General features: G+C 51.8%; 46 protein-coding genes and 1 pseudogene. 17 read left to right on the top strand and 30 right to left on the bottom strand.

The annotated features are described in order from the left end of the window. Window positions 1–555, top strand: a 555-nt coding sequence (locus AC0L7R_RS17795) for a hypothetical protein (protein WP_473660476.1), incomplete at its 5' end; no start/stop codon positions are given. Here AC0L7R_RS17795 and AC0L7R_RS17800 read toward each other — a convergent pair. From AC0L7R_RS17800 to AC0L7R_RS17835, 8 genes are all read right to left on the bottom strand, one after another. Beyond that, complete coding sequence (locus AC0L7R_RS17800) at window positions 552–1,148, bottom strand: hypothetical protein (RefSeq protein ID WP_473660478.1); 597 nt, start codon at window positions 1,146–1,148, stop codon at window positions 552–554. The two genes, AC0L7R_RS17795 and AC0L7R_RS17800, sit on opposite strands and share 4 nt — an antisense overlap. 4 nt (window positions 1,149–1,152) lie before the next feature. Beyond that, window positions 1,153–1,800 carry a hypothetical protein gene (locus AC0L7R_RS17805; RefSeq protein WP_348106950.1) on the bottom strand — a complete coding sequence of 216 codons (648 nt, stop codon included), beginning with the start codon at window positions 1,798–1,800 and terminating at the stop codon, window positions 1,153–1,155. Between the two features lie 3 nt (window positions 1,801–1,803). Beyond that, window positions 1,804–2,745 carry a DUF4123 domain-containing protein gene (locus AC0L7R_RS17810; RefSeq protein WP_473660480.1) on the bottom strand — a complete coding sequence of 314 codons (942 nt, stop codon included), beginning with the start codon at window positions 2,743–2,745 and terminating at the stop codon, window positions 1,804–1,806. A 3-nt stretch (window positions 2,746–2,748) separates the two neighbouring features. Beyond that, window positions 2,749–3,156 carry a PAAR domain-containing protein gene (locus AC0L7R_RS17815; protein WP_348106948.1) on the bottom strand — a complete coding sequence of 136 codons (408 nt, stop codon included), beginning with the start codon at window positions 3,154–3,156 and terminating at the stop codon, window positions 2,749–2,751. Window positions 3,157–3,165: 9 nt separating this feature from the next. Next, on the bottom strand, window positions 3,166–3,840 hold the full coding sequence (locus tag AC0L7R_RS17820) for a hypothetical protein (protein ID WP_473660482.1): 675 nt from the start codon (window positions 3,838–3,840) through the stop codon (window positions 3,166–3,168). Then, a complete protein-coding gene (locus tag AC0L7R_RS17825) occupies window positions 3,837–4,727 on the bottom strand; it encodes a hypothetical protein (protein WP_473660484.1) in 891 nt (296 codons plus the stop codon). The genes AC0L7R_RS17820 and AC0L7R_RS17825 overlap by 4 nt, the downstream gene beginning before the upstream one ends. 11 nt (window positions 4,728–4,738) lie before the next feature. After that, window positions 4,739–6,796 (bottom strand): type VI secretion system tip protein TssI/VgrG, encoded by a 2,058-nt coding sequence (locus tag AC0L7R_RS17830; protein ID WP_473660486.1) that lies wholly within the window; start codon window positions 6,794–6,796, stop codon window positions 4,739–4,741. 702 nt (window positions 6,797–7,498) lie between these two features. Further along, window positions 7,499–7,672: a hypothetical protein gene (locus AC0L7R_RS17835; protein ID WP_473660488.1), complete on the bottom strand. Its 174-nt coding sequence runs from the start codon at window positions 7,670–7,672 to the stop codon at window positions 7,499–7,501. A 301-nt stretch (window positions 7,673–7,973) separates the two neighbouring features. On the opposite strand from AC0L7R_RS17835, the gene AC0L7R_RS17840 reads away from it, so the two are divergent. Next, on the top strand, window positions 7,974–8,801 hold the full coding sequence (locus tag AC0L7R_RS17840; protein WP_473660490.1) for a terminase small subunit: 828 nt from the start codon (window positions 7,974–7,976) through the stop codon (window positions 8,799–8,801). A 31-nt stretch (window positions 8,802–8,832) separates the two neighbouring features. Here AC0L7R_RS17840 and AC0L7R_RS17845 read toward each other — a convergent pair whose 3' ends face one another. The 8 genes from AC0L7R_RS17845 to AC0L7R_RS17880 form a co-directional block, all read right to left on the bottom strand. Beyond that, window positions 8,833–9,231: a DUF4150 domain-containing protein gene (locus AC0L7R_RS17845; protein ID WP_348109385.1), complete on the bottom strand. Its 399-nt coding sequence runs from the start codon at window positions 9,229–9,231 to the stop codon at window positions 8,833–8,835. 3 nt (window positions 9,232–9,234) lie between these two features. Next, window positions 9,235–10,248 carry a DUF2169 domain-containing protein gene (locus AC0L7R_RS17850; RefSeq protein ID WP_473660492.1) on the bottom strand — a complete coding sequence of 338 codons (1,014 nt, stop codon included), beginning with the start codon at window positions 10,246–10,248 and terminating at the stop codon, window positions 9,235–9,237. Window positions 10,249–10,254: 6 nt separating this feature from the next. Further along, on the bottom strand, window positions 10,255–10,620 hold the full coding sequence (locus tag AC0L7R_RS17855; RefSeq protein WP_473660494.1) for a hypothetical protein: 366 nt from the start codon (window positions 10,618–10,620) through the stop codon (window positions 10,255–10,257). Then, entirely contained in the window at window positions 10,617–11,021 is a 405-nt protein-coding gene (locus AC0L7R_RS17860; protein WP_473660496.1) for a hypothetical protein, read from the bottom strand. The genes AC0L7R_RS17855 and AC0L7R_RS17860 overlap by 4 nt, the downstream gene beginning before the upstream one ends. Window position 11,022: 1 nt before the next feature. After that, window positions 11,023–12,489, bottom strand: a complete 1,467-nt coding sequence (locus AC0L7R_RS17865) for a DNA/RNA non-specific endonuclease (protein ID WP_473660498.1) — start codon at window positions 12,487–12,489, stop codon at window positions 11,023–11,025. Between the two features lie 14 nt (window positions 12,490–12,503). Further along, on the bottom strand, window positions 12,504–14,582 hold the full coding sequence (locus AC0L7R_RS17870; RefSeq protein ID WP_473660500.1) for a type VI secretion system tip protein TssI/VgrG: 2,079 nt from the start codon (window positions 14,580–14,582) through the stop codon (window positions 12,504–12,506). 100 nt (window positions 14,583–14,682) lie between these two features. Then, the gene (locus tag AC0L7R_RS17875; RefSeq protein ID WP_473660502.1) at window positions 14,683–15,624 is read right to left on the bottom strand and encodes a hypothetical protein; all 942 of its coding nucleotides are present in this window, start codon (window positions 15,622–15,624) and stop codon (window positions 14,683–14,685) included. Further along, the gene (locus tag AC0L7R_RS17880; protein WP_348107746.1) at window positions 15,621–16,052 is read right to left on the bottom strand and encodes a hypothetical protein; all 432 of its coding nucleotides are present in this window, start codon (window positions 16,050–16,052) and stop codon (window positions 15,621–15,623) included. Before AC0L7R_RS17880 ends, AC0L7R_RS17875 begins: the two co-directional genes overlap by 4 nt. 838 nt (window positions 16,053–16,890) lie before the next feature. Here AC0L7R_RS17880 and AC0L7R_RS17885 point away from each other — a divergent pair. The 7 genes and pseudogenes from AC0L7R_RS17885 (at window position 16,891) to AC0L7R_RS17915 (ending at window position 22,781) form a co-directional block, all read left to right on the top strand. Beyond that, a complete protein-coding gene (locus AC0L7R_RS17885) occupies window positions 16,891–17,946 on the top strand; it encodes a DUF4123 domain-containing protein (RefSeq protein ID WP_473660504.1) in 1,056 nt (351 codons plus the stop codon). Further along, window positions 17,946–19,703 (top strand): hypothetical protein, encoded by a 1,758-nt coding sequence (locus AC0L7R_RS17890; protein WP_473660506.1) that lies wholly within the window; start codon window positions 17,946–17,948, stop codon window positions 19,701–19,703. The genes AC0L7R_RS17885 and AC0L7R_RS17890 overlap by 1 nt, the downstream gene beginning before the upstream one ends. Further along, complete coding sequence (locus AC0L7R_RS17895) at window positions 19,700–20,125, top strand: hypothetical protein (protein ID WP_473660509.1); 426 nt, start codon at window positions 19,700–19,702, stop codon at window positions 20,123–20,125. The genes AC0L7R_RS17890 and AC0L7R_RS17895 overlap by 4 nt, the downstream gene beginning before the upstream one ends. A gap of 290 nt (window positions 20,126–20,415) precedes the next feature. Next, window positions 20,416–20,700: a hypothetical protein gene (locus AC0L7R_RS17900; RefSeq protein WP_473660511.1), complete on the top strand. Its 285-nt coding sequence runs from the start codon at window positions 20,416–20,418 to the stop codon at window positions 20,698–20,700. Then, the gene (locus AC0L7R_RS17905) at window positions 20,700–21,158 is read left to right on the top strand and encodes a hypothetical protein (protein ID WP_473660513.1); all 459 of its coding nucleotides are present in this window, start codon (window positions 20,700–20,702) and stop codon (window positions 21,156–21,158) included. Before AC0L7R_RS17900 ends, AC0L7R_RS17905 begins: the two co-directional genes overlap by 1 nt. A 49-nt stretch (window positions 21,159–21,207) precedes the next feature. Beyond that, complete coding sequence (gene cdiI / locus AC0L7R_RS17910) at window positions 21,208–21,522, top strand: ribonuclease toxin immunity protein CdiI (RefSeq protein WP_473660515.1); 315 nt, start codon at window positions 21,208–21,210, stop codon at window positions 21,520–21,522. 238 nt (window positions 21,523–21,760) lie between these two features. Then, window positions 21,761–22,781 (top strand): annotated as a pseudogene (locus tag AC0L7R_RS17915) (IS30 family transposase). A 141-nt stretch (window positions 22,782–22,922) separates the two neighbouring features. Here AC0L7R_RS17915 and AC0L7R_RS17920 read toward each other — a convergent pair. The 3 genes from AC0L7R_RS17920 to AC0L7R_RS17930 form a co-directional block, all read right to left on the bottom strand. Continuing rightward, complete coding sequence (locus tag AC0L7R_RS17920; protein WP_473660517.1) at window positions 22,923–23,912, bottom strand: acyltransferase family protein; 990 nt, start codon at window positions 23,910–23,912, stop codon at window positions 22,923–22,925. Between the two features lie 284 nt (window positions 23,913–24,196). Next, a complete protein-coding gene (locus AC0L7R_RS17925; protein WP_473660519.1) occupies window positions 24,197–24,835 on the bottom strand; it encodes a YjbF family lipoprotein in 639 nt (212 codons plus the stop codon). Next, window positions 24,832–26,874, bottom strand: coding sequence for a YjbH domain-containing protein (locus AC0L7R_RS17930; RefSeq protein ID WP_473660522.1), 2,043 nt, complete (start codon window positions 26,872–26,874; stop codon window positions 24,832–24,834). The genes AC0L7R_RS17925 and AC0L7R_RS17930 overlap by 4 nt, the downstream gene beginning before the upstream one ends. 280 nt (window positions 26,875–27,154) lie before the next feature. Here AC0L7R_RS17930 and AC0L7R_RS17935 point away from each other — a divergent pair, with 280 nt between their 5' ends. From AC0L7R_RS17935 to AC0L7R_RS17945, 3 genes are all read left to right on the top strand, one after another. Further along, the gene (locus AC0L7R_RS17935) at window positions 27,155–27,949 is read left to right on the top strand and encodes a hypothetical protein (RefSeq protein ID WP_473660524.1); all 795 of its coding nucleotides are present in this window, start codon (window positions 27,155–27,157) and stop codon (window positions 27,947–27,949) included. 71 nt (window positions 27,950–28,020) lie between these two features. Then, window positions 28,021–29,439: an oligosaccharide flippase family protein gene (locus AC0L7R_RS17940; protein WP_473660526.1), complete on the top strand. Its 1,419-nt coding sequence runs from the start codon at window positions 28,021–28,023 to the stop codon at window positions 29,437–29,439. Continuing rightward, window positions 29,439–30,077 carry a sulfotransferase family 2 domain-containing protein gene (locus AC0L7R_RS17945; protein ID WP_473660528.1) on the top strand — a complete coding sequence of 213 codons (639 nt, stop codon included), beginning with the start codon at window positions 29,439–29,441 and terminating at the stop codon, window positions 30,075–30,077. Before AC0L7R_RS17940 ends, AC0L7R_RS17945 begins: the two co-directional genes overlap by 1 nt. Here AC0L7R_RS17945 and AC0L7R_RS17950 read toward each other — a convergent pair. From AC0L7R_RS17950 to AC0L7R_RS17995, 10 genes are all read right to left on the bottom strand, one after another. Then, window positions 30,074–31,078: a hypothetical protein gene (locus AC0L7R_RS17950; RefSeq protein WP_473660530.1), complete on the bottom strand. Its 1,005-nt coding sequence runs from the start codon at window positions 31,076–31,078 to the stop codon at window positions 30,074–30,076. The genes AC0L7R_RS17945 and AC0L7R_RS17950 overlap by 4 nt on opposite strands. A gap of 86 nt (window positions 31,079–31,164) precedes the next feature. Beyond that, window positions 31,165–32,448 (bottom strand): Vi polysaccharide biosynthesis UDP-N-acetylglucosamine C-6 dehydrogenase TviB, encoded by a 1,284-nt coding sequence (tviB, locus tag AC0L7R_RS17955; protein WP_473660532.1) that lies wholly within the window; start codon window positions 32,446–32,448, stop codon window positions 31,165–31,167. A 114-nt stretch (window positions 32,449–32,562) separates the two neighbouring features. After that, window positions 32,563–33,282: a glycosyltransferase family 2 protein gene (locus AC0L7R_RS17960; RefSeq protein WP_473660534.1), complete on the bottom strand. Its 720-nt coding sequence runs from the start codon at window positions 33,280–33,282 to the stop codon at window positions 32,563–32,565. Window positions 33,283–33,382: 100 nt separating this feature from the next. Then, the gene (locus tag AC0L7R_RS17965; RefSeq protein ID WP_473660536.1) at window positions 33,383–34,480 is read right to left on the bottom strand and encodes a hypothetical protein; all 1,098 of its coding nucleotides are present in this window, start codon (window positions 34,478–34,480) and stop codon (window positions 33,383–33,385) included. After that, on the bottom strand, window positions 34,480–35,565 hold the full coding sequence (locus AC0L7R_RS17970) for a glycosyltransferase (RefSeq protein ID WP_473660559.1): 1,086 nt from the start codon (window positions 35,563–35,565) through the stop codon (window positions 34,480–34,482). Before AC0L7R_RS17970 ends, AC0L7R_RS17965 begins: the two co-directional genes overlap by 1 nt. A gap of 125 nt (window positions 35,566–35,690) precedes the next feature. Then, entirely contained in the window at window positions 35,691–36,560 is an 870-nt protein-coding gene (gene rfbA / locus AC0L7R_RS17975; RefSeq protein ID WP_473660538.1) for a glucose-1-phosphate thymidylyltransferase RfbA, read from the bottom strand. Continuing rightward, window positions 36,557–37,411, bottom strand: coding sequence for a dTDP-4-dehydrorhamnose reductase (rfbD, locus tag AC0L7R_RS17980; protein WP_473660540.1), 855 nt, complete (start codon window positions 37,409–37,411; stop codon window positions 36,557–36,559). The genes rfbA and rfbD overlap by 4 nt, the downstream gene beginning before the upstream one ends. Further along, a complete protein-coding gene (gene rfbB / locus AC0L7R_RS17985) occupies window positions 37,408–38,448 on the bottom strand; it encodes a dTDP-glucose 4,6-dehydratase (protein ID WP_473660542.1) in 1,041 nt (346 codons plus the stop codon). Before rfbB ends, rfbD begins: the two co-directional genes overlap by 4 nt. Then, window positions 38,445–39,014: a dTDP-4-dehydrorhamnose 3,5-epimerase gene (gene rfbC, locus AC0L7R_RS17990; RefSeq protein WP_473660545.1), complete on the bottom strand. Its 570-nt coding sequence runs from the start codon at window positions 39,012–39,014 to the stop codon at window positions 38,445–38,447. Before rfbC ends, rfbB begins: the two co-directional genes overlap by 4 nt. A 47-nt stretch (window positions 39,015–39,061) precedes the next feature. Next, a complete protein-coding gene (locus AC0L7R_RS17995; RefSeq protein ID WP_473660547.1) occupies window positions 39,062–40,267 on the bottom strand; it encodes a RepB family plasmid replication initiator protein in 1,206 nt (401 codons plus the stop codon). 518 nt (window positions 40,268–40,785) lie between these two features. Here AC0L7R_RS17995 and AC0L7R_RS18000 point away from each other — a divergent pair. The 3 genes from AC0L7R_RS18000 to AC0L7R_RS18010 all read left to right on the top strand — a co-directional run bounded on the left by AC0L7R_RS18000 (window position 40,786) and on the right by AC0L7R_RS18010 (window position 44,414). Next, a complete protein-coding gene (locus AC0L7R_RS18000) occupies window positions 40,786–42,171 on the top strand; it encodes an AAA family ATPase (protein ID WP_348394280.1) in 1,386 nt (461 codons plus the stop codon). A gap of 88 nt (window positions 42,172–42,259) precedes the next feature. Continuing rightward, window positions 42,260–43,327: a ParB N-terminal domain-containing protein gene (locus AC0L7R_RS18005; RefSeq protein WP_473660549.1), complete on the top strand. Its 1,068-nt coding sequence runs from the start codon at window positions 42,260–42,262 to the stop codon at window positions 43,325–43,327. Between the two features lie 73 nt (window positions 43,328–43,400). After that, window positions 43,401–44,414: an NAD-dependent epimerase/dehydratase family protein gene (locus AC0L7R_RS18010; RefSeq protein ID WP_473660551.1), complete on the top strand. Its 1,014-nt coding sequence runs from the start codon at window positions 43,401–43,403 to the stop codon at window positions 44,412–44,414. Between the two features lie 25 nt (window positions 44,415–44,439). On the opposite strand, the gene AC0L7R_RS18015 is transcribed toward AC0L7R_RS18010, so the two are convergent. Beyond that, window positions 44,440–45,603: a nucleotide sugar dehydrogenase gene (locus AC0L7R_RS18015; protein WP_473660553.1), complete on the bottom strand. Its 1,164-nt coding sequence runs from the start codon at window positions 45,601–45,603 to the stop codon at window positions 44,440–44,442. 139 nt (window positions 45,604–45,742) lie between these two features. Here AC0L7R_RS18015 and AC0L7R_RS18020 point away from each other — a divergent pair, with 139 nt between their 5' ends. Then, window positions 45,743–46,828 carry a hypothetical protein gene (locus AC0L7R_RS18020; RefSeq protein WP_473660555.1) on the top strand — a complete coding sequence of 362 codons (1,086 nt, stop codon included), beginning with the start codon at window positions 45,743–45,745 and terminating at the stop codon, window positions 46,826–46,828. Beyond that, window positions 46,825–48,150 (top strand): DKNYY domain-containing protein (locus AC0L7R_RS18025; protein WP_473660557.1); only part of this gene is annotated, 1,326 nt, incomplete at its 3' end. The genes AC0L7R_RS18020 and AC0L7R_RS18025, both read left to right, overlap by 4 nt.

The following is a 48,150-nucleotide window of genomic DNA, read 5'->3' on the forward strand; positions in this document are numbered from 1 at the left end:
TGTGCCAATCGGGCCTATTTCATGAACCTGACCGATCCACGTGATTACTATCGGCTGGTGGTCGTGAAGGCGGATATGGATAGCTTCCGGCTGCTTGGTGGTGCCTATGCGATGGATGAAAATGGGTTAATTGTGGAAGGCGTGCGCAAGCGCGACATTGCCGATCCGGCCGCGGTGATGCCGATTGGTCGGTTGTTCGCGACAATGGGTGAGGCGCTGTTGTTTCGCGGGAAGGAAGTCAAACGGATCGGTGCGCTTGATCTTGGGACAGCACGCAGCCCCGCGCCACGCCTGTTGATCGACGGTGCGGGTCACATGTTGCTGGGCAGTCGGTATCGCAAACCTGTGGCGGGCATGAACGCGCCTGCTTTGCGGTTTCTAAATCCGTATTTCGCGGTAGATGATGGGCAGTTGTATGCGCTGACGGACGATAGTTTGGTCGTGTGCGAAGGTGCGGATGTTGAGAGAGTTACCGTGACGGGGTCACACAGCGTCAGCGATGGAAGACAGCGTTTTGCGTTGGAGGGAAGCCGTTTGTCGCAAACGCCCTGTTAGGCGGCCGCTTGCCAAGTTGAGAGGATGTTTGGATCAAGTTGAGATACTGCGGGATCGTAGCGTTCAAGCAGGATCGCACCGACGATGGCAGGCAAATCTTGGAGCCATGCAGCTGAGACGTCGAAGGTGATAGGCGTTGCTTGGCCGAGGCACATGAGGACGAGCGTTTTGATGTCGCTTTGTGCCGATGCGGTCAATTCGCTTAGTGACCGTGTGCTAGGCAGAAGGGCAGGATTCAGGCGCTGTGCTGCGCGTTTATCAATATCGGCGGGGCAAGAGATTTCGCGCAGAAAAAGGTCCGCGACGGTGCTAAGCTCAACGTCTGCGCACCACGACAGCGCGATGGCTCCGATCTGGGTGACGCCTTGAGCTTCAATGAAGGCTTGCCAGCGTGTGGCGGGGCAGGGGGCAAGTGCTGTCAAAAGAGACTTGGTGTTATCGTCGATAGATGCGCGTTGGCGCAGGGTGTCTGCTGCGAATGCTGATCGCTGCCACATCTGTGCATCGCTGTGCAGACCAGTCCAAATGTCGGCGAGTGTCATGTCAGTGCCAAGGCGGAAGGCGCCTGTGAGTGGGTCGATAGGTTTGGCCATTGCGTTAGAATTTTTCAGTTAGGTTCGGGGCGTAGTTGGGATTGGAATTGTGGGGCTTCACGTCCATGTCGTTATGATCGTCACCAACCAGCCCAAACGTGACGCGATTACCGACGGCTCGTGCCGTACCTGGCGCTGGAGCGTAGTCGTATGTTCCTAGATCGAGGCTCGTGTCATCAACCGCGCCGCCATAGTAGCGACATTGCCAGCCGCGCCCGCCTTGTCCTAGTAGAAGGCGGTAAGTTTGATTTTCGGCATTCCGGTTTCCGAGCCCGGCATCGCCGTGGAAAACTGGGGCTGTGAGGCCGCTGTCTGGCGTCCAAGTATTGCCTTCGCGGTCTGTATAATGCGTGATTTCTTCGTAGGTTATCGACCCACCGCGACCAGTTCGCCCGATGCGGACAACCGGCGTTGGATTTGTTGACGGGCATTTGTTGCAAGCGTTGCGTTCGATATGCTCGCGCCCCATCGGATCGATCGGGTCGCCGACAGAGACCTCTGTGCAGATTTTGTCGGTCCGACAAGTCCCTGTCGGGCAATTATAGGGCGGCAGGGGCCGTGTGGCTGGATCAAGCGCTTCTGATCTTACGAATGGTTCAACCTTTCGTGCAACACTATCAGCAATAATACGCGCAGATTCTGGGTTCATCATGGCCTAGATTTTACCTTTCACGAATTCCCACCAAAAACTAACCTTGCCGTAGAAGAGCTCTTTGTCTTGGGCTGACATGTGGATAGCCGCTTCGCCAAGATAGGCTGCGACACGTTGGTTGGGGTTTGGCACCTGTTCAATCACAGCGTCGCGATAGGCGTCATCCGCGACGAGGTCAGGTGTGACAAGGCGCAGAACTGCCATCGACACAACATCGCCTTCGCGGCAAACTTCGAGCCATGCGCAGTCCAGAATTGCCTGATCGACGATCTCAAGACGTTGGGTTTGTGAGAGCGTTTCGCCCTCTTCCCAAAAGACACGACCCAAGAAATCGGCAAGCCGGTTGCGGAACACCTGATCTGTGATTTGGGTGAACATTTCGATTTGTTGCACGTTGACCGCGTAGGGTTTTTCCAGCGGAAGAGCTGCACGGTTTGGTCCGCTGAGTGTGGGGCGGGTGATAACGGAAGGTACGCCAGATTTGAGCGCATAGAACCGCTCTGACGGTCCCCAGAACGCTGCGGCGTCGGTAGCCTGAAGCGTGCCGAGAAAGGCGAGCAGGATGCGGGTGTCGTAGAACCGGAAAAGGGCCATTTGCGTTCCTTCATCAATTGTGACGTTCAGCCAAGAGGCGTAGTGGCGGCGCAGGTCGTCGATGGTCGCATCTGTTTCGATGATAAACCCTGCGTGCGGTGCTTTCGCCGCCTGCAGCAGATCGCGGACGGCTTTGGGTTTCGTGGGGTCGAGGACGACGATATAGGGCGCCTCACCGGACAGCACGAGCGCGTCTTCGCCTGAGAACAGGCTCTCGAATTCAAGGCCGGATTTGCCGATTGCGATCAGTAGGTTATCGTATGCGGTTGCATCAAGGATAGCAAAGAGCCGGTTTGCGCGAAAGGCGAAACGCTGGCGATAGAGATGCGGTAAAGGAGTGACGCGAACCATTTGTTAACCAGCGGTCGTCACAAAGGCTTGGCCTTTGGCATTTGCGTCGCGCATGCATTCACGAACGCAAGGGGCGCCTTGGGCGGCTTGATAGGCGCTGATCACGGGGTTTGGAATGATTTGAATATCGGCGCTGACAGTGCCCGAGCCCGCGGAAACAGACCCGCCACAATCTACGCCATCCCCAACGCGGGCAAGTGGTCGCCCGTTCACAAAAACGGTCGGAGAGCCTGCTGATACAGACCTGCCATGCGGCGGGCAGTTTGAGCACCCGTGTGGTGCGACGGCATCGCCTTTGCGCAGCGCAGGAATTCCGTCAAGCGAGACATTGGGGCTACCTGCGACCGATGGGGTCGGGGGGAAACACCCGTGCCCGACACATATATCGCCTTTGCGAGATGCTGCTGGCATGTGTGGCTCCTAGTCAAACAACGCATCGCGTGCGCCACGTGCCGCATCGCCGATTTGTTCCATCAGATCGTCTGAAATAATCTCTTGCGGCATGTAATCGCGTGTCACAGGGCCGTACCCAACCTTAACGGTGACATCATACCCTGCCTCGCCCATTGAGAGCATGCGAAACCCGCTGCGCATGATCCAACCAGCGCCTTTGATCGCTTCGCGTAAGGCCCGTTTTCCGGCCATTTCAGCAAGGCCTTGTCCGGGCAAGTTACCTGACTTGATGATCACGTAATAAAGCGCCCCCCAGCCTTCTTCGCCGTCAGGGCCACCGCTGCTGACTTCGAGGTTGAACGTCGCTGAGCGTGACGGTGGTCCGACATAAAAGCTTTTCACCTTTTTCGGGCCCGGGCTATCGGCATAATAAACGTACAAAAGTCCGGGGGGTAACGCGTGCCCTGTCCCTAATGTTCGGACGTTAAACTGTGCTGTCACAGTTCCGCCGCTGGTGATGACGGTCGCAGTGCCTACTGCATAATTTTTGATGTCACGTAGCTGAATGCCGTCAGCGTCACGCCCTGTACCTCCTGAACGCCGTTCGGTAAGAAATGCTTCCCAATCCGCAACTTTCGAGAAGTCGAAGTCGGTTTTGGATAGAAATGCGTCCAGCTCTTCGCGCGTGAATTCAACCATCATAGATCTCCATTCTGCGTTATGTAGGTGACGATGCTTGGGAAGAATGACTGGAGCGTCAGCATGTTGCCCGCCCCGATGTCAGCAAGGCCGGACGGCCCGCGTACCCGCAACAAGCGTGGCAAATCGGCAGAGCCGATCCCTGGTAATGTTTGCGCATCGAAATCTGCAGGGAAACAAGCGTCTCCCAAGGTTTCGGGCGCGTCCATGACCCGATTAACCGCCAACGTGCTGGTGCAAGCGGTGTCGACAAGGCCCGCACGGCGCAACCCGAGCACCCATGTTGGGCTGATTGGGCAACTTGCATAGACGTCCGCCAACGTCTTTTCACCTGTTGCGATTGCGTGTTTATCAGCTAAGCCTACATAGCCCGCGCAGTCGGTGAGGTTGGCGTCGCAGTCAGTTGTTTCGCAGCCTGCGATGATGATTGGCGCATTTTGATTTGCGTTCCAGAGTGGCACAGATTGTAGCACAACTGACGGATCGGTCGCCGCTGCAAGTGCGTCTTGTGGGAACAGTGATGCGCGCACAAAATCGGCCGCAGCGCCGTCAAGCTGTTCCAAGACTGCTGGATCGTTCGCGAAAAACCCGCGGTCGCCCTCGGCGATTGTGGCATCAATCGCTGCGTTCGCTTCGTCTGCGGACGCGTGCTGCAACACCAACGATGGGTAGCCGAAGTCATAGGCAAGGCCGAGACCCTGTTCATCGACGAGCGCTGCGGCGCAGCCACGATCGAAGATTGCGACCAGCTGAGCTGGAGCGGTTTCATTCAGGCCGACAGCCGTGCCATCACATGCGGTTGCTACGGCAGATCCTGGCGGTAACAGGGCCCATGCGACACCAACACCTGCCACTACGAGTGCGCTAAGGATTTTCAAATTACGGTTCATGTCACGGCTCACTAGTTAAGATCGATTTTCTTGGCACGCAGCTTAATATGCGTGCCGATTAACTCAATTTCGCCACTGCGTTTCATGATAAAGCGCGATGCACCGCACCGCAGATCGATCTCTTTGCCGACGTGCATATACCGCCCGCCGCCGACTGTTTCATATGAGCCATCACCGACGGTTTCGTTCTTTTGCGCGCCAACATTCAATTGCATGCTGGTCCCGACAGCAACGGTGCTGCTGTCGCCAATGCGCGTGCTGGATTGCGACCCGATCAGCGTTGTCATTGACTGCGACACCATCATTTTATAGTGGCCGCGCCCCGCATCTGGCCCACCGGGGATCGTGGTTTTGTAAGCGAGTTGCAGCGGGCCATCGTCATAAGCCTGCATTGGCTTGGAGGCCTGCAAACTGACGTCTGAGACACCAATGGCAGTTACGGCGTTGCCGCCAACTTGGAAGTTGAAGTCCTTGCCGATCTCGGAGTATTTGCTGTTTCCGATGCTTTCGACTTCGCTCACATCAACACGCTTTGCGCTGTTGTTTTGCACGTGAACTTCGTGGTCTTTCTGTGCGTGAACATAGATGCGTTCGTCGCCGTTTGCGTCTTCAAACGTCAGCTCGTTGAAGCCGGACCCTTGATGTGTATCGGTGCGGAAGACAGAGCGGGTTTTGTTCGCTGGCAGATCGTAAGGCACGTCGTTTTTGCCGTTGTAGACGCAGCCTGTGACCAGCGGTTTGTCCGGGTCGCCTTCGAGGAATTCCACGACGACTTCCATGCCGATCCGTGGGATCACCATGCCGCCCCAGCCTTTACCGGCCCAGTTTTGCGACACACGGCAGCGCATCGAATACCGCTTGTCGAGATCCCAGTGGAAGTGCACCAAAATCCGCCCGTATTCGTCGCAGTCGATCTCACCCTCGCCGACGACGACGGCCGTTTGCGGACCCTGTACTTTCGGGATGTGTGTTTTGCGTTCAGGTGCAAGGGGCGCCGACACTGGCAGCAGCACATAGGACCCTTCGTAGTTCGGTCCATCGCCGCCTTGGCCCGACGCGTAAGCGGCGGTCGAATAGGCATGGCTGGCGGATAGGCACAGGCACGGATCGGCCACGCCTTTGACCTTATCACCTGCGACTTTGACGGTTAATCCGGCCCGCATTGACGTACAATCACCGACGGCGCGGTGGCGGTGGTCCTGCCCGCGTTCCTGCAGAGTGCGCAGGCGCGCGACGTCTTTGCCGCGTCCTGCTTCCAGATAGTCACCCGGATAATCGTAGCTTTCGATCTGGCCTTCCGCGTATTGGGCGTCGCCCATGCGGTCGACCTCCATGGCCGCGTTGGGCATCTTAAAGTTGTAGTCCGTTAACCTTATTCCGCCGGTTGTCATGCGCCGCGTTGGCCGCATATCCCAGAAATGTTCTTCGTTTGCACGGTGACCTTCGGCAATAATCTGGAATTTGCGGGATGCCCCCGGCAACGGGTCATGGGCCGTCATCACGTCGGTCATGATCAGCGCGTGGTTCCCGTCGGCGTGTTCAAAATGGTAGGAAATCCCGAAGCGTTCCATCAGCCGCGTCGCAAAAGCAAGATCGCTTTCGCGGTATTGCACGGTGTACTCGAGCGTCGGATAAGAATTGCTTAACCGTTTCTCAACTGCAGGTTTGCCGAGACCCGCGTAGGGTGCGAGCAATTCATCGAGAATTTGGACAACGGTTTTCTCGTGATAAATGCGCTGGTTACGACGACGTCCAGCCAGCCAGAACCACGGGCGCAGCGTCAGTTCATAGCGCCAACCGTTTTCGTGCATGCCCGCAAATGTCGCTTCGGTCACGATCCCGTCGAACGGCACATCTGGATGTTCAAAGCTCTTGAGGCTGACGGAGGCATGCGTGCCAATCAGCGCGTCAAAATCGAGGTCATCGTCCTCGGACAGCGCTTCAACTTTAATGGTGAACAAGTCGTTCACGTGTTCGTCGGTGACCATCCGCAACAAAACAAGCGTATCCCCACCCAAAACCGTCGTCAGATGACCCATACGGGCGTCTTGCTTGAATGGTGCGTTCATGAACAGAGAACCCATTAAGTAGTAAAAATTGTTAATGTTCTACTTGTGGTTATCATTTGTGTTTTTGTCAATAAAAGGGCGAGTACGGTTGTCGTTTGGATTTCATCCCTGTTTGGCGTGCGGCTGCAATCGGGTGTGCATGCCCCTACCATTTTGGGCGAAAAATTTTTCCCTACGGCGTCTCGCGCTGTGCTGAGGCTGTGCGTCTCTTTTAAGCAGCGCGAGACGCCGTAGGGAAAAATTTGGGGGATCGCGCGCGTCGCGGCTAGAGAAGGCGCGGCGGGATTCCATGTTATTGGCTTGCTTGGTGCTATTTTTGCGTCTCGCGCCGCGGTGGGTGGTGTGTCGGGTGTATCCGCGCAGGGCTGCCTTGGGTCATTGGCATAACTGATGTGATGACAGCTTGATGATCTAGGCGTTCTCCGCGCGCCTGTGCTGGCTGTCGTCTCCTATAGCTTCATCGAGTGCTTACACCGCGAAACGTGGTTAGCCCGCGCCATTTTATTTCCACTGTTTTCTAGATGAGTTTTTCCTGTTTCTCTCGTGACTCGCACATTTAGTAGCGCTATAGTCCGTTTAACCCATATCTATGGGCCTAAATCGCACAGGACGTGCACAGCTTAACGATCGCGGTTTCGCGGTGGGAATGTGTGCGTCCATGACTCATCTACAGTTTTACCAAGACAAGACCGTGATTTCTGATCAATCGCTGAGCCCTTTCAGCTGTTGTTCAAAGTCAGGGTTTACGCGGCTGTTTTCCCTTTCTGCGGCGTCTAAAATCGCGCGCTTGGTAAAGACAGCTGCCTCGGTTTTCGTTTCCCGCGCCCAAAAACGTAACTCTTCCGGGATCTCACCCAACCCTGTGGCAACCGGCATCCTCTGGGACCACAAGAAACGCAGAATTTAAACCCACCCGACACGACGTACGGGGGACCAGACCGGTCAAACGATCATCTGGGGTAAGTGAAAAGCTTACGGGCAAGCGGCTGGCCATCGATAAACGGCACTGCGTGGATAGGAAGAATTAAGAGGGTCTTGCTCCAAGGGATATGGGGGCAAGTACGGGTGGCCGGACTCCGTCTTGTGCTTAGTCAGGATGGAAAAATGGTTGTTTTATAAAGGAAAACACCTGTCGGCTTTTTGCTTCAGGTGGACAAACGAAGGGCGTGAAAATCAGATGGCTACACTTGCCAACACAAGGCACGAGGCGTTTTGCCATGAGTATATGAAGGACCGCAATGCGACTGCGGCGTACAAGCGCGCGGGCTATGCGCCAAAAAGCGACAACTCTGCAAAATCCGCTGGGTCCCGTTTGTTGACAAATGTTAAGGTTCGCGCCCGGATTGCCGCGTTTGAGGCGGAATATTCTGAACGCGTTCAGTCCGAAACCTTGGATATGCTCAGGTCTCTTGTTGCGATCGTGCGTGCGGATCCCAGTAGGATTTGCAGGCCGGTGCGCGGTGCTTGTCGCTATTGTCACGGTGCCCACTATCATTATCAATGGCGCACGCAGCGTGAATTTGATGTCGCTGTGTATGCGTGGAAGGGTTTGCCAGCGAATGTTCGCGCAATGAAAGACGAACCGTCAAACGCTGGCGGATTTGGGTATAACGCGACACGTGCACCGCATCCTGATTGTCCGGAGTGTAATGGTCTGGGGCTTCTGCGGGTGCATTTCACCGCATATGAAGACATCCCAGAAAGCAGCCGCCCGTTGTATCGAGAGGTTCAGGTGACCAAAAGCGGTGCGATGAAAGTCGTGATGGAGGATCGCGCAGCAGCCTTGGATAAGCTGGCGCGGCATCTTGGCTTTTATGACAAGAAACGGCGGGGATTGTCTGAGGCCCCAGACGGGATGACGAAGTTGATCATGGAAATGAACCGCGCGGGGTCCAAAGCGCCGATCACGTCATCACGTCGTCAAGTTGCAAGGCCCGATGAAGCGCCACCAGAGTCGGGCGTTCGTGATCGGTGCGAGAATGTGTATCGTCTGCCTGACAAGTGAAGACTACGTTTGGTTAGTGTCTTGGACGCGGCTATTCGAAGTACGTGAGCCGCCCGATTGTGTTGCCTGCGCCTTCAGGTCCCGCACAGTTCATCTCGTAGAGGTTGTTGTTCTGCAGCAGCTCTGCGCCGTTCACAAAGACGCTTGTTTTGTTCGATTGCGGGCGGCACCAGCCTTTGTTCACGCCGGATTTGACGCCGCCAAGCGATCCGGGTTCATCGCCTGTCACCTTGTTGGTCCGCGCGTCCATATTGAACGCTTTCATGCCGGTGAGTTCGACGTCTTTGGACGTTTTGTCCGACCAATCAAGTTTCGAGATGATCATGTAGGGGATCGGCACCACCGCATTGCCGACCTGCGTTTTGCAAACGTCGGGCGCCATGCAGGTGATGATCGCGTTTTTGCCGGAATGGCGGGCGGCAGAATGCATGGGCTATCCTCGGATGATTTCAGCTTCGGTGAACGCGTCGCGGTCAGGGACCAGCGCGCGCCAGAGCAAGGTCATGGTGATCTGTCCATCGTCCACAGTGTCGAGGTCTAGGTCAACTGTGTCGAGCGCCATCGGGAGCGCAGGTTCCTGCGGATCAGACCGTGATTGCAGCATAAGCTTCGCGCCGGGGAGTTGCAGGGCGATGGTTTCACTCTTGTGCGACATGCCCGTGACTTCGATCACTTCGTCACCTTGCAGGTAAGGGCCGATTTGCAGGCGCAAAGGGGCTGCGTTCCAAAACCCAAGATCGTAATCGAGCGGCATACGTGGATGGCGGTCGCGTTCCCACGCTTTGTCGAATGTCCCCGCGACAGCACGTCTCGGCAGCCAGCTTTTGGCGATGGGCATCGTGCCATGGACGGCCATAGGCTCGAACGGAGAGGCGGCCATGAAGTCGGCCAGAAGCCCGACTTGTGGGGCAGGCCAATTGTCCAGATCAGATGCTGCGGCTTCGGTCATAAAGCCGATGCCAGCCGGATTTTGTTCAAAGAACTGCGTCGTTTCGCCCTCGGTGCAGTGCCCGCCATAGGCAAGCGCATAGGTCAGCGGGACCTCGGTGACGTTGTCCGGTTGTGACAATTGCCACTTGCGCCCGGGCTTGAGCCATTGAGACGGGCCGCGCACGTGAAAGCCGTAGTTAAGTCGGTCAGGGATGCTGATATTCACGGGCCAATCGCGGCGCGGCGTGCCTTCAAAGCTACGTGCGCGACCGCGGATGATCAGGTCGGTTTTTGGTTTATGCGGTGCGATGTCTTGTTCGTAATCAAGCGCGGTTTCGGTCGGATCGCCGGTGTACAGATCCACCATGTTTAGTTCTGGCGGTGGGACCTGAGGTAGTGTGCCTTCCGTGGACAACACAAAAGTGGCCTTTGCTACAACCACACCGATTTCGGTATCGTCGGTGTGCCAGTGGGCGAAAGCGGTGTGCGAAATGGGAAGGGCGGTGGTGAGGTTCATTGTCATCTAGTCAAAAAAGCTCGGCGACCAAAACCAGTTGTCTCGCAAGTTTTTCATTGAGAAACTTCTTAGCACGGCTTCGGTCTTGGCGCTTGTCCCCATTGTGCCGGTTCCGAGCGACACGACCTTCATGGCAGCAAGAGCGGTGGCGATAGCGTCTTTTTGGTTGGCGTCTATCCCAGAACCCTTGGCGGTTAATTTAAGAAGGTCGGCAACTTTTTCGCTTTGGCTTGCTGGTGAGCCAACCATATCTTGCGGTTCGGCGTGTTTCACCGCCTGCGTTTTCTTGAAAAAACTGTCCCTTACATGATCTCGATAGGCCTTGCGCTTGTTCGCTTTTTTTGCCCATGCTGCGCTATCATAACGTGTCATGGAAGGGCCTCGGGGAACAGGTCACCGAGATAGATTTGGGTAGCTTGGGCGACATTGCCCGGCCCAACGGCCCAGCGATTGCCATCATCAAATTCAAACAAAACTTTCAGATCGCGATCAGCGGCGCGCACGCCTACCTTTATCGCGACGGGATGATTTTCATCATTGTCGGTCACAACCTGCCAAAGGCGGGGGAAAATCGTGCGAATGTCGCGTTTTATCGATTTATCGTTCAAGAAACTACGCTCTAGACCCGCTTCAAACAGAAAGTCCTGCCGCGAAGAGTTTTTGCCATCTGCAGTTTGATAAACATAGCCTGCGTATGCCCAATCTGCGGACGTCTCATTGGCCGCGCGCAAAACCAATTGCCCGATCTCCAAAACGATTTCATCACGTATCATCCTAGCTTCCTTCTATCGTTCCGTCGTTTCGAAACCGAACGCGTTCATATGTCTGTCCAGCTTCATTCTGGAACTCGTGTTCATTTCTGTAAATCGGTTGTCGTGTACCGTCAGGAGATACTTCGAACACGGTGTAGTCTGCAAACAACGTGTCGGGGCGTGCCGCACCTGGTGGGTCGGTATCGATCACCAAATCAATTTCAACTCTGTTACCTTCGGCAGGGCGATATTTGTTGAGCCAATCAGCCCACTCGTTTTCCATCCTTTTCCAAGCACCTTGGTTAAGGTTCCCAGCTTGCGGAACCATACCATGAGCAGGCGTGTCGCCCAAAAAGCGATGTGCAACAAGGTGCCCACCATGATCGCCATCGTTCCCCGATCTGCCGACGGCTAGAGCGGTTGCCTCATCACCACGGGTGGTCCCTCCAAAGTCTTCACGTAAGGTGGCTGTCGCAGAAATAGGGCGTCCGTTTTCGCCAACTTCCCACGACACATCGTTTGCGCCTCGACTATTGCCATGCACGACCGTTGTTGTCGCGCCGTTAGGACGTTCGTCTAGCCGGGCGGCAGTATCATCAAGCGGGGCTGCACCACCAAGCGAATCTTCGTCCATTAAGCGTTCGACATTATCAGGTATTTCGGTGTCATCGACCACGTGTCGAAAAACAGTGTTGCCGTCTGGGATTGTGTCGCCGGCATCACCAATCTTCAATACGACTTCGGTCGCATTGCCTGAGATGCGTCGGCCGGTCACTCGAATAACCTTGCTCGCTGCGCCACCTACGCCACCACTGAGCGCGCTTAATGCGATATCGATGCCAAGTTCAGCAGCCAAGAAGCCGCCGTCGATGAGCAGCTTATTGTATGCGATAAGAAATCCATTTGTATCAACCTCTTGCCAAAACTCAGTCCAATATTGCGCTAAGCCGTCCATAATAGCGCTTACGATATCGTTGACCGCATTGGCATATAGGTCCCAGACGTCTACAGAATAAGCTGCATCAGAAATATCATCATATCGTTCAGCTGTCTCTGTAGCACCAATAAGCCAAGCAATTCCCCCGGATACATCATATAAGACCCCCACGGCAGTTGCCCCTGCGTTAAGCGGATTGAGATGCTCCCAGCCTTCTCGTTGCGACCGCTCGATCAGTGATTGGGTCATTTCTGACAAAGCATCTTGAATCTGCTGCCTAACACCTGCCGATGTAAGCGGCGGTGGCGGCGTGACCATTCCAGTAGCCCAGCCGATTACGGTGATCATCGCCTCATATTCGCGAATACGAGCAGCCATATGCTCAGCGAGTTCATGATCCCGATGAAGCAGAAATTCGCGCGTGGTCATGTCGATGTTGTTTTGACCAACGACAAACGCGCGCACCTCTTCAAGCAAGCCAGGGCCGCCGCCGCCGTCGGCTTGCCGGTTGATTTTATTTGAAAAATCCCAATGCCGCAAACCCGGAATCATATTAAAAAATCCCGCTAGTTTATTTTTACGTTTTTGCCAGTGATCCGAACAAGATCATCACCGTGCATGAGAATTTTCTTACCGGTTATCGAAACGGTTCCATCCTCGTCCATAACGATTCTGCTATCACCGACGACGATTTCGTATTGTTTTCCAACAACAACTGCTTTGTTCTGTCCGACCTCTTCATAAGAGCCAATACCCACGGTTGTGTTCATAATACCGCCGACAACAGTCTGGAACCCACCGCCAACGGTTGTTGCTTTGCCAGCACCAACAACTTCTGTTGCTGACAGCATGATCGTTTCAGCTTTGTTTTTTGCCACGCCGATCATCAGGTTGCCTTCGCCCATATTAAACATGTCAGGTAGGCCCAAGTTTGATGTGATGTCACCAAGCTTGCTGGTCAAAGCTTTGAACTTTCCAAGCACGGCTTGTTGAAGCTTATTGGGGCCAATCATGATCGTCATATTGCCACCGACGACTTCATGATGGTTATTACCGGTCTCTAAAGTCTTATTACGCCCGACACTTTCAAACTGGTTGCGGTCAATCCGTTTGGTACGGTCATTTTCAATATGGATTTCCTGATCCTTTTGACCATGCATGTAGATTTTTTCGGCCTCGCTGGCGTCTTCGAAAGTCAGCTCATTGAAACCGCTGGACTTGTGGGTATCGCTTCTGAAAACACTTTTCGTTTTATGTTCCGGCAGCGGATACGGCGTGTCGTTCTTCCCGTTATAGACGCAGCCTGTCACCAATGGTTTGTCGGGGTCGCCCTCCAGAAATTCAACCACGACTTCCATGCCGATCCGTGGGATGACCATGCCGCCCCAGCCTTTGCCCGCCCAGTTCTGCGAAACCCGGCAGCGCATTGAATACCGCTTGTCCAAATCCCAGTGGAAGTGCACCAAAATCCGCCCATATTCGTCGCAGTCGATCTCGCCCTCGCCGACGACCACAGCCGTTTGCGGACCCTGCACAACAGGTCGTGCGGTTTTGCGTTCGGGGGCGAGCGGGGCGCCAACTGGCATGAACAGGTATTGGCCTTCGAAGCTGGGTTCGCCGTTTTCGGTCGTTCCGTAGCCGCCGGAGGCGTATTTGTGGCTGGCGGACAGGCAGAGTGTTTTGTCGACCCCGGGTACTTTGTCGCCCGTGATTTTGACTTTTTGACCGGCACGTAAAGAGGCGCAGTCGCCCAATGCACGGTGCCGCGGATCTTGTCCGCGTTCTTGCTCAACGCGCAAGCGTGCGACGTCTTTGCCGGGGCTTTGTGCGAGGTAATCGCCTGGATAATCGTAGCTTTCGATGCTGCCTTCAACGTAAGGCGCTGCGGCGTCGCGGTCTGTTTCCATCGCTGCATTAGGCGTCTTGAAGTTGTAATCCGTTAATCGGATCTTACCCGTTGTTAATCTTTGTGAAGGCCGCATGTCCCAGAAATGTTCGGCGTCGCGGCTGTGTTTACCGTTGTCGGCCATTAGAAATTCGCGGGCGCCGCCCGGCAAATCATCGTGGCTAATCGCCGTGTCTGTCAGCACAAGCGTGTGCGATCCTGTGTCGTGTTTGAAGTGATAAGATATCCCGAAGCGTTCCATCAAACGTGTCGCGAAATCCATGTCGCTTTCACGGTATTGCACAGTATATTCGAGCGTCGGGTAGCTGCCGGTCAGACGTTTTTCAACAGCAGGTTTTCCAAGACCGGAGTAGGGGCTAAACAGTTCGTCCAATATCTCGACGACAGTTTTGTTGTGATAAATCTGTTGCTTACGACGCAAGCTGAGCAGGTATAGCCAGGGTTTCAAAGTAAACGCATAGCGCCACCCGTTTTCGCCCTGACCCAGCATTTCGCCTTCAACAATAATCCCGTCAAAAGGCGTTTCCGGCAAGTCATATGACTTGAGGCTGACGGTGGCATGGGTGCTGATCAACGCGTTGAAATCAAGGTCATCGGTCTTGGCCAATGCTTCGACGCGGTAGGTGAACAAACCGTTGAGATGTTCTTCACCGTCGAAGCGCAACAGGTTTAACACATCCTGCCCAAGAATTGTGGACAACGAACCCATACGGTCATTTTGCTTGAAGATGGCATTCATGTCGCTGATCAATCCCGGTAATTCTTTACCAGCGCCACAATAAGAGATGACCCGCGATTAGCAACTATTGGTTGATAATCTTGCGTAAAACAAGCGGGGATCAGGCGAAGCGGTTAAGGTACCCGTCGACGACTGCGGCGCGGGCAGGGTCGTAGGATGGGATCCCGCCCAGCGTGCTGGATCGCAACATGTCACGGCTGGTAAATACGGGGGCGAGGTAGGCGTAGGCGTCTTTGTAGGCTGTGATGTCTTCGTCCGCGTTGACGTCTCCCCAGATCGGGGCGGGACCTGCCGTGACGATTTTCATGTTGGGCAGGTCTTCGATGGTTAAGCTCGCGGCAGGGGCGGCCGTGATGCGGTCCGTAAACATACGACCGACGTAGGTGCGCCAGCCGAGTTCGGTGATGCCCGCTTCATATCCGGGCCAATTATCTGCGGTGCGCGGGGACCAGAGTGTACAAGACGGGTTGCCCATCCATTCGGTCATCGTCGCGGCGCGGAAGCGGTCGGATGCAACGGGCAAGTTGTTATCAGCCAATCCGCTGATCGGGGATTTGAAGAACCCAAACCCTTGATATCCCGCCATCAATTTGGCTGATCGCAAGGCGTGATCGCTGGCCTGCGCAAAGGTATCGCGGTTGGGATGATCGTGCGGAACTGCAATGTCGATCGCGATGAAGGTCGGGTAAACCTGCGTGATGCTGAGGAACGGCACCGCTGGTTTTCCAAGCACATTCGTGTCGGGACCGTACAGGCGCATTCCGGTATGGGTTGTGAAACCGTTGGCGATCACCTCTCTCATCCGTTTCAATTTCGTGGTTGTGGGTTTGACCAGTTTCGGCGTCCACCGTGATTTACCGGATGTCGCGGCGTAGGCGATGTCGGGGCCGAAGTTGTCCAAGAACGCCTCGAACAGATCAGACGCGCAGGTCTTGTTCGCATCATCCGACAATGCCCCATCCAGCGCCGCACAAACGCGAAACGCAGGCATCGCGATGGGTGTTGGTGTCGTCAGGTGGTGGGAAAAGAGGGTAATGGTCATTGTTGTGCCTTTAAGCAGTCATTTATTGGATCACCCGAATAGGCCAGACTGAAAAAACCTTCCAACCGTGCGGTCCAAAACGTGCCTTTGCGGTAGGACCAGCCCCATGCTTCTCCGGTCGGGGTATTGGTATCGCTACCCCGGACAACAAAAATTCCAACGTGGAACGGCTTGGCCGGTTCGGACAGGATGACCTTATTTCGAAAGTCTGGCCAGAGCGTCAGGAAATCGTCGTCTTGCGGGACAGGGCGGGCAACCGGCATCCCGCCATTGTTAAATCGACCGTCGAAAAAACAGGCTGGGTCACCTTGTGCAATTTCAAGCGCCTTCAAAACGACGTGACGTTGATAAAAGGAGCGTCCCCAACTTAAAGCAGCAATCGCGATCAACAAAATGCAAACAACGCTGCCAATCACCAGTTTGCGCATGTTCATCCTCCGAAGGTCCGTTGCAACATAGTCGGCAATCAATGATCTTGTATGTTGTCGGCGTCCAACTGCTTAAGGTTGTAGTTTAACTGCCTCTATCCGCGATATGAACCTGCAAAACTGAATGGGCGGGTTCTGTAGCCAAGTCATGCCGCCCGTGAAATGAGTGGCACTGGGTGCTGCTGGTCTCTTTTGCTTGGAGACCCTGGCGCCAATGCTAGTAGTTGCGCCTCAGTGAGCTTCGTTTGGGCTCTCAGGCAGATTTGCGCAGCGGAGGTGAGCCTGAGCGCGCGCGGCGTGGCTCTGACTTCCAATTCCCCTGCTTTGCGCAATCGCTCTGTCAGGCGTTCTGCGGGTCAGCAGTGACAACGTACCCGAAACTGATTGGAAGGACTGCATCTCGTGGGACAGCCAGTCCCATAAAAATTACACACGTCATGCAGCTCTCTGCGACAGGCGTTTTTGCGCGCAAAAACAATGGCGTAAGGGGCGTTTTGAAGGTGTTTCAGTGGTGTGGCATTTTTACTGTTTATTTTCAGCGGGTTAATTCGTCATGGACGCGTTTGGCCCAGCTGTTTTTCCGCCTGTGGACGTATTTGGCCCAGGCATTTTGCAGGATTGGCCCAGGCTGGCCCGGCGATTTTGCGAAGTCCAAACGGCTGTTTGAGATAGTAAGATAGCAGGATATGTAGCTTGTATTACAAATTCTATTTAAGCTCGAAACCAGCATTATAGCACCGCCTTTCCCCAGCCGCATCGAACGCTTATAAGTTGCGTTATTGCTGCCTAGGGTTATCTGTTGGCAGGTGTGATCGAGGCTTAGTAAAGGCGCTGTATTTTGAACGCTGACAATTTTGATGACTACTGGGTTCAGTCGCCTAAAACGGCTGGGGCACCCGACGAGCCAGACTTGCAGATCAATACAATCGACGGTGTTGAACCGCTTGATGCGCAGCTTGGCGTTGTGGATTTGAAGACTGTACCGGATGCGCTTTACGAGTCGCTTTTCGGCCGGACCTGCGATACAGCGCTGCATACATATGCGATCCTTGATGCAGCCAAAGTGCCGAACCTGCCTGAATTGCTGGAGGTCTCAGGTCTCACGCACCATTGTCTGTTCAAAGGCAATGCCTACGACGAGCTGAAGGACGTAGCCCCATGGATCGTCCAGCTCGAAGACGAAAACGTCTTCACTCGCAACCTGTTCACACAGTCTGACGCGCCATGGCATTTTTGGGACAAAGAGCCAGGGATATATCTACGGTCAGATGCATCTTTGGCTGATCTTTGCGCTCATTTCAGGAGGTTCACAAAAATACAGCAAACCGATGGACGTTGGCGGTATTTCCGGTTTTGGGAACCGCTGGTGTTACAAGCGTACATCACTGAACACAGTAATCGATCAGAACAGCGCTGCCCTTTGTTTCATGGCTATGATGAGATCACAGTTGCGAGTTATGTATGCTGTCCGATACCGGGCCATGTGACCGTTCACTCGCTTCCACAAGATAAGATATCTTCGGAAGGTCCCACGAGTCCCAAATTCGTATCTGCTGATGAAAGAGCGATTGCTGTGGCTATGCAGCGCCGTCGTCAATTGGAAGTCGGTTTAGCTTTACGCAAGAGCTTTGCCGATGAGGCCAGCGGTTTGACAGAGAATGACTTGACTGACTTGGTAGGCCGTGTGGTTCAAAAAATGGACCGCTATCAAGTGCGAGCGGTTCGGCATGTCCATACATTTGCAGCTTGGCAGCTTGTATACGGCGAAGAATTCGAATGCCGTGACCCAGATCGATATATCCAACAAGTATTAGAATCATCCTTGAATGAAGAGCATAAAATGGTTCGTATGAAAGACCGGTTAGGCGATCTACATCAAGCAGGGTTACTGTAATGGCAGATGGAACTGGTCAATCTCCAAGCCCAAGTGATGTGGCCGCACGCGCGCAAGCAAACGCGCCGTCTGCTCAAGGTGATATGGAGCGTGTCTGTTTACCCTGTACGGGACAGGCTGCTGTAGAAGCCAACTACACCGATAGCTGGTTTACGCCTCTTACCAATGGCGCAGTGCGGCTCGAAGACTCTACAGGCATCGTGATTGACGGTTCTTTGACAACCGAGCCATTGATTGCCCACGGTCAGAAAGACGGTGATGCACCCACTGCGCCGCTGGTGACGATGGGAACAACGCCACCTGTTGAAGTCGCACACGGGAGTGTCGTCGCATCGATTATTCCGCAAGGTGGGGGCGAAGCTGATGGCGGTATGGCAGACCTTGGTACTGCACTGACGCAGTTCCGTGACAAGGCACTTATCGACTTGGCGCCTTATGTGCTCGAATGGGAAACAAAGGGGCTTTTATCCATCCCTGATGCGCGTCTGCGTGGCTTTAGTAAGGGGCTGGTGTCTTGGTATGAAGGCGAGGCTGGCTTCTGGGGTGGTGTAAGTGATCTGGCGGTCTCTCAATATCAGGCTGCGACAGCTTGGTATGAAAGCTACGTGGAGAACCAAACGCCTCTTGAACAAGGCTTGCTCAGATATGGCGGCTTGTTCGGCCAGATGTTTGTTTATGGGACATCAATGGCTGAAACTGTCGCTGAAGGTGTGACTGGGCTGTTTGAAGACATCGATGATCTGAGTGAATTCCTCGATATCATCATGCAAGCTTTGCGTGATCTTGCGTCTGGCACTGTTGATCTCATGGAATCTGCCCTGGATAGCCTGCGACAGCTTCCGGGCGAACTAGGTGAACTGTTTGCGCAGTTGATTGATAATGGTCAGGATTGGATTGAACGTCTGATTTTGATCGCAAGCGACACTAACGCGTTCGAATATGTCTTTCATATCCTCATGGCGATTGCCATGAACATGACTCCGAACTTCTGGGCTGAAATGTCCGGCGTCGTGACTGGGTTCATCTTGCCAGAGGTCCTTATTGAGGTCGTTTTAGCGGTGATTGCAGCCCTATTAGGCGGGGGTGGTATCCCATTACTGGCCGGGCGTTTTGCAACATTTATCGTGAAGCTGCGGGGGCTGGCGACCAAAGCCCGTAGCTTGGGGGTCCTCGCAAATATCCTTGAGGCCTTCGTGGACGGTATCCGTGCTTTGGCACGTATCGGCAAAGGCCTGCACGACGAAATCGAAGCCCTCGCACGCGCCGGTGCCGACAACATCGCGCGCATCAGACACCGCGTGCGACAGTACAAGATCGAGGTGGATCCCAATACGCTTGGCATGAACGGTGGCAATATACGTATTGTGCGGAAATTAGATAACCCACCCAAACGTCCTGTCCGGCGACATGACCCTTGCAAAACAAGAGGGAAAGATCCAACAAAAGCAATGAATTCTATGGTGGACCCGGATATTGATTTAGGCGCTGATATGGACGCCTTGAAGCGGGGTCAGTATCAGCAAATCGGCGAAGATATCGTTGTTAATGGACGGACTTACGGATACCATCCAGATACGGGCACTACATTTCCCAAGGCTGGACCTGGGATCATCAATATCGATCGTGCACAGCATCAATTCATCAAGCAGTTGAATGGACAGCCCTATGAAAATGCGATGAAGTTTGCTGAAAATTTCCCAGGGCTAGACAGTGAAAAAATTGCGCAAGTCTTAGAAATTTGGAGGAAGTGCCGTTGATACAAAGAAGTATATTGATCTCAGTTACCCCTGATGCTCTTGAGTTCGCGCTGAAATATCTGAGCTTGATGCCCGATGACGTTCAAAATACCGAAGAGGATGTCATTTCTTACGATTTTTTAGAAGAAAGCCGTAATGGCGCATTCATATCAAGGGTGACAGGAGATTTTTCATTTGCACTTGATATTTTCATATTCGACCAAACGGAAGCTGCATTAAGAGCGTCATTTATTGGTCTATCGCGTGAAGGCATTGACGTATCAGAGCCGGATGAAACCAGAAATGGACCTTTCGATCACATCGTCTATCGTGCCGGAAAACCGTACTTTGCAGAAGTTATTGAAAATACCGAAAGTGGCGATCTTAGGATAGAAGGCTGCACCCCTGAAAGTATGGTGGAAGATATTAACTCTCTCATCTGAAAGGGCATTTTCGAAGGTAACGGCACAATTTTGACCATGAATATGAATGAATTCAACGAATTAGTCAAACAACACACAGGGTGGCTCGATACCGGCGGTAAATCAAGCAAACAACTCATTGCGAGCGCGCTTGCTGAGGTCGACTTCACAGGCTGTAACTTAACTAAAACACTTGAAGGCCCAGTTCGATGACTGGCCAATCGATGGCCTCAACGATCTAATGATTGTAAGATCAGACGGTAGTGTAGGAGGCTAATGAGATTGCGCTAGATATCAACCTGTATTCAGATTTGTCCGAAGAAGAGTTAAGAGATTTTTTAAAGAAAGTCGTTGATGAATCTGGATTTTCTATCCACTCAGACTGGAAAGATGTTTATCCACCGGGACGTTTTGATCACGAAATCTTAGCGGGCTTAGGGAGGTCAATGAACATCCAATCCGCAGCAGGTTTGCGTATACGAAAGGAAAATATTGAAGGCCAGTTTCAGTTTCTGAGTACCATTTTGAAACAAATTTCTCATGATGCTAGCGGTGTGATGGTTCTGAATGGTGATACGCTCATGTTTGAGGACTAATGAACAAAGCGTCTCTAAAAATTATTAAGTCACCATATACAGATGGTTGTGGGACTGCATGGGATGGCAAGACGGTCGCATCAAGCTGTTTGGCGGCGGTAATGAATGAAGCCGCTAATAACCCATACAATCGTGAACGCTTCTTGGGTTTTCTAAACAAGGCGTTAAAGCCTGATGCTACGGATCACTGGGTCCATTCAGGAAACGGCCCAAACCTAATGGTCGTGAATGATTATGCATTTTTAGATCATGACTACTTTGAAGACAAAAAAGCCTTTATGAGACTTGATGAAGTCTTCAAAACCGTGGCTTGGATCGAGACACTTGAAGAGCGGGGTTTTCCAATGGCTGACATTGAGTACCCAACTCATGAGTTCAATTTTATTGCAGATGGTCCGACTGCGGAAGCCGAGTTCCACCTAGCGAGCCAGTTTCGCGGATCAACTGCTTTCGGATAGTGATCTCACAACCTGCGCGTTTAACGTCGTTTTTTCCGAAGTGAACTAGATGAGAACACGGATTTCACTTAACCCTGATCTATATCCAATCGAGTCCTTCCTTAACGGATTAAACGATATCAAATTTGCTAAAGTGCTCGAGCAATTTTCACATGGACGAGAGTATAATCCAGAAAATTTGTCGTGTGTGTTTCCTGAAGGACTGGCTGAAGATGAAGGCGGGCCAGCAGAACGATTTGGGTACATTGAATTTTGGACATATTCTGGAAACCAAGAGGTGCGTATCTCTTTTGAAGATTTTCTCAAATACGTGAGTGCCGCTGTTCAAGAACACATCCGGCAAGAACCAAAGCAAGAGGCATAAATCTTAGAGATTTTGGGTTTGGTACGGATCAAAATCAAACGGATTGAAATGGATCATATTGCTTACTTGGCATCGCGTAACATGAGTTAGACTCACAGCCTATCCTTGAATACCTTTCCTATCCGTCTACTTAACATAACCCTGATTATTGGCACATTCTGTGTGCGAGGTGCGCGCTACCCTGACTTGCGACTTTTGAGTGATAACAGCCTGTTGGCACACAAAAGGAAAACGCACAATGAGACCCTACAAGCAGCTAGACTTAGAAGAAAGACGCAAGATCGAGACATGGCGCGCAGCCAAAGTGAGCGTTGATGTGATCGCAGAACGTCTTGGACGTGACAGATCGACCATCTTCCGCGAACTCCGACGCAACCACTTCTCAGATGCTGAGATGCCAAAAGTTGTTGGCTATTTCGGTGTTGTGGCGTCGATGAAGGCGCTCTCACGCCGTCAAAAAGACCGCAAGTTGATGCGGCATACAGCGCTGCGAGAATTGATCATCGAACGTATCAAAGACGGCTGGACCCCGGAGCAAATCGCCGGCTGTTTGATCTATGAAGGCGATAAACTACGGGTCTGCCAAGAGACGATTTATCGCTACATTTACTCCAAAAAAGGCATGCGCGATGAGCTGTGGTGGTACCTGTCCCTGCACCGAAAGAACCGCACACCCCGCCGCGCCGGCAAGCGCCAGAAGCCCAAGTTTGATCGTGATGTCAGCATCTTGTTCTGGCCAGACGATGCCGCTCACAGGCGGCAGTTTGGTCACTGGGAGGGCGATTTAATGCTGTTTGAACAGAAGCGCGGCCAGATGAATGTGACCTCACTGGTCGAGCGGGTTAGCCACTTCACCGTGATCCTCAAAAACCCAAACAAGCGGACGAAACCTGTGATGGGCAAGATCATGAAAGCCATCAAAGATCTGCCTTTGATCGCGCGACGGTCTATCACCTTCGATCGCGGCACTGAGTTCGCCAGCTGGCCGCACCTGCAGGCCGAGACCGGCACCCAGACCTGGTTCTGCGATCCTTCCTCGCCTTGGCAGAAAGGCACCGTAGAACACCAATCGGCGCGCCAGGCGATGGCTTGCCCGTAAACGTGATATCAGGGGGATGACTGACCATGACGTCAAGCAGATCTGCGACCAACCCAACAACACGCCACGCAAATGCTTAGGCTGGAAAACTCCCGCCGAAGTCTTCAGAGAAAAGATGATGGAGGAAATGGGCAAAGCACCCTACCCTCAACGACAATAGGAGTCGCGCTTCAGATATCGCTCACAGAGCTCCGTGTTTTTATGATCCGCAATCACCGTATGACTCGAGACCCAAGTCTCTTCCAGCATTTCGTGGAGTCGCGTCCATTGATTGATTCGATGCACCACAAGTGAAAAAGGCTCATGCCAGCCGTGAACGTAAGAAGGATTGAGCGGGACGCTCATAGATATAAAGACTTAAAATTGCTACAAGCAAGGATATCCACAACACTAACGCAAAAGAAAAGAACCCGCTTAAGTCAAGACTATCAACTGCTCCAATCACAGGTCTATGAATAAGATAAACTCCAAAGGAGATTCTACCTAAAAATCGCAAAAAGGGATGCACTAAAAACCCAAACGCTTTAGATTTCCACAATACCATTAAAAAAATTAAAACGGGATATCCTGCTGTGATGGGGTCAATATAGTTGGGGAGCACCAGCCAACCAAGCTCCCTTCTCACCTCAGGGAGCGCGATGGGCAACGCGCAAAGAACTACCGCCCCAACCCAAGGATAAACAGATATATTTGAGCGCAATCGAGCTGCAACTCCGCCTATAACAAAAAAATGTAGCCAGTAAGGTAGGCTATATTCACTGGCATCGATTGATATTAGAAGAACACCTTGGAAAACTAATAATGACACGAAGCCTCCCCACAAATAGTCTCGGCTCCGCGCAAACCACAAAAAAATGAAAAGTACATAGAACTGCACTTCTACCGGTATTGACCACAATACGGAAGTGCCTTGAATAAGCAGCACGTTACCCAACCATTCAGGCAGAGTACTGAAATTATATAGTTCTCTCCCAGTAACTAACCACACGAAGCTAGCTACCAAAATGACGGCGTAGAATAGAGGCAGGACCCTTGCACCTCGTGCTACGGCGTATTTAAAAATTTTTCGCCTAGAAAAAGTAATGTCGAGATAGAGAGACGCTATGAGAAAGCCGCTGAGAATATAAAAAAGCGCCACGCCCTGCTGACCAAAGCCGCGGCCGAATACCTCCGGTAGAAAGCCGGCGTTCGCGCAATGAGAAATTAATACGACCAAAACCGCAACCCCTCGCAGCCCGTCTAGCTCGTCAATATGGTTAAGCTTCAAAATACGGCTTTCGGATGGTTTCATGGCCTGCCTTGCAAGTGACAAAATGTCGTAGATGCTTGTTTCTATCCGTAAGCGCACAAGGTCAAGCACCTACGTCTGTTTTGCCTTCGATCTATCAACGTATTCGGTTACGGCCAAGCTTTGCGAAGTCGTATCAAAGATGAAATTTGTTCGTTCCGCCCGCAGCGACATCAATGTTGCGCATCTCGTCCGTGACCACCCTCAGACTAATAACCGACGCAGTACAGATACCTCTCAAAAAGCGCTACAGCTTGAGCACTAGTCGCCTGCGAGAGCCATTGATCTTACAATGGCCGCGTGACGCGCGTCACCATAGCGCCCACGTTGTCACCTACCCATTGGCGTGATTGAATGATTTCTCGACGTCTTAAATCTACCCAATAAAGATTTTCGAACGAGCTTGTCAGGCTTTCGCAAGCCTCAGACATCAAGAGCGTTGAGATCTTGCCCGTCGTCAATTCAACATCCTGAAATTCTCGCACACCAATTTCACAGCGAAACGTTCGTCGCACTGCCCTATCTTCGCCATTTAGGTATGTGTGGAACCGATCTGACGTTCCCGTTCGACCGGCTAGGACTAAGGCAAGCGGCTGCGAAAGCTCCGCGCCAACCAGAGGTTCTCCAAATCCATAGATGCTGTGCAGCATACCATTTTGTAGGACAATTCCTCCCAAGTCAGCACTGAGGTAACGAGCGTAGTCGCCGTCTTGTTGCTCCAAAATAAGCTTGCCGGCAACGCCAAGATCTATGAGTTCGATATCCAAAATTGGGCGCGGTTCAGTTAGTAACTCCGAGAACCGCGGTGACGGAATATACTCGCCTGGCGCAAAGTAGCTTCCGACGGTATCCAGCGTTGTCCGCTCTGGGTCGGAACTACAACTGCTCAACAACAAAATAAGCGGGAGGGACAAAAAACGGATCATCGCAAGTACCTCCCCCAACCATCACGTAATTCTGGGCCACGGTAGTCTCGAACAAATGGATAGAGCCGGTTCTGTACGTTCAGCCGTGCCCCACCATCCCGCAAAATTGGTTGGAGCTTTTGGCTAAGTACTCGGCGCGATGGTTGGCCCGTGAAAAAGGACAATGGGATCTCAAGGGTCAGCCCTTTATCGAAACTCCCCTCTCCAAAGTCATCGAAGGGAACATCCGTTAGCGTGAAATAACCTCCGACTTTAACACCATTGTTGAATTCACGTTTTACGGTAAGTGTCCCCCCCCAATCACCCGCGAGATAACGACCGACGTCGACTTGGGAGTGAAATCCATTTCCAATATCATAGTAGGCCGATGCATGACCGGTCACCACATCGTAGTCTTGAAAACCCAGCAACATATCAAAGTCACGCTGCTTGACATAATTCAGCTCTACGCCGAGCGCCAAACGACTATCAATCGGAGACCAAAGAAATTCTGATGATAGACCGCCGTATTGGTTCTCAAGATAGCCGGTCGTAATACGCGCAAATGCCTCAGGCGCCGGTCGCCAGATATATTCCGCTGTAAGTTGGTTGATCTCAAGATCAGCCTCCCGCGCATATTTGAAAGATTCTGATCGAACTTTTTGGATTACAGAGTCGGATTCGCGATCGGAGTCTCCAAGGTTGCCGGCCACAGGATAACGTATGCGCGCATCGAATGTGAACCCTGGTGCACTTTGGTAGCTTGCCCGTAATTCGGCTCCAAAATCGATCCGAATTGGACTCTGCGGATCGAAGAATGATGTTGCTGCATAGGGGCCCAAATCATAGCGAAAATTAGTGTCACCCGCGCCAACGGTGCTCGCATCTTCGATGACGGCTCGAGCAAGCGTTCGCCAATCAGAGTCAAAGTCATATTGAAGATCTTCAAGATCTGCTCGATGTGTTGTGACTGAACTGATTGGAACACCTCGTTCTTGGAATACGATGGTGAATTCCTCGATTTGGGGGGGCAAGGTATTGGCTAATATCCGCGCCGCCCGGCCCGCGGCCTGCGCTTCAACACCCCAGCGGTCGTTTTGGACAAACAGTATGGCACCACTTTCACTTAGCTCGATATTAGCTAGCGCCAGCCCCTCTTGTTCTAACCGGTTGGTGATCTCCACTTGGTTCCGTGACAAACCATCAGAAACAAGATCGCCGCGATACCTTATTGGCGCGGGGAAATCTTCACGGCCACCCACAATCAAGGGGTTTTTCAGGTCAAAGGCAAAATCGAATTGGCCGCCAAGGGTCGTACCACCTATCAAATAGACCTTAGCACCAACACCATTTTGGAAGCGATATTCCAAAGCAGCGTTGATTGGGGATCGAATCGTGGCCCCAGCATTTGCCTGCTCGCGGTAGTAAAGGTCAGGGGAGTACTCTAACTGGATGCTTAGCTGTTCATTGAGGTCAAAATTCAATCCGCCAAATAGGGCTGCAGGTCCCTGAAACCACCGCCCTACCGCAAATTGCCCCCCCGTAGCCGCATTTTCCCCAGAACGGTCAACATTATCAAAACCAAGTACTGTCAATGGATTATCAAATTTACCACGACCTGCGAATCTACCCCAACCAACTCCACCAGTTACACTCAGCCTATCTGACACCTGCTTGGTCGCAACGATGTACTCGCCAGATAGAATTCCGGTCCCCAACAAATCCCTCAGACCGATTCCTATGGCCGGCAGAGCGTCTCTTTCTTCGAGAAGCACAAAGTGTGCATCAAAGCTACGATCAAAAAGTGGTCCATCACTAAGAAAATCGTCAGTGATTGAATATCGAAAACTCCCATAAGCCCGAGGGAACAGTTGAAACACAAGAGTGTTACGAAGTGTTATATCAGAAATAGACACCCCGAATGAAAACTCATCCACATTAAAGCCCGTCGCGACAGGCGTCTCAACCAAGCCGGGAGTGCCATATGTCGACAATGTCGTATCGCTTAGAGCGACCACAGGGAACGCACCGACGATACCTAGGCCCAAAAATTTAATCATAGTTTTAGAGAGCCCAAGCAAAAATCACCTACCCTTCGATTTCACTTCCATGCGTCAATTGCATCTATCATGCCCAATGTAAGTAAGGGCGAACCAAGCCGCAAGCGCACTCAAGACGCGACCGCCCATTCACTACTAGAGAAACCTCATAGAGGTCGAGCACAACACAAGTACGTTGCATACGCCTGACGAAAGGCTTAGGCCAGCCATGCACGAAGCCGGTGTAAAAAGTCCGACTTTTATAACTCGAAGTAACAATCTAAAATGAAGTAAAACTCCTATGCCGAAAATTGCAATTTGCTTCTTTGGGATAACAAGGTCGCTATCTGACACATATCCGTCGATCGACAAAAATATTATAAAAGCCAGCAAACATTTTGGTGATGTAAAAGTTTTCTCACACCTCTTTAACCAACGCACCTTAAACAGTAAACGATCCCGCGAAGTTGGTTCAATCAGCGAGGACGAGCACCTCATTATACCTCATGACTGGTTGGAGTTTGATGAGCCCGACACAGAGCAACTCAAGGCGGAGCTAGACAGTCTATTGGAGCACGGCGATGCATTCAATGACAACGGCACAACGTTGAGAAATTTAGTTCATCAACTCTATTCAATCGATCAAGCATGTGAAGCTGCACTCAACTGGGATCCGGACATAGTAATTTTTGCTAGGCCTGATCTAAAATACCACGACAGCTTCTTCGACATACTACAGGACACTGTGGCTGGGTTTGGGAGCCATATTTGGATCCCAGACTGGCAACACTGGAACGGCGGATACAATGACAGATTTGCAGTTTGTCGAGGCAAAAAATCTATAAAAGCATATGGCCAAAGGCGCCGTGTTGCAGTTGAATTTTGCGTAAACAATGCAACGCCATTAGACCCCGAAAACCTAGTCCGTTATAGCATCGAAAAGTCAGGAGTGGCTACAACTTTTGTTAGAAATCGGGCATCGCGCATGCGCTTGGGAGGTAAACAGAGAAAAGAGTCGTTTATGCACTATAAACTTCATTACTTTTGGCAAAAAATCATGGCGATTTACGGGCCCTTAGTACGTCTCATAAAGTAGCTGTGGTATGACAAATTTAGTACTTCTCGAACAGGTGCTTCCAACAAACAATTATGATGGTGAGTTCATAGATGCGCGGCCCTGACAATTCACCTAATAAACAAATTCGAAAAGGAATTTCTTGGAACGCGTTAAACCTCATTTTTAACAAGGGCTTATCGCTCCTGTTGAGAATATTCATAGCAAAATTTCTCGTTCCCGAAGACTTTGGCCTTTTTGCTATGGCCCTCGTTTTCCTAGAGTTGACCTTCATATTAGTCGATTTGGGAATGAAAACGGCGCTAATCCAGAGGTCCAGGGATTCCCAAACGTCTCTGCGGCATGACAGTGCATTCTGGTTCCTATTGGGTGTTGCAACACTATGGTCAACGATATTTGCTTTTGTTCTGTCCAATCTAATGGTCTGGGTTTACACTGAACCTGGGGTGAAGAACGTAGCCCAAGCATTAAGTATATGTATTGTACTGCACGGGCTTTCAATTCTTCCAGAAGTTCGTCTAGTCAAGAGGCTTCGGTACAAGCAAATCGTCCTTTCTGAACTTTCAGGGACCGTTATGGGTACCGCCGCCGCGGTTACACTTGCGATGGGGGGTGCAGGTGTTGGAGCCTTAATCTTCCAACAAATAGTAACACTAAGCGTTAGAACGGTTCTGCTTTGGCGCTTCGCCAAGTGGCGGCCTCGTTTCCGGTTCAGCCTTTCTAGCCTTTATGATCTCGTCGGGTTTAGCGGCTGGATGCTTGGAACTCAGATCTTGTACTATGTTCGAACCAACATGGACAAAATTGCGGTCGGAACATTTCTTGGTGCCAGCTCTCTCGGAGTTTACACGATTGCTTATCTCATAACCGAAAATCTAAGAGCTCAAATTGTTAGGGTGATCTCACGTGTGATGCTTCCAGTGTATAGCCGTATGCAATCACGGCCCGCAGAAATAGGCCCACATTATCTCCTCGTCACGCGCTTAATGACACTGCTACTTTTCCCGTTTCTACTAACTATCGAAATTTATGCTGCACCTCTAGTCGACTACTTATTCGGAGAAACCTGGCAGGCAGCAGCATACCCGGCAAAAATTCTAGCGATCGGTGGACTCATTTACGCCATTGGTGGACCCGCCTCAGAGGTGTTACAGGGTATTGGCAAGTCTAATGTGCTTTTCAAAATCTCGCTGATCAATATTACGTGCTTCGGCATTCCGCTCACATTTTTTCTTACAGCGTTCTATGGATTAAGCGGGACTGCTTGGGCGATGGTCATCGCATTTTTGGCAATGCGAGCACTAACATTCTTTGCGCTTCGCAAATACGTCCGCGTTGGTTTCACAGAATTGCTAAACTCAATAATGCCAGCTCTGATCGCTGGCGGCATTGCAGTAACAATCGCAACCACGCTTCTTGATGGTGATCCGGCTTTAGGCATCATGACAATTGCAATAGTGTATGCTGCGACTACAGCATTGGTCACTAAAAATTCTAAAAAGGTAACATAATGCCGCTTCTATCAAAAAACTCACGCTTCGTTTTCTTTATTCACATCCCGAAAACGGGTGGATCATATATTGAACAAGTTGCCAAAAGATGCGGATGGAAAATTCAGCTTATTGTGAATGGCTTAAACCCAGTTAACATTGACTTCCTAAAAATAACCCCACAACATTTCCATGCTGATTTATTCGAGTCATTTTTAGATTTGTCTGGGCAGGTTGAGACTTTTACAATTGTGCGGCATCCGTTTAATCGTTTTAAATCAGAATATTACTGGCAACGATCACTTGGAATGACCGAAAAAGACCCTGAAAGTTGGATGCACGATATTTTCGCCGAATACCAAACTGACAAATCCATATGTGACAATCATATTAGGCCCCAAATCGAATTTCTTCCCAAAGCAGCAAAATGCCACATTCTTAAATTGGAAGATGGTGGAATGGATTCGGCTGAAAAAATTCTATTTGGGGAAAGTCGAAAAAATGTAAAACACCGGATTGTTCGCAATCTACAAAAAAGGAAAGCAAAAATATCTAAATATGATACATCAGTCGAAGAAGTTTTCTCAAGCATGAGGGCGGATATAGAAGACTTCTATAATGCCGACATGAAGTACTTCGATTACCATGCGAGAACTTAAATCAAGTAACCAAGTTTTTCTAAGTTCTTTCCCAACCTCTTAGCAATCCAACGATTTCCTTCGCCACACACACTACTTATCCGACATCTGGCCAGCTCCGTCGGCACAATAAATCTATCAACTGGCTTTGCTTGGTTTATTCCAAAACGCCCCAAAGCACCGAATATTGCAGAAAGCGCATAGAATGTATTCCCGTTAGGCATTATGCGAGAACGTTTTGTTATGAAACCAGCCAAACTAAATTTACGTAACTCCCACCCTTTGTCGCTAAGACTTCTCTTATTCATGTGACGGCCCGCAAAAGACGGTATACTATTAACTTGCGAGGCATCTTCGAAACCTGAAATTTCATTGATTTGGTGAACAAATTCTGGTGTGCCAATCTCCTCCATACAAAGAACAGAAACGTTTTCCGCTCCTAAGGTTCTATCGAAGCCTTTGATCCAGACACTCCAATCACACCAAGAACGATCAACATTCAAAGCGAAAGCACTTAATCTTGTTTCGAAATCAACTTGAGAAGGTCTAAATATTTTCGATGACGCCTGAGCGTATTTGGAACCCAACCAATCAACCTGATTCCGAATCGTCAGAACCACCTTAAGCTGAGATCCCTTCGCCTTAAGCGTATTCGACACTTTCTCGAGAAAGCCATGTAATAATGGAGCCGAGGCGCACACTTTACTCGAATGCACGACAGGAAACTCTGTATTTCGGTTGAATTCGCTACCAAAGAAAAATTCACTACTCAAGACTATAGGCCCACTAATTAGAGCCTCTTTTCGCCAATTATTAACGCTATCCATCCAATCGTTCAGTTCCCGATCTATAGCTGAGCCACGGGCATATCGGAAAAATAATTTCAACAGGTCATTAGTGTAACGAACGTTCTTACTTCCAATTCCAGCGTAGTTTCCGAAGCTAGACCAGTAGTCTTGCAACGATGTTGTTGCTGTCTTGGGCAGACCAACATGTATTACTATTTCAGCATTAGGCAGCATTTTGACCTTTCATCACACAATTTTCAATGTGCATACAAGCTCTGAACAACAAAGCCCCACTCATCTAATAATCATCCAGGAGCTCATTAAAGCCTCAAATCGCTTTCGTCTTTCTCAAATACAGACTTTAAGTCGAAAAATACATGATCGTCCTTCGCATAGTCTCGGATCTGCTTTGCTCCAAGATCTCGAAATTCGTCGTGGTTGACCGCCAATATGACGGCATCATATGAATCAGGAACCGGTGACCGTAGCTCAATGCCATATTCAGAACGAACCTCATCGGCATCAACCCATGGGTCAGAAACCACGACATCAACTCCAAAGGACTGGAGTTCCTTTACCACATCGATGACCCTTGTATTACGAACGTCGGGGCAATTCTCTTTGAATGCAATTCCAAGAACGAGAACCCGTGCCCCGTTTACTTGAATTTTCTTGGTCAGCATTTCTTTGATCAACCGTGTCGCGACATATGCGCCCATTCCATTGTTCAACCGCCTACCTGATAGAATGACCTGTGGGTGATAGCCCATAGCTTCGGCTTTGTGGGTGAGGTAATATGGGTCAACGCCAATACAATGACCACCGACCAGCCCCGGACGGAAAGGAAGAAAATTCCACTTCGTCCCAGCCGCCTCTAATACTTCGAGAGTATCAATATCCAAACGATTGAAGATTAACGCGAGTTCGTTGATAAGCGCAATATTGACATCGCGCTGCGTGTTTTCGATCACCTTTGCCGCCTCAGCCACTTTAATTGACGGCGCTAAGTGAGTGCCAGCAGTAATCACTTCGGCATACAATCCATCAACGAACTGACCGATTTCCGGTGTAGATCCAGAGGTCACCTTTTGTATCGTTGTCAGTCTGTGCGTTTTGTCACCGGGATTGATACGCTCAGGGCTGTACCCAGCAAAGAAGTCTCGGTTGAAGCACAATCCTGATGCTTCTTCGATGATTGGAACGCAGACCTCTTCAGTTGCTCCGGGATAGACGGTGCTTTCATAGATAACGACATCACCCTTCGATATGACACCCCCTAAGGATTTCGATACCGCCTTAAGCGGCGTCAAATCCGGTTGACTATGCTCATCTATGGGAGTTGGAACCGTAACAATGTATACATTGCAAGCCGTTAAGTCTTGCAAATTTGTCGTATAGCTTAGTGATTCGACCTGCCTTAACTCGGCATCGCTAACTTCAAGTGTACGATCATGTCCAGCTCTAAGAGAAGCCACGCGTTCTTCATTGACATCATAAGCAATTGTCGGAAATTTCTTTCCGAACTCGACCGCCAAGGGCAACCCCACATAACCCAAGCCAAGAACTGCAATCCTAGGAGATATTATATCAAAAGTTTGGGTCATCGTAAGTTACCACCGTCTACCTAAAGTGTTGCGAGATTCCGTCACACAGTCCGTCCGCTAACATTTACAAAGACAAAGCTCCACAAAAATTTTATCAAGCGAGATTCGATACTATCAGCGAAGGAAAACCGCAGTACGCGCCCTTTTCGACCAATACAAAAGAAGACTCTGGATATGCCAACGCATGTGTCTAAATGACTTACCAGATTGCCGCCTAGCATCGTGCACGATTGAAATTTCTGCCAAAACGCTAAGCGACAACCCCAACTCTCTCGCTCTGAAACACAAATCACAGTCTTCAACGTACATGAAATAGTCAGTATCGAAGCCCTTTAATTGCATGTATGTTTCATATCTGAACACTAAGAACATCCCCCCAATCCAATCAAATCGATCAACTGAGCCACCATCCCTCCCCAAATAGCGCCGTATAAGATTGATCGGAGTAAGATCTAAACGCAAAAAGTCCTCAACAATGCCTTCAGGACTGAAGACCATTGGGCTGGAAACATGCCCCTGAGGCGGAACAAAGTCTTCCAATTTAAGAGGGCCATCAAGAGTAACATCAGGATTCACCACTAGAAAAACATCGGAAACGCTGCTTGAAAATGCTGAATTATGATTGTCACCGAACCCTTTAGGCCTACAATTCCTTATTGATACGATTTCAAAGCCCCTTTTTGACCTAGGACACCACCCAGCATCTGGTAGGTTATGGGTGATCACTAGCTGAATCTGATGAACGCCAACATCCAAGTACTGATCTAAGCTATCAATTAGCGTATCTACCAAATCAGATTGCAAATGACTAACAATCGAAAAAACAAACTTCATACAAGCCCCCTAGAGATCACATATCGTAGTACCAACTGACAATTACCGAATAGATCGTTTAACTGGACAGAGGAGAAAAACCAACACATATTCACCCAAATTACACCCTATACAACGCAAGGAAAAACAAGATCAATACATTGACAAATGACAACAGATATACAGATTTGGTGTCGCCTAGGTTTTGGGTAATAGGAAACACTAACAAATGAATAGTAAAAGCATAGTACTTTGCATTCGAGTACTGGGGTAGCAACGTGGTGAAGAATATTATCGTCGCCAAAGCCGCTCCGAAAGAGACTACATATTCTGAACTCAATCTTGTACGAATTGCATATATAGAAGAGAAAAAAGTACCCCAAAAAATTAGAGATGCTAGAGGAACTTTCAAACCAGACGGCTTCATGTCAACAAAAGTCATCATGGTAATCAAAGGCCGCAGAACAACAGGATACTTGGTAGTTTCCGCCTCCGTTGATATCTTGTGAAAAACTTGAAAAAATCTTTCATAGCCAGTAACTTGAAATAGAAAAGTGAGAATATTCTCTCGGAACACTGCATTCAACGCCACGACAATAATCAAGCCGATAGGAACCGCCTTGACGAATTTTCCTATGCTAAAAAAGTATCTCAAAACGAGAAAAATGGACACGACCATCATATTTCCTGAATCCACGAATGCCAAAAAAGCAAATAGTAAAATACTACGAAATCTAAAACGATAAAACGTGAGGAACGTGCTTCCAACAATTACGATGCCTTCTGTCGAAAAAACGCCAGAATAGAACACAAATGCAGGCGTAACGAAGCTGACAAAGAGACATGTTTGTTTACAATTGTAGTAAGGTTCCGCATTCCAAAAACTCACCACAAGGGCGCTGACAACAGCAAAAGAAACTGCTGATTGAATTATAGCAAGCTCAATATCGTTGTTACATCCAATGATCTCTGCTGAAATTGCAAATGCTCCGCTCAAGATAGTGCAGTTACTATCTATTTCGTAATACAAATCGTAAAAGATGGTTCCAAATACAGCGCGAAACAACGCGTTCAGGATCCCGATGTACTCTGGTCCACGGATAGTTACATCTGGTTGCTCGATGTACGGCACCAAAACAAGTGTCAGAACGCTTGTTAGAAAAAATATTCCAACGCAAAGTGACTTTAGTTTCAGATTTTCAATCAGAAAAATCTGCATTATCTTTGTCTATCTGAGCAGTACAGTTCCCAGATTTTCAAAATTGCACGATCATAATCAATCTGGTCGACGAGTTCTGCGGGTACGGAATAATCGGGAGAAAGGTTGTCCAAATGGCGAAGTATCATTTGTGCGACAACCTCCCCAGTTTCAGCGCCGCTAATTACCAAGCCCACGTTGTAGGACTCAACTGTTTTTGCAACGTCCCCTATCCCCTCATTCACCAAGGCCGGCACTCCAGCCGCGAGATACTCATTAAACTTGACGGGCGCACAGACACTTTTCGAAAAACTTGGCTCGATTACACACCAGCCAAGCATAGAACCGTTCATTTGACCAACGACGTCGTGGGCTGGTACCGAAACAATCTCTATTCTTTCAGGATCAACCCCGTACTCTGAAACGTAGCTATTGGCTATTTCTGTCTGGTTAGTCAGAACTTTAACCATGACTTCTGTATCCATTCCACATAATATAGACATCGCTTCGAAAAAGTACTCTGGACGGTGCCACTGGTTCAAACTACCGTTGTAAACGACTTCGCGCCTCCGCTCCACTCTCGGCAAATTCGGGAAAAATGTTGGATTGGGTATGACTGTGGATTTACGAGAGAAGCGTTCCAGAATATCTTTTGCCATTGCATTTGATACCGCAATAACTTCATCACTTTGCCGGAATATGAAACGCTCCATAACACGCAAAAGTTTTTCGGCTAAACCTCCTCTCTTAATCCGCCCTACTTCAAGAGCTTCATCGATAAGGTAGCCTCTGACGTCAAAAATGACTTTCTTTCGTAACAGCAACCCCGAGATGCAACCAATAAAGGTCCCCATATAGCTTCTACAATGTAGAACATCATACTTTCGGCTTCGCCAAATCACCTGCAATAAGAAACCTATAAAGAGAATAATATTAGAGATACTTACCGGCTTTTTGCCCCGCTTTCCTTCGATCACCTCATATTTTGCCGAAACATCGCGCTTGAGCTCGACAAATTTGCAGGCATCGTCGGTTCTTGAGACGCTTGTGAAACCGATATCGACGCCGAACCGCTTGGAGATCTCTTCTCCCGGTCTAAGAACCATAGATTGCAAGATGCCTGTCTCGAACAGGTTCTCAACGCAGACGTACAGTATACGGGGTTTCGATTGCATATTAGAATGTCACTTTCACGTTTCCAATTCTCGGTAAAAGATATCTCTTGGCTCATTTATCCGTCTATGAGACGTAGCAGATAGTCACCGTAGGCGTTTTTGGCAAATAATGCGGCGCGTTCGCGGAGCTGGTCTGGCGTGATCCAACCGTTCTCGAAGGCGATTTCTTCGAGGCAGCCGGTTTGCAGGCCTTGGCGGTTTTCCAGCGTACGTGCGAAGTTGCCTGCGTCCAGAAGGCTCGCGTGCGTGCCGGTATCAAGCCACGCGTACCCGCGACCCATCTTGTGAACCTTCAAGTTATCCTCGGCGAGGTAAAGCTCCAACAGCGTGGTGATTTCCAGCTCGCCGCGCGGGGATGGTTTGATTTCGCGGGCTTTTTTCGGTGCATCGCCATCGAGGAAATAGAGACCCGTGACCGCAAAATTCGACGCAGGTTTTTCGGGTTTTTCGACGATGCTCGTGACAGCACCGTCGTCGCCAAAGCCCACAACACCGTAGCGTTCTGGGTCGCGGACTTGGTAGCCGAAGACCGCATTTTCGTCTCTGATGTTGGCCTTTTGCAGCAATTCGGTCAGTCCGTGCCCAAAGAACAGGTTGTCGCCCAGAACCATTGCAGACGGGGCGCCGTCTAGAAATTCTTCGGCCAGCAGATACGCCTGCGCCAGACCATCGGGGCTGTCCTGCACGATGTAGGTAAAGCTGACGCCCCACTGCGACCCGTCGCCCAAGACCCGTTTGAACTGGTCCTGATCCTGCGGCGTGGTGATGATCGCGATCTCGCGGATACCGGCCAGCATCAGGGTGCTGATCGGGTAGTAGATCATCGGTTTGTCGTAGATCGGCAGCAGTTGTTTCGAGACAGCCATGGTGATCGGATAAAGCCGCGTGCCGGACCCACCGGCCAGAATAATGCCTTTGCGTGTCATGTGGTGAGGTCCTTTAAAATTGTGCTGAGGCTGATCCGCCAGTCGGGGCGCGTGACGCCAAAATCAGTCTCTAACGTGGTGCAATCGAGCCGTGAGTTTAACGGGCGTGCGGCTGGCGTCGGGTAATCTGTGGTCGGGATCGGGGTCACGGTGCAGGTGATACCTGCTTGTTTGAAGATCTCGGTCGCAAAATCCGCCCATGTGCAATCGGGTGCGCCCGAGAAGTGGTAGATGCCGCTTTGGCTGCGTCCATCTGCGTAGGCGCGTGCCATGGTGAGCAGCGCATCGGCGATATCATTAGCCGCGGTCGGCCCGCCCGTCTGGTCGTCGATAATAGTCAGCGCATCGCGATCCGCGCCGAGTTTGAGCATCGTCTTCACAAAGTTATTGCCCGTCGTAGAGACCACCCAAGAGGTCCGCAGGATGGCATAAGTCCCGCCAGCCATCTCGGTCGCTTCTTCACCGCGCCGTTTGGTGGCACCGTAAACGCCAAGCGCACCGGTTGCGTCATCGGGTTTCCATGGCTGGTCGCCATCCCCCGGAAACACATAATCTGTCGAGATATGCAGGAACGGGATGCCGCGCTTGGCGGCGGCACGCGCCATAGTGCCGACGGCCAAATGGTTAACTTGTTCAGCCTGATCAGTGTCTGACTCAGCCTTATCGACGGCCGTATAGGCAGCGGCGTTAATGATCACATCCGCATCCGTGCCCTCAATCGCGGCGCGCAGCATATCGGGCGTACCAAGATCGGCCTGATCGCGGCCCAAGCACATCACTTGCGTTTCGCCCGCGCGTTTGCGCAAAGCTGTCGCGACCTGACCGTTTTCACCGAAGACCAGAACCCTCATGCTTTGGTGCCTAAACGCACGCCAACACCGTCGCGGGCTTGCAGCGGTTTCCACCAGTCTTCGTTATCGAGGTACCAAGCGACGGTCTTTTCCAGACCCTGTTCAAGGGTTACGGATGGCCGCCAGCCCAGTTCTTTGCTAATCCGCTGCGGGTCAATCGCGTAACGCGCGTCATGACCGGGGCGGTCTGTGACGAAGGTGATCAGATCAGCGTAAGGCGCATCACCCGGCTTTTTCGTGTCTAAGATGGTGCAAATCATGCGCACCAAATCAAGGTTCGTCGCCTCGTTTTCGCCGCCGATGTTGTAGCTGCGGCCGAGTTCGCCCTTTTGCACCACGGTCAGCAGCGCGTCGGCGTGGTCTTCCACATAAAGCCAGTCGCGGATGTTATCGCCCGCCCCGTAGATCGGGATCGGTTTGCCCGCCAGCGCGTTCAGGATCACAACAGGGATCAGTTTTTCGGGGAAATGGTAGGGGCCGTAGTTGTTCGAACAATTCGACAGCACAACAGGCAGCCCGTAGGTTTCATGCCACGCGCGGACCAGATGGTCGGATGACGCTTTGGACGCGGAATAGGGGCTGCGCGGATCGTAGGATGTGTCTTCGGTGAACATGCCCGTTTTGCCGAGCGATCCGAATACTTCGTCGGTCGAGATATGGTGGAACCGGAAGTCTTCAGGACGACCGCGCCCTTCCCAATAAGACCGTGCCGCTTCCAGCATCGTGTAGGTGCCGTTGATGTTGGTGATGATGAACTCACCGGGGCCGTCAATCGACCGATCAACGTGCGATTCAGCAGCGAGATGCATGATCGCATCGGGTTGGTGATCCGCAAATATAGTGTCTAACGCAGCGCGGTCGCAGATATCGGCCTGCACGAAGCTGTAGTTTTTGTGATCCGCGACAGAGGCCACGTTTTCTAGACAGGCGGCATAGGTCAGCTTATCCAGATTGACGACGGTGTGCCCGTCACGGATGGCCTGACGCACAACGGCTGACCCGATAAAACCGGCACCGCCGGTAACCAAAAGCTTCATGATTGGGCCTCATAGGTGAATGGTGTGTCGAAATCGGCAAGGAACGGTGCCTCGGCGTCTTTGCCGGACAGGGTCACGTCGCCTTCGTCCACGCCCCAATCAATCGCGATGGTCGGGTCGTTCCAGCGGATGCCGCCATCTGTTTCGGGTGCGTAATAGTCAGAGCATTTGTAGACGACCTGCACGTCAGGGGTCAGCGTCAAGAATCCGTGCAGGAACCCCTTTGGCACGAACAGCTGGTTGCCTTCGTCCGCGGATAGCGGCACCGCGACCCACTGCGCGTAAGTGGGGGATCCTTTGCGGATGTCGACGGCAACATCAAGAATCGTGCCGGCAATCACGCGGATCAGCTTGTCTTGCGCTGACGGTGGGGCCTGAAAATGTAACCCGCGCAATGTGTGGCGTTCAGCCGACAGCGAATGGTTGTCCTGACAGAAATCAATGTCGATCCCTGCCTCAGCCAGTGCTTTACGGTTCCACGCCTCAGAGAAAAACCCGCGATGATCGCCAAAACGGGCAGGGGTGATCTCCAGAACCTCGGGCAAGGCAGTCGGCGTGATTTGCATCGGGTCAATCTTTCATAACAGATACAACAGAAAACATGGTGGACCACCTACTTGCTCACGGGAACGGAAACAACATTTTCTTCACCAAAACCTGAAAACACACTCGGCATCAACTCTTCCCAAAACCCAAATATCGCTTCCGCATTCAGCGCCGACATCCATCCGTGCTTTTCAAAATCTAACCGCGCGGCCCCGTCCAGTCTCGCCATGAACAAACGTTTGTCTGCATCCCGCTGCGTCGGGCTTCGCGCTGCCACCAAATCCCGCACGATCGCCAACTTCCGTCCGCGCTCTGACGTCGGCGCCTCTTCAACCGCAGGCGCCGCGTAGTCATCCCGCAACGCCGCCTGCAAATAGCTCACCGGGTTCTGCACGTCGGACCGCTCCCCGACATACGCCAGCTTAGCGGCCACATACTCCGCTCCGTGCTCCGCGATCCACTGCTTGGCCAGCCGGTCGCTGACCCCCTGCCCTATCAACGCCGCATAGACCGGCGAATTTCGGACCCCGGCCCCGTCATCGATATCGAGGATCGCAAGCTGCGGATTGTCCTTAATCTTGAACCGGATATGCGTCACAGATCGGCCCATCTTACGCGTCTCGGGCGTCACGATGATATTGCTTGTCTTGTTCACCTCCGCGACAGCCGGCTTGATTACCTTCGCGTTCAGATGCTTAAAAACCTCGTAATAGGCACTGTCGTTGACGCCCATCAGCCTGCGAAACGTCTCCAGCTCCCACCAGCCCGTGCTACGCGTCCGCACGAAACGGTAGCAGTTTTCATAAAGCGCTAGCGCATGGCCAGAGGTAAACCGTTTCTGAATGTTAAGGTTAATCAGCGCGAATACCTTCGGATCATGCAGCTTTTCGGCCAATGCCGATGAATACGAATATTCGCACACCCCACCCTTCAACTTCGCATAGGCAAGCAGGCTCGACACGCCCCACTCCTGCTCACCGTTCTCATCCAACATATCCCATTCGGCCAACGTCTCGACCAAACCACGCAACGACGCCTTCAACGACTCCATATCATTCGAATTATACCCGATCATCGCGCACAAAGTTTGCGCGTCGATCTTGTGGGTCGCCTGATGCACCAATGTGTCGTAAGCATTCAACAGCAGCACGTTCGACAGCTTCCGTTGTAACAACGTTAGTTTGCCGCTCACGTGGATCGCGGCGACGTTCTTCTTCACAGAGCCGCGCCGTAGCGGGCCGGTCAGGTCTTTGGGTGTCTGCTCTTTGCGCATTGGCGTGCCTTGTTGACGGCTATTTGCGGGTACCTTATCGCAAAAGGAACCTGCAAACAATAATCAAGGAGGCACCTTTAGACGGGTCAAGCTGATCCCGTAAAAAGGTACCTTTTAGTAACGATCCCGTCATGACATTCTGCCAAGGGTACCCAAACACGGGACGCGTTGGCACCGCCGCATACTGAATCGAGCCTAACATAGCCGAAACCGACTCTGGATACCCATCATCCTGCGAATCGGCACCTTTCGTCCTAACTTCAGGTGCTCTTCATCCCGTAAACGGATACCTTTCGTCCTGTATGTGGGTCCGTGTTGGTTCATAACTATTTGATATACTTCTACTATCTCAGCCGAAAGATTCTAAAGTATCTAAAGATACTAAACAGTTTATCGTCGTTGTTCTTATCAGATATCCTAAAATTAGGGTCTAAATGGACATTCCGATTCTCATTTGCGGTTTCATGTGCGATAGTTTCGCCAAAGCATACAAACCTTGCATACATTGAGATAAGATAATGGCATCAGCGGATAAACCACCCCTGCCCCCTTATATGAACATCGACCCACAGGTTGCTGCAAGCAAACTCTCGGCCCCTGTTGATACAACGCGATTCGCGAAGGCCGCGACTTTCGCTGCGAAAGGGCGCGAGGATCTGGCGAAACGTGGACACGCCCCTGATGGTGCCAAGCGTCTGCGCAAGTTCTCAACGTGGGAGGTTTGCCGCTACATGATTCCCGTCGCGACGTCCCATTTCCGGCGCGTTCTCAAGGCAAACCCTGATCTGCCGCAAGGGACAGGCGAAGGAAATTCGAAGTGGTTCACCCTCGAAGAGGTGCTCGCGCTACGCAAGCACTTCGCGACCGAAGGTGCTGCTGACAAAGAGTATCTGCCGTGGCGGCCCGAAGGGTTAGACGCGAAAATCATCTCGGTAGCGAACTTCAAAGGCGGCGTTGGCAAGACTTCTACCGCGGCGCACCTCGCCATGTCCGCGGCGCTGGACGGCTACAAGGTGCTGGTGATCGACCTCGACAGCCAGGGATCGATGACCTCGATCATGGGCGGCAAGGTCGAAGACGAATGGCAGACCGCCTTCCCACTTATGGCTAAAGATTACGCGATGAACGTCGTCGCCGAAAACCGCGCACGCGAGGCGCGTGGCGAAGCCCCCCTGCCCCTTGATGAGACTCTAACAGAGGCGTTACAGACGAATGCGCGCGATCTGATCCAATCAACGCACTGGCCCAACATCGATCTCATCGGCGCGCAGTTGAACCTCTATTGGGCCGAATTTCAGGTCCCCGTCTGGCGCATGCAGCACCGCTCTTGGGCGCTCTGGGATGCACTGACCAACGCGCTGTCCCGTGAGGATATCTTAACCGACTACGACGTCATATTTCTCGATACGCCCCCTGCCCTCGGTTACCTAACCATTAACGCGCTGGCGGCGGCGGACATCCTTCTGGTCCCGCTTGGGGCTTCGTTCCTTGAATTCGACAGTACAGGCCGGTTCTTTGACATGCTCTACAGCACCTTCGCCTCCATCGAAGACGGTGAAAACACCATCCGCCGCCGCGACGGATTGCCGGATATGAAATTCGAATGGGACGCCGTCCGCGCCATCGTCACGCGCTTTGATGCGGCACAGCAGACCGACCTCGCAAACGTCGTGCAGGCCTATTTCGGTGACTTTATGACAACCTACCGACAGGAAGTGACCGCCATGGTCGGGCAGGCCGGCGAGCGCGTAAACGGTATCTACGAAGCCGATTATCGCGACTTTAACCGTGATACCTACGTGCGTGGGCGCGAAACCTTTGACCGCACTTGGGCCGAAGTTAAAGAAGTCTTACTCGGCACATGGTGGCGCGATCAGCAGATGATGCAGGACCGCGAAACTTGACGGGTTCCGAGTTTCGCAGCGAAACTCGCCCCAAACCTAACCAGAGTTTCGCAGCGAAACTCCCGCAGACGACAACAGGAGAACCCTGATGGCAAAACGCAGATTAGACCCGCCAAGCGCCGACCAATTGGCTGCAATGGACGCAGAGTTTCGCAGCGAAACTCCCGAACGGCCGGGCAGGGGTGCCGCGCCCATAGCACAGGTCGCGGGCGAGGCGGCACACCTTGGCACAGGCGAAACACCCGCCGCAAAGATGAACCGGCTGGATGCAGACAAGCTGCGTGCGGCCGAAGAAGCGGGGTTGCTGATCGAAGAAATCCCGCTGGACCAGATCAAAACCGACGACCTCGTGCGCGACCGGACGATCATCGATCAGGCCGAATTGGACGAGCTGATCACGTCCATCACGATCAACGGGCTGCGCTTGCCGGTCGAAGTCTACAAAGACGGGCAGGGGGCGTATCAGTTGATCTCTGGCTACCGCCGTATGCTGGCCTTCACAGCGCTTAGCAAGACCTACACGGGCGGCTACATCAAGATCAAAGCCATTGTGCGCGCCCCACGCGACATGGCGACGTCGTTTATGGCGATGGTCGAAGAAAATGAAATCCGCGCGAACCTTAGCCACTACGAACGCGGCCGTATCGCCGTCCTCGCCGCACGGCAGGGGGCCTTCAGCAGCACAGACGAGGCCGTCGCACAGCTGTTCGTCGCGGCATCTAAGGCTAAGCGATCCAAGGTGAAATCCTTCGCTGAAGTCTTCGAATGCCTCGGCGATGTTCTACAATTCCCTGAGGACCTCACCGAACGCCGCGGCCTACGCATCGCCGCTGCAATCCGGCACGGGGTCGAAGACAAGCTGCGCGACGCGTTAGAGGGCGCGAAGGGCATAGAGAGCATCGACAACGAATGGGCGTTGCTCGAACCCATCATAGATCGCGTAGAAGCTGCCCCAAAGCCAGCCGTCAAAATGGGCCGCCCCAAAGCAAGACCGCTTCCCGCGAAGGGCAACGAAATGCAACTGTCCAGCGGTGTGAAGTTGACGCGCTCAAGCGACAGCAAAGGCTACTTCATCCGGATCAGCGGACCATCCGTCGACGCAGAAACGCTCGACGCCGCCATGCAAGAAATCGCGCATTTGTTCGAGGCGCCATAGGGGGTTTCGCAGCGAAACTCGTACGTAATTCTAAAAGGCATTTTTCCAACATTTTGATTTAAGGGAGTTATTTATGAAAACGGCAATTGTGACCGGCGCTGCCGGGTTTATAGGATATCACATTAGTCAGCGTCTTTTGGACGAAGGTTGGCGTGTTGTTGGCGTTGATTCATTGTCCGACTATTACGACGTCTCGCTTAAAGAAAAGCGTCAGGCAATGCTGGCGACTTCTCCAAACTTCAAAGTCTATAATGAAAAAATCGAGACACCTGGCCTCATGATGTCGATTTTTGAAGAACATAAGCCTGACGCGGTCATCCACCTCGCGGCGCAGGCGGGCGTGCGGTATTCTATCGAAAATCCAAGATCTTATCTTGAAGCAAACATCATCGGAACTTTTGAAATATTGGAAGCAGCCCGCGCATTTCCGCCGGCCCATATGCTCTTGGCTTCGACGTCTTCGGCTTACGGTGCAAACACGAAAATGCCGTATGCTGAAACCGACAAGGCCGATCATCAGGTGTCGTTTTACGCGGCCACCAAAAAATCCACCGAAAATATGGCGCATTCGTATGCGCACCTCTTTGGCCTGCCAATTACAATGTTCCGGTTCTTTACAGTTTACGGCCCCTGGGGCCGACCCGACATGGCGCCGATGAAATTCGCGAAACGCATTTTGGCTGGCGATCCTATTGATGTTTACAATCAAGGGCAGATGAAACGCGATTTTACTTACATCGATGATTTGATTGACGCTCTTTCTGGGCTTATCGCTCAGGCCCCCGTGAAGCCTAGTGGAGAGGTCGAAATCAAGAAGGGTGACAGCCTATCGCCCGTTGCCCCGTTTCGTGTGTTGAACATCGGTAATGCATCGCCAGAACCCTTGATGGATTTTATCGCGGCGCTTGAGGATGCGGCTGGAGTGAAGGCGAAAATGAATATGATGGAAATGCAGGCTGGTGATGTCGTCGCAACATGGGCGAACACTGACCTTTTAAAATCACTGCTTGAGGTGACGCCGTCCACGACAATGCGTCAGGGCGTCAACAAATTCATGGTCTGGTATCGGGAATACTACAGTATCTGAGTATGGGGTTTCCCTGAGTAATGGTTCAACTCGCGCCGAAAAGATCCCGAGTGAAGATCTTGTCTTCAACGTCTGTTAGATCGTCTGTCAGGCGGTTAGCGACGATCAGCTCGGCTTCGGCCTTGAACGCATTCAAATCACGGATCACCCGCGAGCCAAAGAAGGTTTCGTCTTCCATGATCGGTTCGTAGACAATGACTTCGACGCCTTTTGCTTTGATCCGCTTCATGATCCCTTGGACGGATGATTGCCGGAAATTGTCGCTGCCTGCTTTCATAACGAGGCGGTAGATACCTACGATCTTCGGCGACCTCGCGACGATCTGATCTGACAGGAAATCTTTGCGGGTGCGGTTGGCATCTACGATGGCTTGCATCAGGTTCTGGGGTACGTCGGCGTAGTTTGCCAGCAGCTGTTTGGTGTCTTTGGGCAGACAATAGCCGCCGAAACCGAAGGACGGGTTATTGTAATGATCGCCGATCCGCGGGTCGAGGCCGACGCCTTTGATCAACTCTTCAGTGTTCATGTTGCCGGCTAGCGCGTAGCTGTCGAGTTCGTTGAAGAACGCCACGCGCATGGCGAGGTAGGTATTGGCGAAAAGCTTGATCGCTTCGGCCTCGGACGGGCCGGTGAGCAGGATTTCGACGTCTTTTTTGATTGCGCCTTCAAGGAGGAGTTCGGCGAAGGCCTGCGCCCTGTCCGATTGTTCCCCGACGATGATGCGGGACGGGTACAGGTTGTCGTACAGCGCCTGACCTTCTCGCAGGAATTCAGGGCTGAAGATGATGTTATCGTTGGCGAAACGGATGCGGGCCTCTTCGACAAACCCAACGGGGATCGTTGACTTGATGACTATCAGCGCGTCGGGGTTTTGCGCGGTGACAGTTTCTATGACTTTGTCGACGGATGAGGTGTCAAAGTAGTTCGCGACAGGGTCGTAGTTGGTGGGGGTCGCTAGGATAACGATTTCCGCGTCTTTATACGCTTCGCTGGAGGTTGTGGCGCTAAGATCCAACGTCCGTTCAGCAAGGTACGTGGTGATCTCTGTATCAATGATCGGATTTTCACGGTTGTTGAGCTTTCGCACGCGATCTTCTGACAGATCAACGGCGATAACGGTGTGGTTTTGCGACAGCAAAATAGCATTCGACAGGCCCACATAGCCAATTCCGGCGATGACAATTTTCATGAGCGGATTCCTAAAGAGATAAAACAATATGTTATTGGTAGCGCAGTTCAGCCTGTTGTTTAAGATGAAATTGGTCTGTGAATGAAGGCTTCAATTTGCCAACCTGGCGGGCAAGTCGTCTAGAGTAGGACTAAGTGGTATGTGGAAGTTTGTATCAATCGTATGGCTGGCGGTTGCCACACCTGCCTTTGCGCAAGATGATTTCGACTGGGACACGCGAGCGTTCGACTTTGCCGATCCCCTTCTGAATTTCACGACCAGTGTTGTGCGAGGCGCGTCTATTGAAACGGTCCCGATGGATAGTCCCGCCCCAGGTACCATCGGAAATATTGGTAATATCGGGCTTGTGAAAGACCCCCGAGAGTGGCTGAAGATAACCATTGTTGGCTATGCGCTTGCCAGCCCTGCTGCACCTGAAGCGCTGTGTCGTTATGAAATCGAAGTCGACGGGTATCGTATCCGCAACATACGTAGCACGCCCAACATGACGATGACCGAAGCTTTTGCGACGAAGGCAAACGACCAACAGCAAACGACAGGCGCTTTCACGCGGTGTTATGCGCGAGGGCAGTCCGCATTGACCGTGCATGTTCTGTTTGATGTGTCTGATATCAAGACAAAGGACGCATATGATGCGCGACGTGCGGCGGGGTTTGAGGTCTATCAGAAGTTCGTAGAGGGGCTCGATTTTGCAGACGGTGCCGCCCCGAATTTCGGTGACAATTTGCTAGATGTGCCTGTGACGCTAGGTGAACAGACGATCGCATTCGCGGTGCCTGCCATTTGGGATGTTCCGATTAACGACTTCACTGGCCCGCTGCCCGCCGAGATGCAGATGCTGCGTTCAGGGGAGGGCGGACCGACAAAGGGCCTAATGTGGCTGCATGTGGTCGAAGGCGATCAACCCATTGATCTAGAAGAGGTCGCAGAGCGTTTTGTGGTCCAGTATTTTCAGAACATGGACGATGCGGCACTGACGCTCGAGGTGGTGAGCAACACGGTTGACGACACCTTGCCAGAACTTGCCGCCCGCGTTGTGCGGGTGAACGTCGCAGAGGGCGGCGATATCGAAGCGAGTGTCATCTGGCATGATGGCCGTCTACATGTTCTCGGGCTTTGGCAAAATTTTGATCCGCCGACAGATAAAATGCAGTTCTTTACGCGTTTGCCGGCCTTGTCATCGGTTGTGATGATGAAAAACAGCCTCGTGAGGTCGTTTCAATGACAAATAATGACGCGTTTCCAACACTTTACGCTGACTGGTATGCTGGACGTTTGTTCATGGACGCAGGGGTGTCTGCGGCGGATGTATTGGCTTGCATGGACGTCACGCAGGCTGTGTGGGACGGCTGCCAAGAGCGCTACACCCAGTTGCATTTTGCCGATACGGGATGGGTGGCGCACGCGTTTGAACGGGGCGGTTTGGCGGCACCTGAGGGGGATCGCGCGTTATACAAGCACCTGACTGGGAAACATGCGCCGCTCCGGTTTGGCATGCGGGATCGGTTGGCGACGGTACGGCGGGTGGTGGAAGCGGACCCGCGGATTGGTCCATTTGCGGGCGTTGATTGGGTTGCGCAGTATCTGTGTGAACGGCATTTTCCTACGATCCGCTATGTTTATAATGGCACGCATGTATGCGTCGCGGGCCAGCCGTTGCGGACCAAGAAGGGCGATGTGATCGAAGGCATCGATTGCACCGCGTTTCGCAAGCTGGGCGAGCGGTGGTTTACCGATGGCAAACGCGTGTACGGGCAGGGAGAACAGCCTACGTCGCGCCATTGGTTCGTGGCGCGTGGCGCTGATCCGGCGACGTTTCGCGTGCTCAATCAACGGTATGCGGCTGACAAGGACGCTGGGTATTACATCACCAATCTGCGGCTGACGGGCAGCGATCCGGGCAGTTTTACGGTGGTCAGCTATCCTTATGGCAACCCCGTCACGCAGCGCATTGAACATAGTCATTGCGCGAAGGATTCGCACCGCGTTTACAGCTACGGCGTTGCCATCGACGGTGCCGATGCAGCGAGCTTTGAGCCGATTGGAGTAGAGGGTAAATACTTTGCCGATAAGCACCGGATCTATTGGGAACGCACACCGATTGAGGGCGCGGATCGGGAGAGCTTTACCTGCGCGGTAGAGGTTGGCCAGTACCGCGCGTTTGACAAAAACAGGGTCTATTACGGCGGAAAAGTCGTATCTTCTGCCGATGACCATGATCGGTGGGCGGCGTATTTCGCGGCACGACCTGATGTGAAGACGGCTTGGTTCCATGATCAACCAGCGCAGACAGAACGTGTGCCGATTGGCGGTCCGTATTTTAGCGATGGTCACCAGCTTTGGGTTGAAGCTCGCAAGCGCGGTCAGAAGGTATGGGTGTCGGTGGATTACATCGATCACAACAGTTTTCGCCATGTGGTCGATGTGTTCGGGATTGATCGGTCTGGTTTGCGCTATGTGGAACCACGGCTGGAGGGATATGAGCGGCCTGTCGTAAAAGGCGCTGATCCTGAGAGTTTCGAAGCCCTTGGCGACGGTTGGTATCGC

It is taken from the genome of Yoonia sp. D2-7 (assembly GCF_055809435.1).

Bases quoted from the DNA above. Each gene is read 5' to 3' on its own strand.
- AC0L7R_RS17800 (WP_473660478.1), bottom strand. From the start codon at position 1,148: ATGGCCAAACCTATCGACCCACTCACAGGCGCCTTCCGCCTTGGCACT.
- AC0L7R_RS17805 (WP_348106950.1), bottom strand. From the start codon at position 1,800: ATGATGAACCCAGAATCTGCGCGTATTATTGCTGATAGTGTTGCACGA.
- AC0L7R_RS17810 (WP_473660480.1), bottom strand. From the start codon at position 2,745: ATGGTTCGCGTCACTCCTTTACCGCATCTCTATCGCCAGCGTTTCGCC.
- AC0L7R_RS17815 (WP_348106948.1), bottom strand. From the start codon at position 3,156: ATGCCAGCAGCATCTCGCAAAGGCGATATATGTGTCGGGCACGGGTGT.
- AC0L7R_RS17820 (WP_473660482.1), bottom strand. From the start codon at position 3,840: ATGATGGTTGAATTCACGCGCGAAGAGCTGGACGCATTTCTATCCAAA.
- AC0L7R_RS17825 (WP_473660484.1), bottom strand. From the start codon at position 4,727: ATGAACCGTAATTTGAAAATCCTTAGCGCACTCGTAGTGGCAGGTGTT.
- AC0L7R_RS17830 (WP_473660486.1), bottom strand. From the start codon at position 6,796: ATGAACGCACCATTCAAGCAAGACGCCCGTATGGGTCATCTGACGACG.
- AC0L7R_RS17835 (WP_473660488.1), bottom strand. From the start codon at position 7,672: ATGCCGGTTGCCACAGGGTTGGGTGAGATCCCGGAAGAGTTACGTTTT.
- AC0L7R_RS17840 (WP_473660490.1), top strand. From the start codon at position 7,974: ATGGCTACACTTGCCAACACAAGGCACGAGGCGTTTTGCCATGAGTAT.
- AC0L7R_RS17845 (WP_348109385.1), bottom strand. From the start codon at position 9,231: ATGCATTCTGCCGCCCGCCATTCCGGCAAAAACGCGATCATCACCTGC.
- AC0L7R_RS17850 (WP_473660492.1), bottom strand. From the start codon at position 10,248: ATGAACCTCACCACCGCCCTTCCCATTTCGCACACCGCTTTCGCCCAC.
- AC0L7R_RS17855 (WP_473660494.1), bottom strand. From the start codon at position 10,620: ATGACACGTTATGATAGCGCAGCATGGGCAAAAAAAGCGAACAAGCGC.
- AC0L7R_RS17860 (WP_473660496.1), bottom strand. From the start codon at position 11,021: ATGATACGTGATGAAATCGTTTTGGAGATCGGGCAATTGGTTTTGCGC.
- AC0L7R_RS17865 (WP_473660498.1), bottom strand. From the start codon at position 12,489: ATGATTCCGGGTTTGCGGCATTGGGATTTTTCAAATAAAATCAACCGG.
- AC0L7R_RS17870 (WP_473660500.1), bottom strand. From the start codon at position 14,582: ATGAATGCCATCTTCAAGCAAAATGACCGTATGGGTTCGTTGTCCACA.
- AC0L7R_RS17875 (WP_473660502.1), bottom strand. From the start codon at position 15,624: ATGACCATTACCCTCTTTTCCCACCACCTGACGACACCAACACCCATC.
- AC0L7R_RS17880 (WP_348107746.1), bottom strand. From the start codon at position 16,052: ATGCGCAAACTGGTGATTGGCAGCGTTGTTTGCATTTTGTTGATCGCG.
- AC0L7R_RS17890 (WP_473660506.1), top strand. From the start codon at position 17,946: ATGGCAGATGGAACTGGTCAATCTCCAAGCCCAAGTGATGTGGCCGCA.
- AC0L7R_RS17905 (WP_473660513.1), top strand. From the start codon at position 20,700: ATGAACAAAGCGTCTCTAAAAATTATTAAGTCACCATATACAGATGGT.
- cdiI (WP_473660515.1), top strand. From the start codon at position 21,208: ATGAGAACACGGATTTCACTTAACCCTGATCTATATCCAATCGAGTCC.
- AC0L7R_RS17920 (WP_473660517.1), bottom strand. From the start codon at position 23,912: ATGAAACCATCCGAAAGCCGTATTTTGAAGCTTAACCATATTGACGAG.
- AC0L7R_RS17925 (WP_473660519.1), bottom strand. From the start codon at position 24,835: ATGATCCGTTTTTTGTCCCTCCCGCTTATTTTGTTGTTGAGCAGTTGT.
- AC0L7R_RS17930 (WP_473660522.1), bottom strand. From the start codon at position 26,874: ATGATTAAATTTTTGGGCCTAGGTATCGTCGGTGCGTTCCCTGTGGTC.
- AC0L7R_RS17935 (WP_473660524.1), top strand. From the start codon at position 27,155: ATGCCGAAAATTGCAATTTGCTTCTTTGGGATAACAAGGTCGCTATCT.
- AC0L7R_RS17940 (WP_473660526.1), top strand. From the start codon at position 28,021: ATGCGCGGCCCTGACAATTCACCTAATAAACAAATTCGAAAAGGAATT.
- AC0L7R_RS17945 (WP_473660528.1), top strand. From the start codon at position 29,439: ATGCCGCTTCTATCAAAAAACTCACGCTTCGTTTTCTTTATTCACATC.
- AC0L7R_RS17950 (WP_473660530.1), bottom strand. From the start codon at position 31,078: ATGCTGCCTAATGCTGAAATAGTAATACATGTTGGTCTGCCCAAGACA.
- tviB (WP_473660532.1), bottom strand. From the start codon at position 32,448: ATGACCCAAACTTTTGATATAATATCTCCTAGGATTGCAGTTCTTGGC.
- AC0L7R_RS17960 (WP_473660534.1), bottom strand. From the start codon at position 33,282: ATGAAGTTTGTTTTTTCGATTGTTAGTCATTTGCAATCTGATTTGGTA.
- AC0L7R_RS17965 (WP_473660536.1), bottom strand. From the start codon at position 34,480: ATGCAGATTTTTCTGATTGAAAATCTGAAACTAAAGTCACTTTGCGTT.
- AC0L7R_RS17970 (WP_473660559.1), bottom strand. From the start codon at position 35,565: ATGGTTCTTAGACCGGGAGAAGAGATCTCCAAGCGGTTCGGCGTCGAT.
- rfbA (WP_473660538.1), bottom strand. From the start codon at position 36,560: ATGACACGCAAAGGCATTATTCTGGCCGGTGGGTCCGGCACGCGGCTT.
- rfbD (WP_473660540.1), bottom strand. From the start codon at position 37,411: ATGAGGGTTCTGGTCTTCGGTGAAAACGGTCAGGTCGCGACAGCTTTG.
- rfbB (WP_473660542.1), bottom strand. From the start codon at position 38,448: ATGAAGCTTTTGGTTACCGGCGGTGCCGGTTTTATCGGGTCAGCCGTT.
- rfbC (WP_473660545.1), bottom strand. From the start codon at position 39,014: ATGCAAATCACGCCGACTGCCTTGCCCGAGGTTCTGGAGATCACCCCT.
- AC0L7R_RS17995 (WP_473660547.1), bottom strand. From the start codon at position 40,267: ATGCGCAAAGAGCAGACACCCAAAGACCTGACCGGCCCGCTACGGCGC.
- AC0L7R_RS18000 (WP_348394280.1), top strand. From the start codon at position 40,786: ATGGCATCAGCGGATAAACCACCCCTGCCCCCTTATATGAACATCGAC.
- AC0L7R_RS18005 (WP_473660549.1), top strand. From the start codon at position 42,260: ATGGCAAAACGCAGATTAGACCCGCCAAGCGCCGACCAATTGGCTGCA.
- AC0L7R_RS18010 (WP_473660551.1), top strand. From the start codon at position 43,401: ATGAAAACGGCAATTGTGACCGGCGCTGCCGGGTTTATAGGATATCAC.
- AC0L7R_RS18015 (WP_473660553.1), bottom strand. From the start codon at position 45,603: ATGAAAATTGTCATCGCCGGAATTGGCTATGTGGGCCTGTCGAATGCT.
- AC0L7R_RS18020 (WP_473660555.1), top strand. From the start codon at position 45,743: ATGTGGAAGTTTGTATCAATCGTATGGCTGGCGGTTGCCACACCTGCC.